The 56452-nt window shown below is 64.3% G+C and carries 57 protein-coding genes and 1 pseudogene (1 of these 58 cut by a window edge); 32 read left to right on the forward strand and 26 right to left on the reverse strand.

From position 1 onward, the window contains the following. Window positions 1-203 precede the first annotated feature (203 nt). A complete protein-coding gene (locus QZY44_RS31475) occupies window positions 204-1697 on the reverse strand; it encodes an ISNCY family transposase (protein WP_295456920.1) in 1494 nt (497 codons plus the stop codon). A 497-nt stretch (window positions 1698-2194) separates the two neighbouring features. On the opposite strand from QZY44_RS31475, the gene QZY44_RS31480 reads away from it, so the two are divergent. The 5 genes and pseudogenes from QZY44_RS31480 to QZY44_RS31500 all read left to right on the forward strand — a co-directional run bounded on the left by QZY44_RS31480 (window position 2195) and on the right by QZY44_RS31500 (window position 8243). After that, window positions 2195-3322, forward strand: coding sequence for an ABC transporter permease (locus QZY44_RS31480; RefSeq protein WP_295456922.1), 1128 nt, complete (start codon window positions 2195-2197; stop codon window positions 3320-3322). A 3-nt stretch (window positions 3323-3325) separates the two neighbouring features. Further along, window positions 3326-4435, forward strand: a pseudogene (locus QZY44_RS31485) (ABC transporter permease). Window positions 4436-4620: 185 nt separating this feature from the next. Further along, on the forward strand, window positions 4621-6042 hold the full coding sequence (gene gltX / locus QZY44_RS31490) for a glutamate--tRNA ligase (RefSeq protein WP_295456923.1): 1422 nt from the start codon (window positions 4621-4623) through the stop codon (window positions 6040-6042). Between the two features lie 75 nt (window positions 6043-6117). Next, window positions 6118-7602, forward strand: a complete 1485-nt coding sequence (locus QZY44_RS31495; protein ID WP_295456925.1) for a hypothetical protein — start codon at window positions 6118-6120, stop codon at window positions 7600-7602. 29 nt (window positions 7603-7631) lie between these two features. After that, entirely contained in the window at window positions 7632-8243 is a 612-nt protein-coding gene (locus QZY44_RS31500) for a hypothetical protein (RefSeq protein ID WP_295456926.1), read from the forward strand. Window positions 8244-8256: 13 nt separating this feature from the next. Here the strand turns inward: QZY44_RS31500 and QZY44_RS31505 are convergent, their stop codons facing one another. Beyond that, window positions 8257-11478, reverse strand: a complete 3222-nt coding sequence (locus QZY44_RS31505; protein WP_295456928.1) for a response regulator — start codon at window positions 11476-11478, stop codon at window positions 8257-8259. Window positions 11479-11778: 300 nt separating this feature from the next. On the opposite strand from QZY44_RS31505, the gene malZ reads away from it, so the two are divergent. Further along, window positions 11779-13662 (forward strand): maltodextrin glucosidase, encoded by a 1884-nt coding sequence (malZ, locus tag QZY44_RS31510; protein WP_295456930.1) that lies wholly within the window; start codon window positions 11779-11781, stop codon window positions 13660-13662. Window positions 13663-13881: 219 nt separating this feature from the next. On the opposite strand, the gene QZY44_RS31515 is transcribed toward malZ, so the two are convergent. Both QZY44_RS31515 and QZY44_RS31520 read right to left on the reverse strand, forming a co-directional pair. Then, window positions 13882-14463, reverse strand: a complete 582-nt coding sequence (locus QZY44_RS31515; protein WP_295456931.1) for a Fe-Mn family superoxide dismutase — start codon at window positions 14461-14463, stop codon at window positions 13882-13884. 210 nt (window positions 14464-14673) lie between these two features. After that, a complete protein-coding gene (locus tag QZY44_RS31520; protein WP_295456933.1) occupies window positions 14674-15621 on the reverse strand; it encodes an HD domain-containing phosphohydrolase in 948 nt (315 codons plus the stop codon). Between the two features lie 279 nt (window positions 15622-15900). On the opposite strand from QZY44_RS31520, the gene QZY44_RS31525 reads away from it, so the two are divergent. The 8 genes from QZY44_RS31525 (at window position 15901) to QZY44_RS31560 (ending at window position 22169) form a co-directional block, all read left to right on the forward strand. Beyond that, a complete protein-coding gene (locus tag QZY44_RS31525) occupies window positions 15901-17691 on the forward strand; it encodes an N-acetylglutaminylglutamine amidotransferase (protein ID WP_295456934.1) in 1791 nt (596 codons plus the stop codon). Window positions 17692-17791: 100 nt separating this feature from the next. Then, on the forward strand, window positions 17792-18016 hold the full coding sequence (locus tag QZY44_RS31530; protein WP_295456935.1) for an addiction module protein: 225 nt from the start codon (window positions 17792-17794) through the stop codon (window positions 18014-18016). Continuing rightward, window positions 18006-18305, forward strand: a complete 300-nt coding sequence (locus tag QZY44_RS31535) for a type II toxin-antitoxin system RelE/ParE family toxin (RefSeq protein ID WP_295456937.1) — start codon at window positions 18006-18008, stop codon at window positions 18303-18305. Before QZY44_RS31530 ends, QZY44_RS31535 begins: the two co-directional genes overlap by 11 nt. Before the next feature lie 1167 nt (window positions 18306-19472). Further along, window positions 19473-19904 carry a helix-turn-helix transcriptional regulator gene (locus QZY44_RS31540; protein ID WP_295456940.1) on the forward strand — a complete coding sequence of 144 codons (432 nt, stop codon included), beginning with the start codon at window positions 19473-19475 and terminating at the stop codon, window positions 19902-19904. Between the two features lie 13 nt (window positions 19905-19917). After that, a complete protein-coding gene (locus QZY44_RS31545; RefSeq protein WP_295456942.1) occupies window positions 19918-20184 on the forward strand; it encodes a DUF4258 domain-containing protein in 267 nt (88 codons plus the stop codon). Window positions 20185-20189: 5 nt separating this feature from the next. Beyond that, on the forward strand, window positions 20190-20459 hold the full coding sequence (locus QZY44_RS31550) for a DUF2283 domain-containing protein (protein WP_295456946.1): 270 nt from the start codon (window positions 20190-20192) through the stop codon (window positions 20457-20459). Between the two features lie 67 nt (window positions 20460-20526). Further along, window positions 20527-21588: a methyltransferase domain-containing protein gene (locus QZY44_RS31555; RefSeq protein ID WP_295456947.1), complete on the forward strand. Its 1062-nt coding sequence runs from the start codon at window positions 20527-20529 to the stop codon at window positions 21586-21588. Then, the gene (locus QZY44_RS31560) at window positions 21585-22169 is read left to right on the forward strand and encodes a hypothetical protein (RefSeq protein ID WP_295456948.1); all 585 of its coding nucleotides are present in this window, start codon (window positions 21585-21587) and stop codon (window positions 22167-22169) included. Before QZY44_RS31555 ends, QZY44_RS31560 begins: the two co-directional genes overlap by 4 nt. A gap of 189 nt (window positions 22170-22358) precedes the next feature. Here the strand turns inward: QZY44_RS31560 and QZY44_RS31565 are convergent, their stop codons facing one another. The 8 genes from QZY44_RS31565 to QZY44_RS31595 form a co-directional block, all read right to left on the reverse strand. Next, window positions 22359-22889 (reverse strand): DUF2796 domain-containing protein, encoded by a 531-nt coding sequence (locus QZY44_RS31565; protein WP_295456950.1) that lies wholly within the window; start codon window positions 22887-22889, stop codon window positions 22359-22361. Between the two features lie 48 nt (window positions 22890-22937). Then, window positions 22938-23477 (reverse strand): protein disulfide oxidoreductase, encoded by a 540-nt coding sequence (locus QZY44_RS31570; RefSeq protein WP_295456952.1) that lies wholly within the window; start codon window positions 23475-23477, stop codon window positions 22938-22940. Next, a complete protein-coding gene (locus QZY44_RS31575; RefSeq protein ID WP_295456954.1) occupies window positions 23474-23902 on the reverse strand; it encodes a hypothetical protein in 429 nt (142 codons plus the stop codon). Before QZY44_RS31575 ends, QZY44_RS31570 begins: the two co-directional genes overlap by 4 nt. Continuing rightward, a complete protein-coding gene (locus tag QZY44_RS31580; RefSeq protein ID WP_295456956.1) occupies window positions 23899-25317 on the reverse strand; it encodes a PhoH family protein in 1419 nt (472 codons plus the stop codon). Before QZY44_RS31580 ends, QZY44_RS31575 begins: the two co-directional genes overlap by 4 nt. Window positions 25318-25367: 50 nt before the next feature. Continuing rightward, a complete protein-coding gene (locus tag QZY44_RS36045; RefSeq protein ID WP_365305691.1) occupies window positions 25368-25769 on the reverse strand; it encodes an SH3 domain-containing protein in 402 nt (133 codons plus the stop codon). Window positions 25770-25861: 92 nt separating this feature from the next. Beyond that, entirely contained in the window at window positions 25862-26326 is a 465-nt protein-coding gene (locus QZY44_RS31585) for a peroxiredoxin (protein WP_295456958.1), read from the reverse strand. 167 nt (window positions 26327-26493) lie between these two features. After that, complete coding sequence (locus QZY44_RS31590) at window positions 26494-27033, reverse strand: glycine cleavage system protein R (protein ID WP_295456960.1); 540 nt, start codon at window positions 27031-27033, stop codon at window positions 26494-26496. A 91-nt stretch (window positions 27034-27124) separates the two neighbouring features. Then, window positions 27125-27385 (reverse strand): hypothetical protein, encoded by a 261-nt coding sequence (locus tag QZY44_RS31595; RefSeq protein ID WP_295456962.1) that lies wholly within the window; start codon window positions 27383-27385, stop codon window positions 27125-27127. Between the two features lie 193 nt (window positions 27386-27578). On the opposite strand from QZY44_RS31595, the gene QZY44_RS31600 reads away from it, so the two are divergent. Further along, window positions 27579-27845, forward strand: a complete 267-nt coding sequence (locus QZY44_RS31600; protein WP_295456964.1) for a ribbon-helix-helix protein, CopG family — start codon at window positions 27579-27581, stop codon at window positions 27843-27845. Then, window positions 27842-28111 (forward strand): type II toxin-antitoxin system RelE/ParE family toxin, encoded by a 270-nt coding sequence (locus tag QZY44_RS31605; RefSeq protein WP_295456967.1) that lies wholly within the window; start codon window positions 27842-27844, stop codon window positions 28109-28111. The genes QZY44_RS31600 and QZY44_RS31605 overlap by 4 nt, the downstream gene beginning before the upstream one ends. A gap of 294 nt (window positions 28112-28405) precedes the next feature. Here the strand turns inward: QZY44_RS31605 and QZY44_RS31610 are convergent, their stop codons facing one another. Together QZY44_RS31610 and QZY44_RS31615 are read right to left on the reverse strand one after the other, a co-directional pair. Continuing rightward, window positions 28406-28570, reverse strand: a complete 165-nt coding sequence (locus QZY44_RS31610) for a hypothetical protein (protein WP_295456969.1) — start codon at window positions 28568-28570, stop codon at window positions 28406-28408. Next, the gene (locus tag QZY44_RS31615; protein ID WP_295456971.1) at window positions 28534-28749 is read right to left on the reverse strand and encodes a hypothetical protein; all 216 of its coding nucleotides are present in this window, start codon (window positions 28747-28749) and stop codon (window positions 28534-28536) included. Before QZY44_RS31615 ends, QZY44_RS31610 begins: the two co-directional genes overlap by 37 nt. 270 nt (window positions 28750-29019) lie before the next feature. Between QZY44_RS31615 and recJ the strand changes: the two genes are divergently transcribed. The 4 genes from recJ to hcp all read left to right on the forward strand — a co-directional run bounded on the left by recJ (window position 29020) and on the right by hcp (window position 33509). Further along, the gene (gene recJ / locus QZY44_RS31620; protein WP_295456973.1) at window positions 29020-30738 is read left to right on the forward strand and encodes a single-stranded-DNA-specific exonuclease RecJ; all 1719 of its coding nucleotides are present in this window, start codon (window positions 29020-29022) and stop codon (window positions 30736-30738) included. Window positions 30739-30803: 65 nt separating this feature from the next. Further along, entirely contained in the window at window positions 30804-31397 is a 594-nt protein-coding gene (gene yjgA / locus QZY44_RS31625; RefSeq protein ID WP_295456976.1) for a ribosome biogenesis factor YjgA, read from the forward strand. A 48-nt stretch (window positions 31398-31445) separates the two neighbouring features. Then, on the forward strand, window positions 31446-32015 hold the full coding sequence (locus QZY44_RS31630) for a hypothetical protein (RefSeq protein WP_295456978.1): 570 nt from the start codon (window positions 31446-31448) through the stop codon (window positions 32013-32015). Between the two features lie 201 nt (window positions 32016-32216). Further along, the gene (gene hcp, locus QZY44_RS31635) at window positions 32217-33509 is read left to right on the forward strand and encodes a hydroxylamine reductase (protein WP_295456980.1); all 1293 of its coding nucleotides are present in this window, start codon (window positions 32217-32219) and stop codon (window positions 33507-33509) included. Between the two features lie 645 nt (window positions 33510-34154). On the opposite strand, the gene QZY44_RS31640 is transcribed toward hcp, so the two are convergent. Further along, entirely contained in the window at window positions 34155-34280 is a 126-nt protein-coding gene (locus tag QZY44_RS31640) for an addiction module toxin, HicA family (protein ID WP_295456982.1), read from the reverse strand. 1128 nt (window positions 34281-35408) lie between these two features. Then, entirely contained in the window at window positions 35409-35648 is a 240-nt protein-coding gene (locus QZY44_RS31645) for a hypothetical protein (RefSeq protein WP_295456984.1), read from the reverse strand. A 575-nt stretch (window positions 35649-36223) separates the two neighbouring features. On the opposite strand from QZY44_RS31645, the gene QZY44_RS31650 reads away from it, so the two are divergent. Together QZY44_RS31650 and QZY44_RS31655 are read left to right on the forward strand one after the other, a co-directional pair. Then, window positions 36224-36505, forward strand: coding sequence for a helix-turn-helix transcriptional regulator (locus QZY44_RS31650; RefSeq protein WP_295456986.1), 282 nt, complete (start codon window positions 36224-36226; stop codon window positions 36503-36505). Then, a complete protein-coding gene (locus tag QZY44_RS31655) occupies window positions 36486-37052 on the forward strand; it encodes a hypothetical protein (RefSeq protein ID WP_295456987.1) in 567 nt (188 codons plus the stop codon). Before QZY44_RS31650 ends, QZY44_RS31655 begins: the two co-directional genes overlap by 20 nt. On the opposite strand, the gene QZY44_RS31660 is transcribed toward QZY44_RS31655, so the two are convergent. The 4 genes from QZY44_RS31660 to QZY44_RS31675 form a co-directional block, all read right to left on the reverse strand. Then, window positions 37003-38019, reverse strand: coding sequence for a site-specific DNA-methyltransferase (locus QZY44_RS31660; protein ID WP_365305697.1), 1017 nt, complete (start codon window positions 38017-38019; stop codon window positions 37003-37005). The genes QZY44_RS31655 and QZY44_RS31660 overlap by 50 nt on opposite strands. Before the next feature lie 240 nt (window positions 38020-38259). Continuing rightward, window positions 38260-39627, reverse strand: a complete 1368-nt coding sequence (locus QZY44_RS31665; protein WP_295456990.1) for a DegQ family serine endoprotease — start codon at window positions 39625-39627, stop codon at window positions 38260-38262. Window positions 39628-39821: 194 nt separating this feature from the next. Further along, the gene (locus QZY44_RS31670; RefSeq protein WP_295456991.1) at window positions 39822-40253 is read right to left on the reverse strand and encodes a DUF29 family protein; all 432 of its coding nucleotides are present in this window, start codon (window positions 40251-40253) and stop codon (window positions 39822-39824) included. Between the two features lie 293 nt (window positions 40254-40546). Beyond that, window positions 40547-41020, reverse strand: a complete 474-nt coding sequence (locus QZY44_RS31675; protein ID WP_295456993.1) for an Hsp20 family protein — start codon at window positions 41018-41020, stop codon at window positions 40547-40549. Window positions 41021-41287: 267 nt separating this feature from the next. Between QZY44_RS31675 and QZY44_RS31680 the strand changes: the two genes are divergently transcribed. The 5 genes from QZY44_RS31680 to QZY44_RS31700 all read left to right on the forward strand — a co-directional run bounded on the left by QZY44_RS31680 (window position 41288) and on the right by QZY44_RS31700 (window position 46550). Then, window positions 41288-43114 carry an NAD(P)H-dependent oxidoreductase subunit E gene (locus QZY44_RS31680; RefSeq protein WP_295456995.1) on the forward strand — a complete coding sequence of 609 codons (1827 nt, stop codon included), beginning with the start codon at window positions 41288-41290 and terminating at the stop codon, window positions 43112-43114. Further along, a complete protein-coding gene (locus QZY44_RS31685; RefSeq protein WP_295456996.1) occupies window positions 43111-43830 on the forward strand; it encodes a 2Fe-2S iron-sulfur cluster-binding protein in 720 nt (239 codons plus the stop codon). The genes QZY44_RS31680 and QZY44_RS31685 overlap by 4 nt, the downstream gene beginning before the upstream one ends. A gap of 1 nt (window position 43831) precedes the next feature. Beyond that, on the forward strand, window positions 43832-44371 hold the full coding sequence (locus tag QZY44_RS31690) for an NADP oxidoreductase (RefSeq protein WP_295456998.1): 540 nt from the start codon (window positions 43832-43834) through the stop codon (window positions 44369-44371). A gap of 15 nt (window positions 44372-44386) precedes the next feature. Continuing rightward, window positions 44387-45892, forward strand: coding sequence for a Ni/Fe hydrogenase subunit alpha (locus QZY44_RS31695; RefSeq protein ID WP_295457000.1), 1506 nt, complete (start codon window positions 44387-44389; stop codon window positions 45890-45892). 175 nt (window positions 45893-46067) lie between these two features. Further along, on the forward strand, window positions 46068-46550 hold the full coding sequence (locus QZY44_RS31700; protein WP_295457002.1) for a hydrogenase maturation protease: 483 nt from the start codon (window positions 46068-46070) through the stop codon (window positions 46548-46550). 44 nt (window positions 46551-46594) lie between these two features. Here the strand turns inward: QZY44_RS31700 and QZY44_RS31705 are convergent, their stop codons facing one another. Further along, complete coding sequence (locus tag QZY44_RS31705; protein WP_295457005.1) at window positions 46595-46858, reverse strand: hypothetical protein; 264 nt, start codon at window positions 46856-46858, stop codon at window positions 46595-46597. A gap of 362 nt (window positions 46859-47220) precedes the next feature. On the opposite strand from QZY44_RS31705, the gene QZY44_RS31710 reads away from it, so the two are divergent. After that, the gene (locus QZY44_RS31710) at window positions 47221-48042 is read left to right on the forward strand and encodes a hypothetical protein (protein WP_295457007.1); all 822 of its coding nucleotides are present in this window, start codon (window positions 47221-47223) and stop codon (window positions 48040-48042) included. Window positions 48043-48062: 20 nt separating this feature from the next. Then, window positions 48063-48905 carry a hypothetical protein gene (locus QZY44_RS31715; RefSeq protein WP_295457009.1) on the forward strand — a complete coding sequence of 281 codons (843 nt, stop codon included), beginning with the start codon at window positions 48063-48065 and terminating at the stop codon, window positions 48903-48905. Between the two features lie 307 nt (window positions 48906-49212). On the opposite strand, the gene QZY44_RS31720 is transcribed toward QZY44_RS31715, so the two are convergent. The 5 genes from QZY44_RS31720 to QZY44_RS31740 all read right to left on the reverse strand — a co-directional run bounded on the left by QZY44_RS31720 (window position 49213) and on the right by QZY44_RS31740 (window position 54786). After that, window positions 49213-49995, reverse strand: a complete 783-nt coding sequence (locus QZY44_RS31720; protein WP_295457011.1) for a retron system putative HNH endonuclease — start codon at window positions 49993-49995, stop codon at window positions 49213-49215. Continuing rightward, window positions 49992-51296 carry an AAA family ATPase gene (locus tag QZY44_RS31725; protein WP_295457013.1) on the reverse strand — a complete coding sequence of 435 codons (1305 nt, stop codon included), beginning with the start codon at window positions 51294-51296 and terminating at the stop codon, window positions 49992-49994. The genes QZY44_RS31720 and QZY44_RS31725 overlap by 4 nt, the downstream gene beginning before the upstream one ends. Window positions 51297-51382: 86 nt before the next feature. Further along, window positions 51383-52243: a hypothetical protein gene (locus tag QZY44_RS31730; protein ID WP_295457015.1), complete on the reverse strand. Its 861-nt coding sequence runs from the start codon at window positions 52241-52243 to the stop codon at window positions 51383-51385. A 66-nt stretch (window positions 52244-52309) separates the two neighbouring features. Next, the gene (hisF, locus tag QZY44_RS31735; RefSeq protein WP_295457017.1) at window positions 52310-53911 is read right to left on the reverse strand and encodes an imidazole glycerol phosphate synthase subunit HisF; all 1602 of its coding nucleotides are present in this window, start codon (window positions 53909-53911) and stop codon (window positions 52310-52312) included. 545 nt (window positions 53912-54456) lie between these two features. Continuing rightward, window positions 54457-54786, reverse strand: a complete 330-nt coding sequence (locus tag QZY44_RS31740; RefSeq protein ID WP_295457018.1) for a hypothetical protein — start codon at window positions 54784-54786, stop codon at window positions 54457-54459. 355 nt (window positions 54787-55141) lie between these two features. Between QZY44_RS31740 and QZY44_RS31745 the strand changes: the two genes are divergently transcribed. The 3 genes from QZY44_RS31745 to QZY44_RS31755 form a co-directional block, all read left to right on the forward strand. Next, window positions 55142-55501, forward strand: coding sequence for an Hpt domain-containing protein (locus tag QZY44_RS31745; RefSeq protein WP_295457020.1), 360 nt, complete (start codon window positions 55142-55144; stop codon window positions 55499-55501). A gap of 1 nt (window position 55502) precedes the next feature. After that, window positions 55503-56138, forward strand: a complete 636-nt coding sequence (locus QZY44_RS31750) for a CoA pyrophosphatase (RefSeq protein WP_295457022.1) — start codon at window positions 55503-55505, stop codon at window positions 56136-56138. 81 nt (window positions 56139-56219) lie between these two features. Then, on the forward strand, window positions 56220-56452 hold the 5' portion of the coding sequence (locus tag QZY44_RS31755; RefSeq protein WP_295457024.1) for an ATPase. 85 nt of this gene lie beyond the right edge of the window; the window shows 233 of its 318 coding nt (coding positions 1-233); it begins with the start codon at window positions 56220-56222; the stop codon falls past the right edge of the window.

Raw genomic sequence — 56452 nt, forward strand, 5'->3', positions numbered from 1 at the left:
AATTAGTGCCTGACAGGAAACTCGCATTTTCCAGCACCGTCTATTCGTGACGGCCGGGAAATCCTTGGTCGAGCCGTCCCGGACGACGCGCGTATCTGCAATTAATACCAAACGCGTCTGCCAAGTGAGAGCGACTCGTATTACCGGTGAATTCCGGGCACACCCATCCCATAGGCTGCATTCCGAATGCCCGGCAGCGGTGCTTAAGCGGCGCGACGATAAGGACCGCGCTGTCGCTCCCGCGCCTCTGCGTCTTGCTGGCGCAGCAGCGCTCCGACCCGCTGTATATTGCGTGCCACCACCGCCAGCGCGACATAGCGCTTGAAGGCGTCGAGACCATGATCCAGACAGCGATCGAGGCCATGCACTTCCAAGGCATTGATGGCAGATTCCACCGCGGAGTGTTGATGACGTAGGTGGATAAACTCGGGGTCATGCTCACGTTCGGCTTGGACCAGAGAGAGTTTGCCTTTTTTCGGCATCACCACCTGCGGGATTATCGCCGCCAGCGCCGTTTGATTGTTCGGGCTATGGAAGCCCTTGTCAAAGCTGGCGCTGGCGATGCGCGGAAAACGCGCGCGGGTCTCGGTCAGCAGCGGGACCGCCACCTGGTCGTCAGTGGTCTTCTGCATCACCTGATGATGGAGGATAAAGCGGTATTGATCTTCCACCACGACCACGCGTAGCCCCAATTCGACCGGCACGCCAGCCTTGCCTTTGCTGATCCACTCGGTGTGGGGCTCAAACAGCGAAAAGACTTTTTCATCATGCGGGATGATCTGCCCCAGCAAGACCCGGCGACGGATCTGGTCGATCTGGCGCTCGGCGTGGCTGATATAAAGTTCCACGGGTGCGAGTAAGGCCGCCGGTACCTGGCCGACCTGCAACATCCAGAGGGTCTCCCTGACCCGGGCCAGCAAGACCTCAGCGGCTACCAGGTAGTCACGGTGCGCTTGGCGCACCGCCTCCTGCTTCGCCGCCCGTTTCTCCGGGTCCTTGGCGGTGGAGTGCTTCAAGCGCTGTACCTGCCGAAACAGTTTCTTGAACTGACGCAGTTGATAGGCGCTCTGACGCCACTCAGTCACGCCCATGTCGGCACACAGCCCAGCGATGATTTCAATCACTTTGCGCATCGCATCCCACAACAGATTGATGTCCGTCGGATAATGCACATCGGTTTTGACCACGAACGAATCAGCGCGGACCGCCAGTCCGGCGTCGGGACTTTTTTTTACCAAGGCATGCCCGGCGGCGACCACGACCTGATTGATGCGATCCAAGAGTTCCGGCGTGAACAGGCGCAGGTTGTCTTTGAGCGTTTGCAGCTGATAGCGGTCGCGCTCATCCTCCGCCCAGCCAGCATGCCCGAGCATCTGGCGCAGGGTCTTATGCTCATTGGCCAGCTCCTGTACCCGGTCATAATCGATGTTCAGCGCCAGGCGCAGCGTACCCAGCACCAACATCGCCCACTGGTCCATTCCCGGGCGCCCCGTGTGCGCATCCGCCTTGCCATGGACCCCGTCGGGTATGACGTCCGCCAGAATCGCGAACACTTGCTCCCGAATTTCGGTGGTGACGTAAATGTACTGCAAGCCACGCAACAGCGGTGGGATGTCATCGCGGGACTTCGGGTTAAACTGGATGGCGGCAATGTCCTGTTCACCGAGCTTCAATTGGGGGGCGATGATTTGGCGCATGGACTATTCGAATGGCGAAGTTTATGATGACTCATTGAAATGGACGGCTTGGCGCATTCACGAAATTGCGACCGTACCCCACCGGACCCAGAAAATCCATCGGTTACCGCTTGGTATCATGCCCCATCGATCGGAGGTGGCGCCAAACTTAAACCATGGGGCCAGATTATAACAGATTGAGCAAGAAAGGGGTTTGCGGTTTCTGGCCAGGCACTAATTAGGTAAATGCGGTTGGGATGTGCGGCGGCGCTGTGGGACGGCTGATGCCGGACTACACCTAAATCACTGTGATCGATCCCGCGCCGGAACCACAACAACGGGAGTTGTAGTAGTGCAGTACCCGCGTGATGATGGTGCTACCGCCCAGGCCGTTCTTATTGGCAATAATGGATTCGCCGCGATCTGCGTTTTGGGCTAGGGTCACATTGCCCCGGGCTTGGGCAAAGATTCCCCGGCCACTGGGTAGCGCTCGCACCTGTCGGCATAGAAATACCACGATGAAGACCGGACCTGCCAATCGCCGCCTGCTAAGCCTTCTGCGCAAGGAGTCGCTGCAGATCCTGCGCGACCCATCGAGTATCGCCATCGCCTTCGTCCTGCCAGCGGTGCTGCTGCTCCTGTTCGGCTACGGGGTGTCGCTGGATTCGCGGGAGGTCCCTGTCGGTCTGGTCATCGAGCGGCCGGGGGCCGAGACGGCCTCCTTTCTGGGCGCCTTCCGGCACTCGGTCTATTTCGCCCCCTGCGTCTATGCCACCCGGCAGGCGGGGCGCGACGCCCTGCGCACCCGCACCGTCAACGGCCTGGTGGTGTTGTCCGCCGACTTTGCCCAGCGGCTAAAGGGGGATGGCAGTGCTCCGATCCAGATCATCTTCAACGGCGTGGACGCCAACTCGGCGCGTCTGCTGGAAGGCTATGTCCAAGGGGCCTGGAGCAACTGGTTGCAGCAGCAAGACGCGGCGCAGGGCCGCCCGCCCGTCATCCCGGTCGCGGCCGAGCCCCGGGTCTGGTTCAACCCGGAGCTTGAGAGTCGAAACTATCTGGTGCCGGGGCTGCTGGTGGTCAACATGACCCTGGTCGGGGCGCTGCTGACGGCCCTGGTCTTTGCCCGTGAGTGGGAGCGCGGGACCCTGGAGGCGCTGATGGTGACCCCGGTGACGATCCGCGAGATACTGATCGGCAAGGTGTTGCCCTATTTCGTGTTGGGCATGGGGGGGATGGTGCTGTCGGTGCTGATGGCGGTGTTCCAGTTCGGGGTGCCCCTGCGCGGTTCAGTCTGGGTCTTGGCCGTCTGTTCGACCCTCTTTCTGCTCACCGCCCTGGGCATGGGCCTCTTGATCTCCATCGTCACCAAGAACCAGTTCGTGGCCGGCATGGTCGCCATCCTCGCCACCTTTCTGCCGGCCTTTCTATTGTCCGGTTTCCTGTTCGATCTCGGCAGCATGCCGGGGGTGATCCGCTTCATCACCCATGCGGTAGCCGTCCGCTATTTCGTTGCCATCGTCCAGACCCTGTTCCTGGCGGGCGATGTCTGGGCGGTCATCCTGCCCAATGCCGCGGCCCTGGCCCTGATGGCGGTCTTTTTCCTGGGTCTGAGTCGGCGCCTGCTCAGTAAGCGCTTGGAGTGAGCCATGTTTGATCACATCCTGGCTTTGACGATCAAGGAGTTCCTGGCGCTGTTCAAGGATAAGCGCAGCCGCCTGGTGGTGATCATCCCGCCGCTTATCCAATTGCTGGTCTTTGGCTATGCGGCCTCATTCGATCTCAATGCCGTGCCCTATGCCGTCTATGACCGGGACCATGGCTATGCCGCGCGGGACCTGCTGGCGCGCTTCGCGGGCTCACCCACCTTTGAGCTGGCCGGGTACTTGGGCCATGAGGGTGAGATCGCCGGGCTCATCGACGCGCGTGCGGTCATGCTGGTGGTGCAGATCGGTCGACGCTTTACCGCCGAGCTTGCTGCCGGGCGGACGGCCGCGGTGCAGGTGCTGATCGACGGGCGCAATTCCAATAGTGCCCAGGTGGCGCTCAATGACGTGAATCAGGTCATCAACCAGTTCAATCAGGACTGGAGCGCCGCCCACGGATTGGCCGGGCCGTCGACGAGCCTGGTCGCTCGCGCCTGATACAACCCGAATCTGGAGAGTCGCTGGTTCTTCGTCACCGGGTTGGTGGGTATCCTGATCCTGGTGGTGACCATGATGGTGACAGCGCTGTCGGTCGCCCGGGAGCGTGAGCAGGGTACCCTCGACCAACTCCTGGTGACGCCCTTGCGGCCCTTCGAGATCCTGATCGGCAAGGCGATGCCGGGGCTCGTGATCGGGCTCTTCGAGGCGTCCATGGTGGTGGTGCTTGCCGTGTTCTGATTCGGCGTGCCGTTCAAGAGCGAGCTCTGGGTGCTCTATCTTGGGATCGGGCTCTTCGTGTTGGCCGCGGTGGGGGTGGGGCTTATGATCTCCTCGCTGGCGCTCACCCTGCAGCAGGCACTGCTCGGGGCCTTCCTGTTCATGGTGCCGGCGGTGCTCTTGTCCGGGTTTGCCACCCCTATCGTTAACATGACTCCGGCGGTTCAGGCCCTGACCCACCTGGACCCGCTGCGCTACTACCTGTTGATCCTGCGCGGGGTCTTCTTGGAGGGCGCGGGCTTGCACCTGCTGCGTGGTGAGATGTGGCCGCTGGCCCTGATCGCGGTTGCCACCCTGGCGGCGGCGGGGTTGTTGTTTCGGCATCGGATGGGGTAGTCGCGGATGCTGTGCGGTGTCGCGAAGTCGTACCGGCTGAAAGGTTGCCATTCCTGGCCTGGGTTCCGGCGTCCCGGCCGGAATGACGACGTTTGGCCGCGGGTGTGGTGCACCGCACCCTGCCGACCCTGGCCAGTCTGTTAGAATCCCGCCCCTGTCCCACGCCTCAGGAAGCCCGCGCGATCATGACCGTCCGTACCCGTTTCGCCCCGTCCCCCACCGGTTATCTGCACGTCGGTGGCGCCCGCACCGCGCTCTTCTCCTATCTGCATGCCCGCAAGCATGGGGGGCGGTTCGTGTTGCGCATCGAGGACACCGACCTGGAGCGCTCCAGCGCCGAGTCTGTGAACGCCATCCTGGAGGGCATGACCTGGCTGGGGCTCGACTACGACGAGGGTCCCTTCTACCAAACCGAGCGCTTCGACCGGTACAACGCGGTGATCCTGGAGCTGCTGTCCCGAGGGCTCGCCTACCGGTGCGACTGCCCCAAGGAGCGTCTGGACGCGTTGCGCGAGGAGCAGATGGCGCAGAAGCAGAAGCCCCGGTATGACGGGCATTGCCGGGAGCGCGCAATCGATCCGGAGTGCCCCCATGTGATCCGCTTTCGCAACCCGCTCTCGGGTGAGGTGGTCGTGGACGACCTGATCCGCGGCCGGGTGGTGTTCAGCAACACCGAGCTCGATGATTTGATTATCCGCCGCACTGACGGCTCGCCCACCTACAACCTGGCGGTGGTGGTGGACGACGCCGACATGGGCATCACCCACGTCATTCGCGGCGACGACCACATCAACAACACCCCGCGTCAGATCAACATTCTGCGCGCACTGGGGGTCGAGCCGCCCCAGTATGCCCATGTCCCCATGATCCTAGGCGACGACGGGGCGCGGCTGTCCAAGCGCCACGGGGCGGTGAGCGTGATCTCCTACCGGGATGCCGGCTATCTGCCGGAGGCCCTGCTCAACTATCTGGTGCGTCTGGGCTGGTCACATGGCGATCAGGAGGTCTTCAGCCTGGACGAGATGATTGCACTGTTTGAGATCACCAACGTCAACAAGGCCGCCTCCAGCTTCAACACGGAGAAGCTCGATTGGCTGAATCAGGAGTACCTGAAGTCCGCCGACCCGGTGCGGGTCGCCAACCTGCTGCGGACCCACTTGGGCGCGTTGGGCATCGACCCCACCGAAGGACCCGACCCGGAACTGGTCGTTCAGGCTCAGGCTGCGCGCGCCAAGACCCTGGTGGAATTGGCGCAGATCAGTGCCTTCTGCTATCAGGACTTTGCCGACTACGAGCCGGACGCGGCCAAGAAGCACCTGCGCCCGGTCGCCCGCGAGGCCCTGGCCCGGTTGCGCGCCGCCTTCGATATGATGGCCACCGAGGACTGGAACCCCGAGCAGCTGCACCGGGCGGTGGAGCGGGTGGCGGAGGAACTGGAGGAGAAGCTCGGGAAGGTCGCCCAGCCCCTGCGCGTGGCGATCGTCGGGCGTGCCGCCTCCCCGGGTATCGATGTCACCCTGCAACTGGTCGGCAAGGAGGCGACGCTGCGGCGTCTCGATCGCGCGCTCGCCTTCATCGCCGACCGCCAGGCGCAGGGCGGAGCCTGACCGCAGCGTCGGGCTCTCCCCGGGCCAAGGTCCGGGCAATCCGTTATCATGTGCGGCTGCCGACCACTTGGGACCATGATGACCCTGAACCCGCCCCGTGAACGATGCGATCAGTCTGCCGACGGACCGGCGCGGGGCCGCCCGGGGCGCGGCGTCTGGATCGTCCGGATCGTCCTGGTAGGCCTGTGCGCCCTATCGCTGCTCGGCGCCTGCGCCGTGCCGCGGCCCGCGGGCGACCGGGCTGAGCCCGCGGCGGCCCCCACGGCGACCAGGAACACGGCGGCGGCCAAGCCCCGGCCCCCGGACCTGACGGTCCCGCCCGCGGCCCAATGGGGCGCCACTGGTCAGGTCCAGCGGCCGAGTCGCTCGGCCGCTGAGCCGGCCCCGGCCGGGCCCCAAGGCCCCGCGTTCACGCCCTTCAGTCAGAACCTGCCGGACCTGCGGCGCGAGGTCGCCTTGATCTGCGGCTCGGTCCGGGGCAGTAAGAAAAAGGACGCGCTGGCGCCCCTGGTGACGGATCTCTATCGTTCCGGCGTCGCCCCGGCCTTGGCCATCGAGGCGCTGATCCAGGGCGATTGCGGTTCACTGGGCGCGCTGGTGACTGAACTGGTGGCCCAGGGCGGCAATGAGGCGGTGACCCCGGTGGTGAATCGCGCCCAGTCCCTGAGCGGCCCGCGCTTCAGCGCCACCATCCGTGCCGCCGCCGCCGCCGGCCTCGCCGCGGCGATCCCGCCAGCTCCGCCACCGGTCTATGGGATGGCCTATTTCCCCTCGGGCGCGGCAGAGTTCGGGGTCGCGACCGCTGCCACCCCGAAGACCCTCTATAGCAATGCCACGCCCGGTTACGGGATCTACACCTTCGTCCTGCTCGGGGGGGGATTTAATCCCGCCAAGGAGGCCGATCGCGCCCGTTACGCGGAACTCCTGCGGGTGATCGAGACCTATGTCCTGGCGGGCGAGAAGGGTGCCCGCACCCCCCGTGTGGAGGTCCACACCTTCCTGATCGCCACCCATCCCGAGCCTCCCAGTGCACCAGACCCGTCCGCGGCGATGCGCAGCGACCTGACTGCGTATCTGAAGCGACACGATCAGTCGGCCCTGGCCGAGCGTCTGAAGACACTCCCCGGGCCCTTTCTGATCTCCAGCCTGGAGCCGCGCCTGCTGCCCGGTAGCGCGGCCGCTCCACGGCTGCTGATCGACCTGTCAGGTATCGGTCCCGGTTATCTCTATGCCGTGGTCGATGCCTATGACCGGCCCATCCCGCCGGAGCAGCAGGGTCGCCCGGAGGGCCTCAGTGCCATCCGCGACCGCCTGCTTGGGCTTTTCAGCCGCCAAGTCCCGCCGGCAGACCTCAGTGCGGCGCTCACCGATGCCTGGGTCTTCCTGCTCGGCGGTCCGCCGCCAGTCGCCGCGGCGCCCCTGGTCACGACGGGAGCGCACACGGCCGAGCCGGGGGCACCGGCGGCCGAACCGGGAGCGCCAGCGTCCAACCCAGCGGCGCCAGCGTCCGCGGACCCGGCCGCGTCCACGGCCCCCGGTTCTATTCCACCCGTCCGCTAACGCGGTCCCAAGAAGGCAGTGCGCCACTCATGAACCTCACCAGTCTCTCCACCCTGCTCCGTTACCTGCTCGGCATCTTCCTGCTCCAGGGGGTGACCGGTCTGCTGGTCTATGTCGCGCTGCGCACCGACTGGCAGACCACCTGGCCGCTCTATCTCATCCTCGGTGTGGCCGTGGGTGCCATGGCCGCCCTGTGGTTCAGCACCATCGCCGGGGCCGGCCGGCACCACGTCGTGGCCCGTGCGGCCGAGCGCTTTTCCAAGGAGCGCGAGCAGCTGCGCGTCAAGGCCGAGCAGCAACGGATCAAGGAGGTCCGCAACAGCGCCAAGGCGGCGCGTGGTCTGGGGGCGGGCATGAGCCTGAAATCCGCGGTGGTGGTCGGCGGTGCCGTGAGCCTGGGGCTGACGATGATGCTCACCCAGTTCATCACCCTGGGGCTGCTCACCGTCGCCTCCGCCGGGGGGGCGGCCCTGGGTTACGCGGTGCGGGTCCGTCAGGAAAAGATCATCGCCAACCGGCAACTGGCCGCGGATGAGCGCTCGATGCGGATCATCGAGGCCCCGGAGGCGCTACCGGCCATCACCAACCGCAAGCGCAGGACGCGCGCCCGCGCTGATGCCGAGGGCGATTTGACTGGTTGATTTGCGGTCGCCTTCATTTCACCCGCGGCAGCCAGCGATCGAAGGCCGTGCTCAGGTCTTGCTGTTTGAACGGCTTGGAGATGTAGTCGTCCATGCCGGCGGCGAGACAGTGCTCGCGGTCTTTCTCCATGGCGTTGGCGGTGAGTGCGACGATGGTGGGGCGGTGCGTCCCGTCCAGGGCGCGGATGCGCTGCGTGGCGGCGAACCCATCGAGGATTGGCATCTGGCAGTCCATCAGGATCAGGTCATAGTCGGTGGCGCGGCAGCAGGCCACGGCCTCCTCGCCATTCTCCGCGGTGTCGGCCTCGATCCCGAGCTTGCGCACCATACTCAACGCGACCTTGCGGTTGATGGCGTTGTCCTCGGCGAGCAGGACGCGCCCGCGGTAGCGGCCCGGTGCCGCCGCTTGGCGGGGGGGCGTGACGACCTCGGGTCCGGGAGGCGTCGGTTGGGGCCGCGCCGGCAGGGCCTCCCGCGACGGGGTCAAGACCCGCGACAGGCACTGGCGCAGGGTCTCGATCAGCACCGGTTTGACCAGGTAGGCGGCGAACCCGACCTGGCGGAAGCGCTCGGTGTCCCCGCGCTGTCCGGACGAAGTCAGCAGCACTAAGGGCAGTCGCGCGAAGTCCGGGTCGGCGAGGATCTGGCGGGCGAGTTGTTCCCCGTCCAGGTCGGGCATCTGGTGATCGAACACGGCGAGTTTGACGGAGTCGCCGGCCGCTGCGGCGGCCCGCAGTGCGTCGTGGGCCAGGCGCGGATCGCCCACCACCTGGGTACGCATCCCGAAGCTGCGCAGCTGCTCCTGATAGACCCGTTGATTGACTGAATTGTCCTCGACGATGAGTGCCAGGACGCCCGTCAGGTCTCCCGCCGGCGGCGCGGCCGCGGGGGCCGCTGCGACCGGCAGGGGCAGGGTGAGCCAGAAGCTGGAGCCCTCGCCAGGGACGCTGCTGACCCCGATCTCTCCGCCCATCAGTTCGACCAACTGGCGGCTGATAGCGAGCCCAAGGCCAGTACCGCCGAAGCGGCGGGTGGTGGAGGGGTCGGCTTGGACGAAGGACTCGAACAGGCGCGCCTGGACCTCGGGGGCGATCCCGATCCCGGTGTCCTCCACGCGCAGGTGGATGCGGGCGATGCCGGCGGCCTCGGAGAGCCGGCGCACGCTGACCAGGACGTGCCCCCGGGCGGTAAACTTGACTGCATTTCCAGCAAGGTTTAACAGGATCTGGCGGATGCGTCCGGCATCGCCGATCACATAGCGGGGGCAGTCCGGCCGGTAGTCCAGGATCAGTTCCAGGCCCTTCTCCTGCGTCCGGCTGGCGAGCAGTTGGGCGACGTCATGGGTGGCGCGGCCCAGATCGAAGGGCAGGGGCTCCAACTCCAGGCGTCCGGCCTCGATCTTGGAGAAATCCAGGATGTCGTTGATGATGGTCAGCAGGGCCTGGCCGGACTTGCAGATGGTTTCCACATACTCCCGCTGCTCCTCCCCCAGCGGCATGTCGGCCAGCAGTTCGGCCATGCCGAGCACACCGTTCATGGGGGTGCGGATCTCGTGGCTCATGCTGGCCAGGAATTCGCTCTTGGCGCGCGAGGCGGCCTCGGCCGCGTCGCGGGCGACGCGCAGTTGCTCCGCGGCCTGGCGGCGGGCCAGCCCGACGCTGAGCACGTCCGCCACCCGCCCCAGAAACGTCACTTCACGCTCTAAGCGCGGGTGGCCTGGGGACAGGTAGAGGGCCAGCACGCCGAGCACCCGCTCGCCCTGCACCAGCGGCACGTTGTAGTGTCCATGATCACGCACGTCGGACAGGCAGTGGGTCTGGTTGGGGCTGACGCCATCGCTGTGGATTGCCTCCCGGGTGGCCGCGGCCCGGCCGCACAGACAGGTGCCAAAGGGGATGTCAGCGCAGGCGGCGATTCGCTCCGCGCTCAGATTGCTGGTGACGGCGAGCCGCAGCCGGGGTGGGGCCTGGGTGTCATCGGCCAGCAGGATGCCGCCGCGCGGCTGCAGCCGCAGCCAGGGTACCGCCGCGAGCAGGGCGGCCAGGCTGGCCTCGAGGAAGGGCTGCGTGGCGGACTCCTCCAGGGCCAGGTGCAGCAGGCTGCCCAGGGCCTGCTCCTCGGCCACGGCGTGTTCGCGATGGGCGGACTCCACGGCCAGGCGGCGCTCCTGGGCGAGCAGGTGCTCCTGGTCGGCGCTTTGGTGCGCGATGGTGGTGCGCAGTTCGCTATAGAGTCCGCCCAGGGTGTCCTGGATGCGCCCCAGATAGAACCAGAAAAACCCGAACAGCAGGGCCGCCAGTCCCAGGGTCAGGATGCCCAGCGCGGTGATGGCGGCCGTGGCCTGTGCGTGCTCCAGGGTGACGTCCGCGACCACCAAGGTCAGCCCGACCGGTCGGCCGGCGGCATCGCGCAGCGCCGCCGATTGGACGGCCAGTTGCCGCCCCGCCAGGCTCAGGTTGCGGGGGCCGGCGGTGGCGGCGACGGCTGCATAGGCAGTGGTCAGGGTAGCCCGGTCCTGGGTGTCGCCGGCCAACACCATCCCGGGGAGCAGGTCCCAGTCCCCGCGATCACCCGCGGTCTGGCGCCCAGCCTCCCAACGCGCGCGGTCCAAGACGCCCTTGTCGATGAGCATAAACAGTTCGACCCCCAGGACGCTCTTGATCCGGGGGGCCAGGTGGTCGATCTCTTCCCCCAATTCCAGATAGCCGACGCGTGTGCCGTCGATCACCCAGGGGGCCACCACGCGCAGGGTCAGGGTCCCATAGGGCCCGAGTTCGACCCCCTGGGTCACGGTCCCTGTGTCCGTGGCCTGCCGCAGGGTGATGCGCTCGACCCGGTCGCCGTAGCGCGCTGGGTGATGGACGCGCAGCCAGGTGACGCCCGCCGCGTCATGGACATAGAAATGGGTGATACGGTGCTCGGCCTGCAGGTCGGCAAAGATGGGGGAGGCGCAGTCGAGCACGCGCTCCCGGTCGCGTGCGAGGTACGCTTGGCCCAGGCAGGGGGCCGGTGCGAGGGTGCGCAGCAGGCCCTTCAACAGCGCGGCATCCTGCTCCAGGGTCGACTGGAGCAGGGCGGCGACCTGGCGGCCGGTCTCCCGTGTCTGGCGCTGCAGGTCCGCTTGTGTGTGGTGGTAAAAGCCCAGCACGACGGCGAGTAGGAAGAGCCCCAAGGCCAGTGCGATCGGCCAGAGGATGCGGGTGCGGATGCGCTGTACGTGGTCCGGGGGGATCATGAATGGCGATGGCTCGCGTGGTGGCGCCCCCGGGTGCGAGGGTCGGGGTTGGTCACGGCCGGTGGCTTGACTTAAGAGCCCGCCACGGTCACTGCTACCCGTGCGGCGATTCTACCAGCGGACGGGGGTCGCAGTGGGTTTACCTGAATGGACGCAGCGCATGCGCCGATCAATCGCCCAGATCCCGGCTGGATTTGCTCGCGAATGCTGGTAACTTAGGCACTGCCCACCGGCCTAACACTGATCGACACTACGGATCGATTCCACTGATCACCAGGGACTCACCCAGGGGAACCCGACATGACTGAACCCGCTATGATCCATCATCAGGTCTCGCCCTTCCTGGAGTGGTGCGACGGGCGCTGTCTGATCCAGTTGTGGTTGGCGGCCGTCGACCCGGTTCCAACCGGGGTGTTTCTGCGGCTGGAGCCGGACAATGAGGAGCGTCTGGTGCCGATGCAGTTGATTGCGCAGCGCGGGCGCTTCCAGGTCTATCAAGCGGACCTGATCCCCGACCCGGCTGACCCTTTGACGGTCTACGCGTTCAAGCTGCTCTGGGCGGACCGGCAACGCTGGCTGGATGCGGCGGGTGCAAGCCCTCGCATGCCGCTGCAAGAGCGGTTCTTTCGCGTCAACACGGAGAATAAGCCGCCCGACTGGGTGCCGGACCAGGTCTTCTACCAGATATTCCCGGAGCGCTTTCGCAACGGCGACCCCGGGCTCAGTCCCCGCACCGGCGCCTATGCCATCCGTGCCGAGAGCCCGATTCGGGCCAAGGAGTGGGGCGAGCCGATCGACCCGGAGCGACCGGACAGCGAGTTCTATGGGGGCGACCTGATCGGTGTGCGCGAGTCGCTCGACTATCTCGATGACCTGGGTGTCACCGCGATTTCTCTCAACCCGATCTTCACCTCGCCGAGTGTCCACAAGTACGACATTGAGGATTTTGAGCACGTTGACCCCTACCTGGGCGGCAACCATGCCCTGGCGGACTTGCGCGTGGCCGCCACCGGGCGGGGCATGCGTCTGGTGCTGGATGCGGTCTTCAACCATACCTCCGACACCCATCCCTGGTTCAACCGCTGGGGCACCCACGCCGCGGCCGGGGCCTATCAGGGCGTGGCCGCGCCGTCGCGCGGCGCCTACACCTTCCAAGACTCCGCGGACCCCGAGAGCTACCACTGTTGGCAGGGTGCCAAGTCCCTCCCGGTGCTGGACTTCGGCGATAGCGGCGTGCGCGAGTATTTTCTTGACGGCCAGGACTCCATCGTTCGCCGCTGGCTGCGCCCGCCCTACTCAATTGACGGCTGGCGGATCGACGTGGCCCACATGCTGGGGGAGGGCGGCGGTGCCCGCCACAATGCCCGGGTGCTGCGTGCCTTGCGCCGTGCCGCCCGCGAGGAGAGTCCGCGCGCCTACATCCTGGGCGAGCACTTCGCCGAGGCGACCCGCTGGCTCCAGGGTGACCAGGAGGACGGGGCCATGAATTACTATGGCTTTGCGCAGCCGGTACGCGCCTTCCTGGCCGCGCAGGACGTCAATTATCACCCCATTGCCCTGGACGCCGCCGAACTTGAGGCGTGGCTCACCGACGCCCGCTCCCGCATTCCCTATGCCAACCAGCTCTGTCAACTGAACCTGCTGGGTTCCCACGACACCGCCCGCTTTCTCACCCTGGTGGGCGAGGACCCCTTCCTGATGCGCCTGGCGTTCCTGTGGCTGTTCGTCTACCCCGGGGTGCCCTGCATCTATTACGGCGACGAGATCGGCATGGCCGGCCGTGACAACCCCTATAACCGTGCTTGCTTCGACTGGGATGAGGACCACTGGGACCAGTCGTTGCGCGCCTGGGTCCAGACCCTGGCCCACCTGCGCCGGGAGTCGCGGGCACTGCGCCGCGGTGCCTATCAGGGCCTGCTCGCCGTCGGCGACCTGTTTGGCTTCGCCCGCTGCCTGGGGGATGAGGTGGTCATCCTGATCATCAACCGCGGCAACGTGCCGCAGGCCGGGGTTCGCGTCCCGCTCGGCCGACTGCCCGGCCGCGCGATGAATTTGGGCGTGCTCCTGGGCGAGTGCCCTTGGGGTCTGGGCGGCGACATCCTGACGGTGGACTTGGGGCCTAAGGAGGGGCTGCTGCTGCGGGGGGAGTTGGGTGATACCGCGCCGTGGGTGCGTGAGCCTTAACCCGGCCTCGACTATTCGCCTCGGGATTTTGCCACTTTAGGGGGGCAGTTCCCGGTGCGCGGCTTCGAGAAAGTACGCGGTGACGTGCCCCCACTCGGACATATGCCGTGGAGCGCGTTCCCTGCGCGCTGTTCCACGGTCAAGCCCCGGCCTGCGGTTCGCTGCGTGGGCGCAACCGCGGGTCGAGGCTTGCGCCCAACTATCCTGTCTTACGGAGACTCAATCCGCGAAGTTGGCTGCAACGAAGGTCCAGTTGATCTTGTCCCAGATAGTTTCCAGGTACTTAGGCCGGGCGTTGCGGTAGTCGATGTAGTAGGCGTGCTCCCACACGTCCACGGTCAGCAGGGCTTTCTTGCCTGAGGTGCTGGGAGTACCGGCGTTGGCGGTGTTGAAAATCTCGAGCGAGCCGTCGGCGTTCTTCGTGAGCCAGGTCCAGCCAGAGCCGAAGTTGGTCACGGCGGACTGGGTGAAGGCCTTCTTGAAGTCATCGAATGAGCCGAACTTGGCGTTGATGGCATCCGCCAGCGCTCCGGTGGGTGCGCCGCCGCCGGTGGGGCTCAGGCAGTTCCAGTAGAAGCTGTGGTTCCACACCTGGGCGGCGTTGTTGAACACCCCGCCGCTGGACTTGAGGATGATCTCCTCCAGCGACAGGTGCTCGAACTCGGTTCCCGGGATCAGGTTGTTGAGGTTGGTGACATAGGTTTGGTGGTGCTTGCCGTAGTGATACTCAATGGTCTCCTCCGAGATCACGGGCGCGAGTGCGTCCTTTGCGTAGGGCAGGGTGGGCAGTTGGTGGGCCATGGTTGGGGTTCTCCGGAGGTTGAGGTGGCTGAGATGGGTGCGGGGCGAGGGTCGGGCTCGTTGCCCCACGGTTCTGCTGCGGGCGGCCACGGGGGCTGCCAAGGCGTGTCCGCGACTTAGGGTCGGCGGCGGGCCTTTACAACGGTGGCCGCGTCCGTCGGAGCATTTGTCTGCCGCGCGGCCTAAAATGGCCTGTCCCGCTCGCCTCCTTCAGTTCGCTACATGCACGGAGAACAGGATATCCAGGAGGGCTTGGATAACGTCGGGATCGAACTGGGTGCCCGCGTGTCGGATTAACTCCGCCCGGATGAACTCAAGCGGCTGGGCGTGCCGGTAAGGCCGGTTCGAGGCCATCGCATGATAGGTGTCGGCGACCTGGATGATGCGGGCCTCCAGCGCGATGGCCGTTCCCGAGACACCATCGGGATAGCCGCGGCCGTCGAAGCGCTCATGGTGCTGCCGGATCCCCGGCAGTATGTCAATGAGAAATTCGAGTGGCGAGAGGATGCTGGCGCCATCCGCCGGATGTTTGCGGATCAGGGCGAACTCCGCTTCGGTGAGTGGCGCCGGTTTGCGTAGCACCGCGTCCGGGACGCCGATCTTACCGATATCATGGAGTCGGCCGGCGATGCGTACCCGCTCCGCGGCCGCCTGATCCAGCCCCAGTGCCAGGGCGATGCGTTCGGCGACCTTGGATACGGCCAACGAATGGCTGCCCGTGTATGGGTCCTTCTTGTCGACCGCCTCGGCCAGTGACGTCACTGTATCCAGGTTGAGCTTTTTCAGGTAAGTGGCATCCAGATCCGTCCCCATCTCGAAGCGGAACACGGTGCCGCCGAACATGATCAGGTCGCCGTGGGCCAGACGCTCGTTCTCGATGCGGTGGCCGTTAAGGTAAGTGCCGTTCCTGCTGCCCAAGTCCTGCACATAGTAGCGATTGTGTAAGGCCAGCACTTTGGCGTGCCGACGCGAGGCCCTGCGATCGGCAATGAAATAATCGGCCGTTTCCTCGCGCCCGACGACGCACTGGGGGGCATCCAGGGCGAAGGGCTTCGCGCTCCCCGTCTGGGGAATCAGGCAGGCCTGCCGCTTTGGCTCGGGTGGGCTGTCGCTCTGCGAAATGTCCAGCGAAAAGAACTCGGTCTCTGGGAGTTGCACGGCCTTCCTCGGCGTTGACCTGTGAGATTGGTGGGGGTCACATAGCGCAGTCCGGCGAGTTTCGCAGAAATCATAGCGACCTCAAAACCCTCGTCGTCGGGGTTTTTCATGAGTCGCCGTCGGCGATCGGCAATGGCCTATCCGATCCGTTTGGTTTGGGGCGGGCGCGCAACCAGCGCGTTCCGCGGTGGACCCCGATCCCCCATTTGCGCTAATTTGCTTAAGAGTACACTCGCCGCCTGACGGGCGAGACCGTCTCGGTCTTGGGAGCAGCCTTTTATGTGCGGTATCTGTGGTGAACTGCGTCTCGACGGCGCCTCGGCGGACCTGACAGCGATCCGCTCCATGATGGCGGCGCTCACGCGCCGCGGACCGGACCATGGCGGGAGTTACAGCGACGGCGCCCTGGGGTTCGGCCACCGGCGCCTCGCCATCATCGATCTGTCGGTGCGCTCCAATCAGCCCATGGTGGACGCGGAACTGGGGCTCGCACTGGTCTTCAACGGGACTATCTATAACTATCGTGCCTTGCGCCTGGAACTGGAGGCCAAGGGCTACCGCTTCTTCTCCGACGGCGACACCGAGGTCATCCTCAAGGCCTGGCATGCCTGGGGCACGCGCTGCCCGGAGCGGCTGCGGGGTATGTTCGCCTTCGCGCTCTGGGACGCCAACCAACGGGTGCTGTTCCTGGCCCGTGATCGCTTTGGCATCAAGCCCCTGTACTGGTCCCGGCAGGCCGACGGTTTTCGCTTCGCCTCCACCACCCAGGCGCTGTTGGCGGCGGGCGGCGTGGACACCGCCATCGACCCGGTGGCGTTGCATCACCTCTTCACCCTGCACGCCGTGGTGCCGGCGCCGCGCACCATCCTGGCGGGGGTCCGCAAGCTCCCGCCCGCCCACTGGCTGCGGATCGACGCGGACGGCGGCCAGGTCGAGCAGGCCTATTGGCAGCTGGACGCCACCCGTCCGGACGTGCCCCGCAGCGAGGGCGACTGGCTCGCCGCCATCCATGAGCGGCTGCGCCAGGCGGTGCAGCAGCATGGCGAGGTGGCGGACGTGCCGGTGGGGGTGCTGCTCTCGGGCGGGCTGGACTCCAGCCTGCTGGTGGCACTGCTGGCGGAATCGGGGGTCAAGGACCTGCGGACCTTCTCGGTGGGCTTCGAGGACACCCCGGAGGAGGCCGGCAGCGAGTTTGAATATTCGGACCAGGTGGTGGCCCGCTATGGCACCCGTCACCGCAAGTTCCAGGTCCCCAACTCACAGGTCCTGCAACGCCTGCCGGAGGCGATTGACGCCATGACCGAGCCGATGTTCGGCCAGGACGCGGTGGCCTTTTACTTGTTGGCAGAACAGGTCTCACGCGAGATCAAGGTGGTCCAGTCCGGTCAGGGGGCGGATGAGGTCTTCGGCGGCTATTTCTGGTACCCGCGCATCCAGGCCGAGCCGACCGGCTCGCGGCTGGAGCGCCTGGCCAAGCATTATTTTGACCGCGACCACGCGGAATATCTGCGGATGATCGGGCCTGACTTCGCCGGGCCGGACCATACCTCAGCGCTGCTGGCGGGGCTGCTGGAGGCGCCGGGGGCGGATGAACTGATGGACGCCATTCTGCGGCTGGATGTCACCACCCTGATCGTCGACGACCCGGTGAAGCGGGTGGACAACATGACTATGGCCTGGGGCCTGGAGGCGCGGGTGCCCTTCCTGGACCACGAACTGGTGGAACTTGCCGCGCGCTGCCCGCCGGAGCTCAAGCTGCGCGAGGGCGGCAAGTATCCCTTGAAGACCATGGCGCGCGGCCTGTTGCCGGACGCGGTGATCGACCGGCCCAAGGGCTATTTCCCCATGCCGGCCCTCAAATATGTGCGCGGCGCCTTTCTGGACCTGATGCGCGACACCTTGACCTCCCGCGCCAGTCGCGACCGCGGGCTCTATCGGCAGGACTATCTGGACATGCTCCTGGCCGCCCCAGATATGCACCATACCCGCATCCAGGGCAACAAGCTCTGGCACCTGGCCCTGCTTGAGCTCTGGTTGCAGCGCAATGTGGATGGTGCCCGGACCGGCTGAAGCCTTGGGCTGCGTTTGCTGCCGCGCCCCAACCGGAGGCCGACGCTTCAGCGGGAGGGGCTTGAAGATCAATCTTTAGTTTAACCAGTGACCGGTTGCGATGAACCAAGACACTCTTTCGATTTTCGACCTGAGTCCGTCCGAGAAGCTCCAATTAGTGGAAGACCTCTGGGACGATCTTGCGGCCAACCCTGCCGATGTTCCCATCGCTGACTGGCAAGTAGAGGAATTGGATCGCCGCAAGGCGAATCTGATGAGCAATCCGGCCTCTGGGCTTTCCTGGGACGAGGTGAAGCGCAGGGTCCGCAGTCATCATGGCCAATGATAGCGTCATCGCGCCGGAAGCCGCGAAAGATATCGACGACGCCTACGGATGGTACGAGGGCCAACGGCCGGGGCTCGGTGAGGAATTTCTCGGTTGCGTCGATGCGGTTATTCAAGCGATTGGTCGCATGCCCGAACTTTATTCGAAGGTTCACAAGGAATACCGCCGCGCACTCGTGCGGCGGTTTCCCTATGCGATATTCTATGAACATATCGCCGAAACGGTTATGGTCTACTGTGTTTTCCACACCTCGCGGAATCCGCAGCGCTGGCGCCGACGTCTGCCGTAAGCCCGGTCAGGCGGGATCGGGATCAAGGAGGCGTTGAAATAGTTGGGGAACCGCGCCGCTGGATCGCATCTGTGGCAAGGGTAACATCTTCGTTCGCGTAACACCGCTTCGTGGTGTTACGCATGTCTCAGGCGCTTCGCGCCGCGACTGCCGTTGGCCGGAACTGCGATCACTTGCTACGGATGGTAGATTCGGGCGGAAGGCGCTAGGGCCAACAGATCGCGAGTTCCGAGAGTTGAGTCTGTCCACTGGTCCCGATTCGGCTATTTCTTGATCTCGGGTGCCGGTGAATACGAAACGCCATTTTTCTGGAGGCATTCTCGGTAGGCTACGTCGAAAACGCCACCTTCCGCTAGATTATTGTTCATAACAGGGTCCGTCGCTACTCCTCCGGCGATGGCTGCGCCCTGCACAGCGGTTGAGGCGAGGCTGCCAACAGGTAAGAAGAGACTCAAGAGACCCCCACCAACTGTTATCGCTGAACTAGTTCGACTATCGCGAGCATGTTTTTCCCCGGCCTTTTCTCCAGCTTGTTGTGCACATTTGGCTCTAGTGTATTGCTTCTGGCAGGATTCACGCAGAGCGCCTTTTTGACTTTGGCATTGCTCCCATGCCTGTTCATTGTTCATTTTTGTCAAAGCCGAGTAGTCGGGAACGCAGCTGCATAAGCTAGTCGTAACTAGTGGCAACAGCGCCAAGAGATAGGATATCGTGCGTCTCGGAGTCATTTTTGGTTTGCTCTGGTTTTTTTGCGGCTAGCTAGATTGATAAGAGAGAATCTCGCTTCACAATTAGCGCGTTATGCGGCAATCTTGCGGAAGATGCCGCTTGTGTCGAATCCCGTTGCCTTCGGGTAGCCTGACGCGACAAAGTTGAGGTTACGTTGACATGGCCTAAGGCTGATGCTCAGGGTCGCCGGCATGGCTCATGGCTGGTCCATGACCTGTGAATGCTCAGTAAGTCTCTGTCTCCATAAGCAATCTCTTGGCAGATCAGGGGCGTTTCGGCCGTTTCTTGCGCTTTTGCCGTTGTCCGCGCAAGCGCCGATCGCAGGATGGGCGCGTGGTTTTCCTTGCAATATCCGTTCGATTGTGGTCAGGTTACTGAAAACCTTGGCGAGATTACAGACCAAGAAATGGCGATCTCTGTAGCGTTTTGGGGGATTTCATGCAAATTCACGAAAAGTTGAAGACGATGCGGCTGTGCAAGAGTTGGACTCAGGAGGACCTGGCCGAGAGGCTTGGCTGGGCGGTCAATACCTATGCCAAGATCGAACGGGGCGAGTCGGATATCAAACTGGACAAGCTGAAGCAGATCGCGGATGCCATCGGGGTGGATGTCACTGAGTTGCTGAATACCAGCGAACGAACGGTGTTCAATTTTGCGGAGAATTGCACGCAGGGCAATCTAATGCAGCCCATCCTGTTGAGCGAATCTCAGTGCGCCCATGAACTCGACAAGGCGCGTTTGATGCTTGCGCAGAAAGACAAGGAGATCGCTTGGCTTAAGCAGGAGGGCGAGCGACTGAACGAGATTATCGCGCTGTTGAAGAGGGTGGGGGGCGGCGCGGCGGCGGACCCTGGGGAGCAGGCTGCCTAGCGAGGGTAGGTGCATGGTACGAACGCGCCCGTGGCCGGACTGGTGGGACTGGGAGATCGATCTCACGCCCCATTTCCTGAAGCGCATGGAAGACCGGGACTTTAGCGAACTCGATCTGCGGGGGATGCTGCAGCGGGCTAAGACGTACGGCAAAGACGTTGCAGAAGATCGATGGGTCATCGGCACCCGTCACAATCTGCAGCGATGGGAGGTGATTGTCGAGCCGGACGTGATCGAGCAACTGCTGATCATCATCACCGCATATCCAATATCAGGGTGAAAAGAATGAAATGGCCCTATCTTGAAGTGACCTTCCGGCACGGGCGTCCATTGGCGGCCTATTTGTATCTGTCACGTTCCCCCGGCGATCGGAGTCGCCGCACGTCAAGGGCCGGGGTTGGAATGCTCATCGATTACACGGAAGAGGGAAGGCCGATCGGTATCGAAATTACCGCGCCTGATAAAGTGACCGTCGCAGATATCAATGGAGTCCTGGCGGGCCTCAACGTGCCGACCTTGACGGCTGAGGATATCGCACCGCTGCGGGCCGCCTGATGCGTGAAAAGCTGATCATTGCGGTGGCTTGTCGCGGCCTGGGGGCCGCTCCTACGGGGTGATGCGCTTGGATCGAATCGACACCATTGATGCGGCCTCCTCGTCTTGGCCCAGCCAGGGTCTTGAGACCCTCGGGACCTGCCCGGTGTGTGGCCACGCTGGCCGGGAACCGCTGCTCACAGAGCTGCGTGATCTGGTCTTCGGGATCAGCCCCGGCACCTGGACGCTTTGGCGCTGCCCGGCGTGTGGGGCCGGTTATCTGGACCCGCGGCCGGATCGCGCGACCATCGGACTGGCCTACGCGGGCTATTACACCCAAGAGGCAGCACACAGCTCGGGCCCCGTCTCCGCCGCCCGCACGCGGCGGCTGGCGTGCCGCAATGCCTATGTGAATCAGCGCTGGGGATACTCGCTGGCGCCCGCGCTGACTGGGCCAGTGCGCCTGAGTGCAGCGCAGCAGCGGCGTGCGGACCGGGTGGTGCGTTCCCTGCCCGCGCCGAGTCCGGGCGAGCGGTTGCTCGACGTGGGTTGCGGCAACGGTGCCTGGCTGGACCTGATGCGCGCCGGGGGCTGGGCGGTCTGGGGCGTGGAGCCGGATGCGCAGTCCGCGGCGCGGGCGGCGGCGTTGGGGCTTTCGATCGTGCCGGACTTGCTGTCGGCGCCCTTTGCGGATCAATCCTTCGACGCGATCACCCTGAACCACGTCATCGAGCACCTGCATGACCCGTGCGCGACCCTGGCCCGCTGTCAGGCGCTCCTGAAACCCGGCGGACGCCTCTGGATCGCCACCCCCAATCTGGACGCCCTCGGGCGGGTGCGCTTCGGTCGCGCCTGGCGCGGCCTGGAAACGCCTCGCCATTTGGTGTTGTTCACCGCGGCCAGTCTGCGGGGGATCTTGGCCGCCGCCGGCTTTGAGTCGATTGAACTGCTGCCCCCGACCGATCCGGCCCGCGGCATGTTCCTGGAGAGCGCGCGGATTGCCCGCGGTCGGCGCCTGACTTGGCTCGCGCGTGCCCGGGTCAAGTGGCAGGCGTGGTGGGCGGACCGGCGGGTGAGTCGTGAGCCCGAGCGTGCGGAGGAGTTGGTGGTCGTTGCGGTGCGCCGGGCCCCGTATCGGGCGCCACCGTGATCGCGGCCTTGACGTTAATGCTGGTTTTGTCCCTGTCCGGGACCATGGCTTGGGCTGAAGAGGCGGTGATTGCTTCAGTGCCGGCAGGGGGCTGTCAGCTCATCGTTGAAGCAAACGAACAATGGCATACGTTGAGGTTGCGCGCGGTTCATCCGATCGGCGCGGGTTGTCAGATAGACCAAGACGCCATGGTGTCGGTTCTCAATGCGACATTCGCAAGGGATGCAGCGCCTAAGCCCGCCGGTATCTATTCATCGCTGTCTATCGGTCGGCTGATCGACTACCCGTGGCTATCGCACTATCTGGCCGTCACCGCCTACCGTGATCGCGCATGGGATACGAAGAGAGGGCGGCCGGTCGCCCTGGATATCAATCGCTATGTCGCCCATATCTTGTTTAGCAAGGACTTGTTGGCGCCGCTGGCGGCAGCGTTGGAGGCGGGCGGATACCGGGTGCTGGGTGTGAGCGTTGAAAAGGTGCTGGTGGGCGGGTTTCGCGAGGTCCCCTTTTATCAGGGGAAAATGGGGCCCGGACGGGTTCCCTATGATGCGCAGGTCTGGTTCAGACTCGAGCGCCATTGAAAGGCTGCTTGTGCGCAGAGCGCTTGACACAGGTGTGACACGTTGTAGGCTGGGTAGAGCGCAGCGAAACCCAGCAATTGACGCCTTACCGAGCCGCTGACGATGGGTTTCGCTGCGCTCAACCCATCCTACGGGCAGACTTTCACCGTCTCCGCAGCGGTGTCGCGAAGGTGGTATAGGATCAATGCCTCATTTCAATGGCACAAAGTTGACGACTGGATTCTCGCGAGTCAGGATCGCCGCGCCCTGGCCGTTGGCAGTGGTATAGCGGACATGGACCCGTTGTAGTGCGGTGAAGCCGGTGAAGATGCCTAGGGCGGCGGAGCTGAATGACTGAGGGAACTGGCAGGTGAAGCGGTAGCTGGCCCCCATGCCGGCCTCGCCCTTCTGCTCCCGCGGGTCGGCGTCGACCTTGGCGTCGTCCAGTATGCAGCTGGCCAGTGGATTGAAACGCACCAGGGCCTCGCCGTGCTTGAGGTTTTCCTCCGCGACCTTGAGGACCTCGCGGCTTGCCGCATCGGTTGGTGCGCCGCTGAATCCGACCAGAGTCTGGGCGGCGGCGGACAGCTCGACTTTGACGGTGCTGCCGTTGACATGGATGCTGAGATCCGCGGTGCCCAGGGGTGGGACGGCGGCGAGGGTCAGGGCGGGTATGGCGAGGCTCAGGGCGCCGGCGAGGCGGCTCACGTGTGGCAGGGGTGGGCGTTGCGTTGCATTCATGTGCGGACAGCGGCTCTTGTTTGGATGAAATCGGTGCCGACCGCGGCTTCAGTCGGGCTTGGTCTGATCGATGGTGCCCGCGGCCCACAGGCGGGCGCGCAGGCCGATCTCGGTGCTGGCGCCCATGGTGGCATAGGCAATCCGCCCCGCGGCATCGAGCACGAAGGTTGCCGGCACGCCGGCTACCCCCCAGCGGCGGGCCAGCGTCCCGTCCGGGTCCAGTAACACCGGAAAGCTGAGCCCGTGTTCCGCCATGAACCGGCGGACCTCGGCGGCGTCCCCGGACTGCATGGCGATGGCCAGTACCCGATGGTCGCGTGCGATGGCGTCGATGCCGCCGTTACCGAGCTTGCAGATCGGGCACCAGGTGGCCCAGAAGTGTACCAGGACCGGTTGGTCGCGCAGGTCTTTGATGTCTATCACCTGGCCGTTCAGCAGTTCGCCCGCCAGTGGCGGGGCCGCGCCGGTGGCAAGCGGGCGCGCCTGCCACCATTGGACGGCGAAGACGACCGCCAGGATCAGGCCCAGATTGACGGCCCAGTCGGTCAGGCGCTTGTAGCGCCGGGCTTGGGGCGCGGGGGTGGTCATAGGCCTATTGGGTGCATCGCCGCACTGGGGTGCGGCGCTCCCAGTGCGGCGGGCACGGTCGCCGCGGGGATCAGGTGCAGGTGCACGCGGTCATCCGGCATGGAGAGTCGGGCACAGGTGGCCTCAATGGCCTGGCCTTCGGCCGCCGCGAGTGCGTCGTGACTCAGGACCAAGCGGACCCGGTTCATGCCGCACCGGTCGCGCTCTGCCAGGCCGGCCGCCAGCCACTCGTCAAGGTGCGCGACGGCCATCGCCGCCTCGGTGATTGGGATCAGATAGATCAGCAGCCGCCCGCCGATCGCGATGCGCCGGACCGGCGCGCTCAGGCCGGATAGGGGGGCCAGGTCCTCCTCGATCCGCTGAAAGACCTCCGGTGCGCAGTGGCAGCCCAGGGCTTCCCGGGCGAAGCGTTCGATCGGGCTCACAGCTTCTCGGATGCAAAGTCCGCCAGCCGCGAGCGCTCACCGCGCATCAGGGTGATATGACCGCCGTGGGGCCAGCGCTTGAAGCGGTCGACCACATAGGTGAGGCCGGAGCTGGTTTCGGTGAGATAGGGGGTGTCGATCTGGCCGATGTTGCCCAGACAGACCATCTTGGTCCCCGGTCCGGCGCGTGTGATCAGCGTCTTCATCTGCTTGGCGGTGAGGTTCTGGGCCTCGTCCAGAATAATGTATTTGTTGAGGAAGGTCCGCCCGCGCATGAAGTTGAGCGACTGGATGCGGATGCGGCTCTTGAGCAGTTCATGGGTGGCGGCGCGTGCCCAGTCGCCGCCCTCGGGCCGCGCCAGCACCTCCAGGTTGTCCATCAGTGCGCCCATCCAGGGGGTCATCTTCTCCTCCTCGGTGCCGGGCAGGAAACCGATGTCCTCGCCTACCGGCACCGTGATCCGGGTCATGATGATCTCTTTGTACAGACTGCGGTCCAGCACCTGGGCCAGTCCTGCGGCCAGCGCCAGCAGGGTCTTGCCGGTGCCGGCGGTGCCGAGCAGGGTGACGAAGTCCAGATCCGGGTCCATGAGCATGTTCAGCGCGAAGTTTTGCTCCCGGTTACGGGCGTTGATTCCCCAGACATTGTGCCGCGGCGTGCGGTAGTCCGTGACTACCTCGATGACCGCCTCGTCCGTGCTGGGTTTCTCGCGAACGATGGCCTCGAAGCGGGTGCCATCATCGCTGTACAGGCACTCGCCGGGATACCAGTTGGCAATGTCTGGCCCGCCGATGCGGTAGCGGGTGCGGCCCTCCTCCTTCCAGGAGTCCATGGCCTTGCTGTGGTCTGACCAGAAGGCGTCCGGGAGTTGTTCCACCCCGGTGTAGAGGAGCGCGGCATCGTCCAGGACCTGGTCATTGGCATAGTCCTCGGCCGGGAGGCCGAGCACCGCGGCCTTGATCCGCAGGTTGATGTCCTTGGAGACGATGATGACCTGACGCTCGGGCCGCAGATCGTGCAGGGCGCGGGCGGTACCGAGGATGTTGTTGTCAGCCCCGCTGCCCGGCAGGGCCACTGGGAGCTTCAGATCCATCGGCTGGGTCTGGAAGAACAGTCGCCCGGCGGCGGGCGCGATGAGGCCACCACCACCGCTGGAGACCGGGCCCAGGGCCAGGCCCGCGTCGATCTCTTGCTTATCCGCGTTGCACAGGAGCTGGTCGAGGAAGCGGCTCACCTGGCGCACGTTGCGGGCCACCTCGGACATGCCCTTCTTGCCCTGATCCAACTCCTCCAGGACCACCATCGGCAGGAAGACGTCGTGTTCCTGGAACCGAAAGATGCAGGTGGGGTCGTGCATCAACACATTGGTGTCGAGCACGAAGAGGCAGGTCTTGTCGTGGTCGCGTTTGATCATGGCAGTGCCGGCAATTCTATCAGGCGGATCGGAACCGGGCGGTGGTCGGGTCACCCCGCAGTCACCTTAACCCAGCGAGCACTCACCCAGCCTGACTTGCAGGGTCCCCGGTATGGTTGAGGGTGAGCCAGGGGGCTGCCGACACCGCAATCCGCGTCATTTCTGCGCGAGTAAACAATGCCGTACCATTTGTCGCCCGCGGTGGTGTCACAAATGAAAACGGATTGCCCCTCGTATAGCTTCTCAAGCAATGGATAGTCCGAGCCGGGGCCGGACCGCACCGCCAGAAAGCCATCGCCGTTGGGATCAAGCCCAGTGACTTCCCCCATGCTGAGGCAGGCATCCAGGTCTGGCTCTGGACCGATAATGACCGGCCTGCCGTTACTGGCGGCGCCGCTGACCGTTGAGCCGCTCAAGAGTGCAAGGACCAATAATAAACGGCGCATGATCATGGCTCCCAATGTGCAGGTTGCGTTCAATGGTTATTGGTCGGGCAGCGCCGATCGCTCACACTCCAATACACCTTGGTGCTTCCCGACGCGCTTTAAAGGGCACGCGCCGCGGCGAGCACTTCTTCCACATGTCCCTTCACCTTGACGCCCCGCCACTCCTGGCGCAGTACGCCGGCGGCATCGATCAGGAAGGTACTGCGCTCCACGCCCAGGCTCTCCTTGCCATACATCTTCTTCAGCTTGATGACGGCGAAGGCCTGACACAGTGCCTCGTCGGTATCGGCGATCAGGTCGAAGGGGAAGCCCTGCTTGGCCTTGAAGTTTTCCTGCGCCTTGCGCCCATCCCGTGAGGCGCCGAGGATGACGGTGTCGGCGGCGGTGAAGGCGTCGGCCGCATCCCGGAAGTCCTGTCCTTCCTGGGTGCAGCCGGGGGTGCTGGCCTTGGGATAGAAATAGAGCACCAAGTGCTTGCCGCGATAATCGGAGAGCTTAATGGTCCGATCGCCGGTGGCCTTGAGTTCGAGGGCCGCAACGGCTTCGCCGAGCTGGGTGGGCATAGGTTTATCCTCTGGCTATCGCTTCAATCAACGTACTTTCTTTCCCGTAAAAGTCGCGCCGGGAGCCCGCTCCAAGTCCCCCTTTCCTATTGGGGGAGGGCGGGGTGGGGGAACGGCTAAGGCGCCCGCCACTTTCATCTTTCTGGGTGGTCCGGGCGCCATGGCCGTTAGCCCTTTAGTGGCTCCAGTACCGCGTCCAGGTTGAGCCCGTCGCAGTAGTCCATGAACTCCTCGCGCAGCCCGGCGATGTGCATGTCGGAGGGGATGCCGACGGTGATATGTACGGCGAACATGGGGGTGCCGGTATGGGCGGCGGCATAGGTGCTGGTCGCCATGTCTTCGATGTTGATCGCGCGGTCGGCGAAGAATCCCGCCAGGTTGTTGACAATGCCCGGGTGGTCCATAGAGACCACGTCCACCGCGTAGGGGAGCAGGTTGCGGCCGGTGGCACGCTCACCGGTGCGTTTGCTGATGATCGTCATGTTGAGCTGGCGCTGCAGCTCGGGGATGGCATTCTCGATCTTGGCCAGGGTGTTCCACTTGCCCTCGATCAAAAGCATGGCGGCGAACTCCCCGCCGAGCACGGTCATACGGCTGTCTTCGATGCTGCAGCCCTGCTCCAGGATGGCCTTGGAGAGTAGGTTGACGATGCCGGGGTGGTCCTCGCCCAGGGCGGAGATCACGAGGTAGGTCTTCTGAGTTGCCATGTCCTGTCGCGCTAAGGTTCGGGTTTAAGGATTGCGGGTGAGTGTAACATGGGGGTCGCGGCGCCCGCACAGCCGGCCCATCGTCTACACTTTAAGTGTCTGTCGCCCCGCGCAGTGGATACCAGTGGTCGTCGCGGGTGGCCGGCAACAGTTCGCGACGCAGCGTGCGCAGGGCCTCGTAGCCGCCCTGGCCGGCGGTCAGACCGGCGAGCGGGTCCTCCGCGGTCAGCGCGTCCCCCAGTTCCGCGTCGATCTCTTCGGGGTCTTCCCCGGCCTCCATGCGGCGGATCGCCTCCGCGTCGATGGGACGCGAGAAAAACTGAAGATGGTGTGGCAGTCGGGGCAGTAGCACTCGTAGACGGGCATCGGGGTGACTCCGGTTGCTGGATTGGCCGCCACTTCGGCGGAGATGGGGCGGCTGGCCCAATTTTCCACCAGATCAACCCCAAGGAACCGCCCGATCGTAACCGCGTCCCTTGGCACTGTGGCCCTCCGCGTGCTTAACTAATCCTTTACCGACAGGCGACAACACATGAGGTTCTGCGATGTCCACAGAGACCGTATCCGTGCGGCTGGAGCAGGCGACACTTGACCGACTGGGGGTGATCGCGCAGGCGACCGGGCGTCCGCGCGCCGTGCTGATGACCCAGGCAATCGAACAATACGCCGAGACTGAGGCTTGGCAGGTCGCCGCCATCCAGGGGGCCGCTGATGAAGTGGCGCGCGGTGATGCCGGACTCATGGACCACGCGCCGCTCGCTGCCTGGCTGAACAGTTGGGGCAGCTCGCAGGAGCTCGAGCCGCCGACATGAAGCTCCAGTGGCATCGTGAGGCCCGTGCAGACCTGCGGCAGATCCGCTCGTTCATCGCTGCCGATCACCCGGAGGCCGCCGCGCAAATGGCACAGTGCATTCTCCAGGCGACCGATAGGCTGGCGGCCGACCCCGAGGTTGGTCGTCCCGGCCGCGTCTCCGATACCCGCGAGCTGGTCATCATCGGCACGCCCTGTCTTGCCCCCTATACGATTGCCGGCAACCGGATCATCATCCTGCGTGTGCTGCACGCTGGCCTGCGCTAGCCGGCGGTGTGATCGCCGGCCTGTCATCGCCCCATTCCCGAATCCTGAGGCGGCCTATGTCACTACGCTGGCTAGCATCGACTGCACCCTGACCTTGGCGGAGGTTTACGACAAGCTGGAGCTGGAGCCCGACTGACGGCTGTCCAAGTGAGAGTAGCCGCGCCCCGGAAGATGCAAACTCCTGTGGGAGCGGCCTGTGGCCGCGATGCAGCGCCGAGGAAACCGGCTATGCCGCAGTAATTTGAGAGAGGTGTCGATGCCGTCCGGGTACAGGGCGTGCACTTGGCGGGTGTCTCACACCAGGCGCCCATGGTAGTCGCCGCCGCCGAGCTGGAGGAATGCGGTGTTGAGTCTCATGAGGCCGATGGATCGGCCGGCGCGCTTGATGGTCGCCGCGAAGTCGCCGGGCAGGGTGCCGGCCGTCAGCCCGTCCAGGATGTGCGGGGGGCAGGGTCCCACCACTCCTCGTAGGCCGCGAAGGCGTCTTTGATCACCCGGCGATAGGCGCCGGCCGGGTTGTCCCAGAACTTGGCCGTGATGTGCTGGAAACCGTCCGGTTCCAGCAGGGTGTCGATGGCGGCGTTGTCCTCGCGCGGATTCGGGCGGTAGAGGTCGTGATTGCCGGGGACCCCCAACAAAGACCGCGTCACCGGAGCCCAAATCGGCGAGCCGCTCCCACACTTGATTGCAGGGGCGGGGGGTCTTCGCGTCGCTGGCATTGCGGGAACGCACCTTGCAGACCGTTTCCTGGCTCGGATCCGGCCAGCCGGATTCCAGCCGGGCGGCGAATCCAGGTAGGATGTCGGCTATCGTGAAGCGCCGGGCGCCCCGTGCCCCGCCTTCGCGGCGCTGCTCAATGCCCGGCCGTGCCTCCCACTCGCCCCAGTTCCAGTATCCAGGCCCACCCAGTGACCCCAACCGAAATCCGCCGCACCCCCGCCGATCCGGCGCAGCCGCCGCCTGCCAACGCGGGGGAACTGCTGCGGCGGCTCTATGCCTGTCGCGGCCAGATGGAGTCTGAGTCCGACCTGGGATTGGCGGGCCTCGCCCCCTATCAGTCACTGGCCGGGCTGGACCAGGCGGTGGCCCTGCTCGCCGCGGCGGTGCGCGCCGGGGATGTGATCCTGGTGATCGGTGACTACGACGCGGACGGCGCCACCGGCAGCGCGCTGGCGGTGCTCGGGCTGCGCGCGCTGGGCGCCACCTCGGTCTCTTATCTGGTGCCGAGCCGCTTCGCCTTCGGCTACGGCCTGAGTCCGGCGGTGGTGGACGCGGCGGCGGCGCTCAAGCCCGGCTTGCTGATGACCGTGGACAACGGCATCGCCGGCATCGCCGGGGTGGAGCGCGCCAATGCGCTGGGCATCCCGGTGCTGATCACCGACCACCACCAGGCGGGAGACAGCCTCCCCGCGGCGGCGGCCATCGTCAATCCCAACCAGCCCGGCTGCGCCTTCCCGAGCAAGCACCTGGCGGGGGTCGGCGTGGTCTTCTATTGCCTGGTGGCACTGCGTGCTCAACTGCGTGCCGAGGGTTGGTTCAGCGCCGCGCGGCCCGAGCCCAACCTGGCGGAGTTCCTGGACCTGGTGGCCCTGGGTACGGTGGCGGACGTGGTGACGCTCGACCACAACAACCGTATCCTGGTGGAGCAGGGGCTGCGGCGCATCCGCGCCGGGCGCTGCCGACCGGGCATCCGTGCGCTGCTTCAGGTGGCGGGGCGCGACCCGACCCGGGTGACGGCCACCGATCTGGGGTTCCAGGTTGGGCCCCGGCTCAATGCCGCCGGGCGGCTCACCGAGATGACGTTGGGGGTCGAGTGCCTGCTGTGCGATGAGCCGGCCACGGCACTGGATCTCGCGAGCCAGCTCGATGGGCTCAACCGCGAGCGCCGCGAGATCGAGGTGACCATGCGCGAGCAGGCCGAGACCCTGGTGGAGCGGATCACCTCACGTGGCGACGACCTCCCGCCGGGGCTCTGTCTCTACGGCAAGGGCTGGCACCAGGGGGTGTCTGGGATTGTCGCCGCGCGCATCCGCGAGCGTTATCATCGGCCGGTCATCGCCTTTGCGGATGCCGACGATGGGTTCCTGCGCGGCTCGGCCCGCTCGGTGGACGGCTTCAACATCCGTGATGCCATCGACCTGGTGGACCGGCGGCGGCCCGGGCTCATCGAGCGCTTCGGCGGTCACGCCATGGCGGCGGGGCTGACGCTGCGGCCCGAGTCCCTGGTCGATTTCCGGCTGGCCTTCCGCGAGGCGGTGCGTGAACAGCTGGGCGATGCCCCCGCGGTGCGCGAGCTGCGCTCCGACGGTGAGTTGCCCGCGCGGCTGCTGAACCTGGAGACCGCCGAGGTCCTGCGCCTGGGCGGTCCCTGGGGTAAGGGCTTCCCGGAGCCGCTGTTCGACGGCGAGTTCGAGGTCATCCAGGCGCGGGTGTTGAAGGAGCGGCACCTGAAGCTACGGCTCAAACCCGAGCGTGGCCCCATGCTGGATGCCATCGGTTTTGGCTTGGGCGAGCGCCTGGCGCTTGCGAGCGGCTGCGTGCGGCTCGCCTACCGGCTGGATGTCAATGAATACCGGGGTGAACGCACCCCGCAACTGATCTTGGAGCACCTGCAATCGACCACCTAGACGACGACCTGGAGCAGCCGACCCCCTGGGACGAGGACGACTCCGACGATTTCGACCCGTACGCCGTGGAGGACTACGGCGACTATCCGGACGCAGACGACGAGGTGGACGCGGAGCCGGAGCCGCCGCTTGGCCCGAGCAAGAGCCAGTTCAAGCGCGAGCACCTCGCGCTCCAGGCCCTGGCCGAGCGCCTGACTGCGATGCCTCGCGTGCAGCTGGAGCGCTTGCGCTTAAGTGACGTGACCTGGGCGGCGATCGAGGAGACTACCCGGATCAAGGATATCCGCGCCCGCGGCCGGCACTACAAGCGCATCGCCAACTTGCTGGAGCGCGAGGACATGCACGCCGTCCACGCACTCATGGACCAGGCCGCCGAACGCGAGCGGGCGGACGCCGCCCATCACCATGGGCTGGAGCGCTGGCGCGAACGCCTGATCGGCGAGGGTAACGAGGCACTGAGCGAGTTCCTGGATGAGTATCCGCAGACCGACCGCCAGCAACTGCGGACCCTGATCCGCGCCGCCAAGCGCGACACCGAGCGCGGTCGGCCGGAGGCGCCGCGCAAGCTCTTCCGGTTCCTGCGCACCGCGGTGGAGGCGCACGGGGAGGCGGATGAAGGAGATCAGTCCGCGGATGAACACGAATGGGTGAACCCGTAGGGTCCGCTGCGCGGACCTGCGACCGATGAGTTGATTGAGGATGCCAAGATGCACGTTGCGATGATGAGCCCACGACTGTTCGCGCTCGGCCTGGGCGCCTTGGCGGCGACCCTTGGTCTGCCTCTGGCGGCGGGGGAGGGCGAGGTGCAGGTCTACGAGTGCCACCAGGGCGGGAAGGTGATTTTCTCCGGCACGCCCTGTACCGACCCCGGCGGCGACCCGGTGCTCGAACCCGGTTCGGCGCGGCAGCGGACGCTGGAACTGGACTATTCCAGGCCCAGCGCGGGCCAGGTCCAACAGGCGGAGAAGTCGGCCGCCGCCTTGGAACGTCAGACCGGGGTGGTGGCCGAGGCCGCACTGCTCGACACCGAGATCCTGAGCCTGGAGACCCGCATCGCCAATCTGCAGACCGAGCGGGACGTGCGGGTCTCGGCGCTGAATGCTCAGCTTGCCCAGGGCGCCACACCGAACGATACGCCGGCGTCCTGGGCGGCGGGTCTGAACCAGCAGATCATCGCCGTCACCAATAACTTCAATGACACCATCCTGGCCGAGCGGGCGCGTCTTGGCGAACTTCAGGCCAGGCGGGCTGCCCTTGGGCCTGCGCCATCCCCGTAGGAGCGGCCCCCCGGCCGCGACGGGTTGCCGCAAGGGCCGGTGGCCTCAATATGATCAATTTCACCCCTACCAGACGGCGCCCCCAGCCGGCTTGATCTGAGTCAAGGCCCCCCGGCCTGCCCCCCGCGATACTGTCCGCCTTCCCCACTGAGTCCCGGCGCCCATTGTCGGCGCCACTGCGAGCCAAGAAAAGAGCCTCCTATGCACTGCAACCAATGCGAACAGACCTTTCGGCAGATCGCCTGCGTCAACTCACCCGGCACCTGCGGGAAGGACGAGGACGTCCAGTCGCTACAGGAGACCCTCCTCTATGGGCTCAAGGGCATGGCGGCCTATGCCAATCACGCACGCCGCCTGGGCAAGCACGATGAGGCGGTCTCCGCCTTCATCGAGGAGGCCCTGTTCGCGACCATGACCAATGTGAACTTCGATCTCGCCACCATGCTGGAGCTGTGCCTGAAGTGCGGCGAGATGAATCTGCGCGTCATGGAACTGCTTGACGAGGGTCATATTGAGGCCTTCGGTAAGCCCGCCCCGATCAAGGTGAAGGAGGGCACCCAGGCTGGCCCCGGCATCCTGGTCACCGGCCATGACCTGTTGGACCTCTGGGACCTGCTGAAACAGGTGGAAGGGACCGCGGTCAAGGTCTACACCCATGGCGAGATGCTCCCCGGCCATATGTATCCCAAGCTCGGCGGGCACCCCAACCTGGCGGGTCATTACGGCGGCGCCTGGCAGGACCAGAAGCGCGAGTTCGCGGCCTTCCCCGGGCCGGTGCTCGCCACCACCAACTGTGTGCTGATCCCGCCGCAGAGCTATAGCGGCCGGCTCTTCACCACCCGCGTCACCGCGGTACCGGGCGGCCAGCGCCTGGTAGACGGGGATTTCTCCGTGGTCATCGCCGCCGCCCTGGCCGGCCCGCCCTGCGAGGAACACATCAGCGGCGAGTCGACCATCGGCTTCCACCGCACCGTGCTGCTGGATGCGGCGGCGACGATCGTCGATGCCGTCAAGGCCGGCAAGATCAGCCGCTTCTTCGTCATTGGCGGCTGCGACGGGGCCGAGAAGGGACGCAACTATTTCACCGACTATGCCCAGGCGACCCCGCCGGATTCATTTATCCTGACCTTGGGCTGCGGCAAGTTCCGCATCCGCGACCACGACTATGGCGAGCACTTGGGGCTGCCGCGGCTCATGGACATGGGGCAGTGCAACGATGCCTATGGAGCGATTGCGGTGGCCTCGGCGCTGGCCAAGGCCTTCAATTGCGGCGTTAACGACCTGCCGCTGACGCTCGTCATCAGTTGGTTCGAACAGAAGGCGGTGGCGGTGTTCCTGACCCTGCTGCATTTAGGGATCAGAGGCATTACCCTGGGTCCCAACCCGCCGGCCTTTATCACGCCGAATGTCTTTAAGGTCCTGCAGGAGCGCTATGACCTGCGTCTGACCGGCGACGATGCCAAGGCCGATCTACAACGGGCCATGGCGGGCTGAGGGTGTCTCGATCGCTCATCTCGTAACACTGCCGCGGGGTGTTAAGCCGGTCTGGGGCGCTCGTGCGCCACGGATGGCCGCGATCATCGTTACGGCCACTGATCCATGCGGCGAAAGGCGCCGCGACTCTGGGGGCGCCGCACCCCAGTGCGGCCCGGCCTCGCAGTAAACCGCAACGCTGCGATGACTCGCGAGGTTTCTCCGCACTGGGGTGCGGCGCCCCCGGAAGCACAAGGGGCCAAGATCGAATACACTTCGGGGCGGCAAGGCTGGAATTACCCCGGGCCTGGAGCCTTAACCAGAAATTAACTCGAGCCGGGTCCCTTTACCATAAGCTCGTAAAGTCACCCCACCGTAACATCATCGTTGGAAAAATCTCCCAGGTCTTGCCTTTCGAGGCAGCCAACGAATGTCATAGCCACTTCTTCAGCGAAGAGGGCAAAGTGAAGGGCCGCGGAAGTGGCCTTGGTCGTCGTTCCGGCCACGGGCAGGTGTAGGTCGCCCTTCAGGGCGCCCAGGCTTGCGCGAGGCTGAGCCGTCGCCCTGCTGGGCGCCCTACGGCGGCCGGAACGATGATCAAGGCCTTATCTAGGTTATCCGCTAGAGTAAGTGCCATTTGGAGTTGACCCCTGTTCCGGTTTTCTGTCAGCTCAATTTCTTAAGAATGTTCGTTGCCAGATGCTCGTTTATTTCGACATGCCGCGGTACGGGCTGAGATTCGCCGGTCTTCGGATTCTGATACCAATCGTGCCTGCCGCCGTGGCGTATCAAGACGCAGCCCAGTTATTGCAGCCTGGCGATGAGTTCGCGCCTTTTCATGCGACCTCGAGCTCTCCGACACGGCGGACAGACGGAATGGCGCCGCTAGTCATATCCTCGAAAATATCTCTCAGGTTTTCCTGGAGATCCTCTAGCGTTTCGCCCTGTGTCATGTAATCCGGGTATTCTTCTAGATACCCAAGCCACATGCTTTCATCTTGCCAATATCGATACTTGAGAATTGTCATCGAATGCCTTTACTGGTTAGTACCTGTTATCCAGAAAAGGGCTATGATCCGAATGGCACTGACTTAAGCTGTGGCCTTTATATATCATGGGCTTACAGCCACGTCAGCAGGCAGTCACTTGAGTGCAAGCGGCATTTTCAGCGGTGTTTCCTGTCTCCTGCCCGGTCCGCAATGATTCTTCGCTCGCTTCGCCGCATCGCAACCGCTTGTTTCTTCGATGTTTGCGGCTTAAGTCAGTGCCATTCGGCTATGATCCCTTTTCTCGATGCCGATGTTGCCTCTGCCGGGGGCTGGATCGCGGTGTTGACCCCTACCAGTCCGCCGCGCATGCTGACCAGAGAATATCGTTGTCTGTCCCCGGTTTCGCGTCCCCGGTTTCGCCCCGACGCCGTTGGCCGGAGTGACGATCAAAGCGCACGCAACCCTGGTCCGGCTAAAGCCTCGACCTCCAGTGCGGAAGGCTTCGGCAGCGGCTGGAACGATGATCAAGACCGCAAACGGCAAACCGGCTCTTTTCATTCCCGCTCATATTTATGGTCACGCTAATCGAGCAGGAGGGAGCCTTAAGTTGAGCTTGGCCGCTGTTCTTTCCCGGCCTCCTTATTTGCGAGTTCCAGCAGTAACCGCAATGCTCTGTTTACCGACGCGGAATCGCGAAGCACGGAAGCGATGTCAGAGTGCAGCAGAATGACGTTCGTGCCTTCACTATACGCTTGATAGTGTTTGCCGCGGACGCCCCCCGAAAAATCATATTCGGGTCTCAGTTCCGAAGATTCAGTATCTTGGCTCATATTGCATTTTCTCGGCTTGCGAAGCGAGTCTCGCGCTAATGATCCGAATCTTGTTTGGCTTCCTCTCTCTGCAGGAGACATTGAGCGTGTTTTCGTGAGCCTCAAGCAGCAACTCTTGTGAGCGCATCATGAAGGCGAAGGGCGATCGAGTCTCGTAAGGCGATCGGCTCGAACCAAGATGATGGATAAAGATAATCTTCGCCTGACTCATCAATAAGCCGGACCATGCCGTTGCCGGCATCTTCGTCTATAAGCTCGTAAAGTCGCCCCACCGTCACATCATCGTTGGAGAAATCTCCCAGGTCTTGCTTTTCGAGGCAAACGACAAATTTCATAGCCATCTTTTCACCTTGAGTTTGACCTTGCCTATGCCGTGCGCCTCGTACCAGTGGACCTCGGCTTTGACAAAATGCCCGGGATCAATTTCAACCATCGCTATGCCTTTCCTTTTTCTTCCAGTTGCCATCGCCGTAATCTTGCCTCAAGAGACTAAGCTCCCGAATGCCGTGGCCCTCGGCGATGACTTGAATGTCAGCTATGGCTCCGGCTATTTTCATTGAGCGGGGCTCTGCATTTGACTGCCCTGAGGTTTGCTTAAGGGCTGCGGTTACTTCCTCACCCCAACTTACGGACCGCTGCGCAGGCAAACAGGTTCAACTGCCAGTCTGGGCGAAAAGGGCTCGAATGCAGTACAAGATGGCTAGGCTGAGATTAACTCCAGCGTGGCCGCTTTACCGGAGCGAATATCGTTGTCTGTCTCCGGTTTCCCCACTCAAATTCTGTCATGTCTTGATGGTCTTTTTCGTCAATTCAATTGAGCCTGGCCCCTTTAGCTCCCCTTTAGCTCCTTTAGCTAGAAAAGGGTGCTGACGCCTTTTCTGCTGTCGCCTCCCGGCTGAGCGAAAAGTTAGGCATCATGCTACTTATAGTAGGTCGACTTATAGTCGTCACATCGGTAAAGTTTATCGCTGTGAACATTACCGAAACATTTGCTCGCCATATTCGGGAGTTGCGTGCTCAGCTCGGCTACTCGCAGGAGGAGCTTGCGTACCGCTCAGGTCTCCACCGAACCTATATAGGCGCTGTTGAACGCGGCGAACGAAACATCACGCTCCTTAATGCGCAGCGTATTGCTGATGCTCTTGGAGTCCCTTTGTCAGATTGTGTCAGTATCCACGATGTCAGCCGATCTCAATAAACTAAACTGGGCACTTGATACGATTCTCCAAAGCTATAGGGGCGCCTTTTCTGAGAAGGTCTACAGCGATGAGAATGACGAACACGACGTTTTGATGGATGTGTTTGGGATTACTCCCCTGCTGAAACGCGAGAATCGGCAGTATTGGGGACGTGAGCTTGGCATGTGCTGGCAACGGCTCGTGGTAGATGTCTGTAGGCACGCTCGGAATGATTTTGGACATGCTCTCCGAATCGGGGCTGATGAACCTTGTGACCTGACGGTTGGTGGCTTGGCTATTGATACCAAATACCGGATAGGTTCTGGTGATTCGGGAACATTGAAGAAATTCAAGGCGTACGGGCCGCTGCTTCGATCAAAGGGGTATGAACCAGTGCTCCTGATTGTTCGTGAGGACAATTTGAATGCCGCAATAACTGCCTGTAGCGCAGGTGGTTGGACTGTGACAACTGGCCAGTACACGTTTGATTACCTCCGGGAGTTGACCGGGGTTGACGTCAATGAATTGCTCCGGCGGCGTGCAGGAGCGTTTCCTGTCGTCCGGTAGTGCCCATCTGCTCGAGCCCGAGGCGTTGTCTGGCAATTGCGGCGTATTCGCAATTGATTTCTATTCCGAGGTAAGCAAGACCTAGCTGTTTAGCGGCAACAAGCGTTGTGCCGGAACCCGCGAATGGATCAAGGACCACGTTGCCTGGTGACCGGGGCACCATCATCTCTACGAGCTTGATCATCAGAGTGAGTGGCTTCACGGTACAGTGAATGTTGTAATTTTCTGCCGTTTCCCGGGGTAAACCTTCCAGAATGTTACTTTGGAAGCTGCCGTCTTCGTTTGCTGCGTGGAATAAGCCAACGTCGTATTTCTGTAGAGTTTCGATATAGTTATTCTCAAGGGGCTTCTGCACAACAACGATCGCTTCCCATTCGCTTCTTAGGCAGCTATGCCATCCTTCCCATATCTCTGCATTAGGGTCGCCGAGCTTCTCTAATTTGGCGGCGACATTTAGTCCTTTTGGAATACCGCTTGATCGACGATATACGATGCAGTCTCGGGCATAGAAGCCAGCTCTTTCAAGGGCAACTTGAACATGAGCCATCGTTCGGCTACTGTTAAAGACGGCCACAATGGCGCCAGGCTTGCAGACGCGAAAAACCTCTGCACCCCAGCTATAGCACCACTCTTGGTAGTCGAGAATGTTCTTACGGTTTTTCGCGTACCAACGGGCGTTGCGGACTCCTCCTGCGAGGCCGCTCCCGTAGGGGATATTCTTCACAAGCGTATTGGACGATCTGATCCGGTCCAACCTGCGTTGGATCTCAGCATGGTCCCACTTGTGACCAATGAACTCATAGTTGTAGGGTGGATCGGTAATACAGGCAGCGATTGAAGACTCAGGCAGAGTCTTTAGCAGTTCTCGGCAGTCACCTACCAAGAGACTGTCTCGCGCACGGAAGTCGCTAGCGTTCGATAGTTGCATGCTACTAATAGTATGCGAATCGCCTGGGCTGGTCAACATTCGCGGTAAAATTCTTCGTTTGAACAGGTTCGCGCCGCGACAACCTGTGCCAAACGCGTATTTTGCACACAGTCAACGGCTAAGTGTTTGCCATGAAGTCGCTGTAACAATCTGTCAGTAAAGAAGTTTCCGTCAAAGTTGCAGTTGGTGCGTGGGTGGCAGGTCTGCCGCCTTCTATGGGCGGCGATGGTGTGTCTTCTTTCTTGGCGTCTTCGTGTCTTGGCGTGAGAACCGTCCTCTTCACTGCCGCGCCAGCAATATCAACCGATCCCCCCGCTGTATCTGAAGGCTCAAGAGCCCCCGCGACCGGCGCAGGAGCTGCGTGAGATCCCGCACCCCGCCGATCCGCACCCCATTCACCTCAAGGATCAGGTCGCCCTCGCGCAGCCCTGATTGCCAGGCCGGGCTGTCCTGGGTGACCGGTCCCACCGCGACCGCACCGGCACGTCCCTGCTGGTCGCCGAGGAGGGCGCCGGCCAAGTTGGGGGAGAACTTGTCGCCGCGCACGAAGTCCCGGTAGGGGTCGCCGATCTCGCCCGTCAGGGTCATCGGCTTGCTGTCGCGCAGGATGGCGAGTTCCACCCGGGCGCCGACCCGCAGCAGCCCGAAGCGGTTGCGCACGTCCGCACTATTGGCTATCGGGCGGCCGTCCAGGCGCAGGATCACGTCGCCCTCGCGCAACCCGGCCGCCGCCGCCGGGGACTGTGGGTCCACCGCGGAGACCAGGGCGCCCTGTCGGGTGTCGATCTTCAGGGCCGCGACCAGGTTGGGCGTCAGGTCCTGCAGCTCCACCCCGAACTCACCGCGCCGCACTGCGCCGTGATCCATGATCTGATCCATGATTGCCCGCGCCATATTGACCGGGATGGCGAAGCCGATGCCGATGTTGCCGCCGCCGGGGGCCAGGATGGCGGTGTTGATGCCGACCAGTTCACCGCGCAGGTTCACCAGTGGCCCGCCCGAGTTGCCCGGGTTGATGGAGGCATCGGTCTGGATGAAGTTCTCGTATCCCTCGATCCCCAGGCCGGTGCGGCCGAGCCCGCTGACGATGCCGGAGGTGACGGTCCGGCTGAGTCCGAAGGGGTTGCCGATCGCGACCACGAAGTCCCCCACCTTGAGCCGGTCGGAGTCCGCGAAGGTGAGGGCGCTGAGCCCCTCGGCTGGTATGCGCAACACCGCCACGTCGGTTGCCTGGTCGGCACCCACCAAGTCGGCCTTCAGGGTCCGGCCGTCGCCCAGGGTCACCCGGATCGCGTCCGCCTTGGCGATCACATGGTGGTTGGTGAGGACCAGCCCGCGCCGCGCGTCCACGAGCACACCCGAGCCCAGGCTGTTGCTTTCCCGCTCCTGGCGCTCCGGGATGTTGAAGAAGTGGCGAAAGAAGGGGTCGCGCAGCAGCGGGTTATCGGCCGCGTCGATATGGGTGACGGTGGAGACGTTGACCACCGCGGGCATCACCTGCTCCAGCATGGGTGCCAGGCTCGGCAGAGGCTGACCGTCCGCCGTGGCGGGGAGGCTGGCGGCCCGGATGGGCAGGGTCGTTACCGCCAGGGCCGTCGCCAGGATCGCGGCCAGGTAGCGGGGGGCGTAGTGGGTTGGGCGCTTCATTGGCTAGAGACTCCGCAATCATCAAGGGCGCAATCTGGTGTCTCAGCCCGTTTAAGGCAATGCTGCCTTGCTCGTCGTTCCGGCCACCGGCGCTCCCGGCGCAGAGCGCCTGGCACAGGCGTAACACCGCGAAGCGGTGTTACGAGAGCGGAGAGTCTAGCCTGGCCGGAAGCGTGATCGCGGCCCCGTTCCGGCTACTGGCGATCCAGCGCATAGACGGTCTCGAACACATCCTGCCAGGTGAGGCCCTCGACGGACGACCGCTTGCCTATTTCCGCTTCGGCATTGCGCTTGGCGATCACGAACGCCTTGGTCCAGAGGTCGTCGATCACCTGTGCATTCAGGCTCGGGGTCTCTTCGCGGATATCGCCGATCTCGTCCCGGGCATCTTCGATGCTGGCGACCCAGCTGAGTGATCGGCGCTCCGGTTGGCTGTGCCACCTAATGATGTGCAGCATCAGACGGACCAGCTGGCTCTTCAGTGCGCGTTTCTCCGACTTGGACAAGGCGTCGATCAACTCCTCAAGGCCGCTGCCAGCCTCGGCGATGCGGCCTTGCTGCAATGCCTCTTGGATGGCGACGGCCGTCTTGTAGGGTGAGTTGGTGGAGAGGGTCTGCCAGTTCATGGTCGGGGGAAGCTCGCGGTCTGTGCAATCAACAAGGTACCGGTGGAACAACGCCGGTGCGCCCGCAATCATCGCGTTCCGGCCACTGGCCCTCCCGGCGCGGAGCGCCTGACACATGCGTGACACCGCCGCAGCGGTGTCACGAGCAGCCCTGCGGCGGGGTGGCTCGGCCTGATGCTTGATCATAACCAGAAACGGCGTCGGCCCCAACCGCCGGCATCCGGCAGACGCAAAAAGGCCGGGCGGGTGCCCGGCCTCTGTTCTACCCGTCCTTAGGTCCGATCAGCCTGCGATCAGGCCGCCGCCTTGACCTCGGTGGGCTCAACCAGCCGCCCCTGGGTCTGGCCGCCGCGGATCTCGATCTTGCGGGGCTTCATGGCCTCGGGGATCTCGCGCCGCAGTTGCACATGCAGCAGGCCGTTTTCCAGATGGGCCTCCACCACCCGCACATAGTCCGCGAGCTGGAACTTGCGTTCGAAGCTGCGGTTGGCGATGCCCCGATAGAGGAAGCGCGTGTCCTGCTGCTCCTCGTCGTCGCTACGGTTGCCCGAGACGGTCAGGATGTTCTCCTTGGCCTCAATGGACAGGTCCTTCTCCGCAAAGCCCGCAACCGCCATGGTGATGCGGTAGTCATTCTCACCGCTCACCTCCACGTTGTAGGGCGGGTAGCCACCGGGCTCGGTGCGGTAGGCCGTCTCCAAGGCATTGGAGAGCCGATCAAACCCGATCATGGACCGGAGCAAGGGGGAAAAGTCGATGGTCGTCATGGTCATATCCTCAGTTGAGCAATATGGATTGGCGCGTTCTTACGAACCGCTGACCCCGCAGGCCTCGGTTGAGCACCTGCGTTATGTAAAGTAGATCACCAGAGACCGACTGTCAAGGGTCGTTGAGAAAAAAGATTATGTGAAGCCGGGCGTCGCTCTTCCCGCCCCTTTGAATTGATGCGTTTGTCACCCGGGGCAGGGCCTGGACCGGCTGGCGAAGCCTATAATCTGGGGTCACGACCGTGTTCTCAACCGTTGGAGGCAACGATGGGTGGACCTTCCGTCCCAGAGATCCAGGGCTTTGTGACCGAGTCCCTGGGGCGGCGCGGCCGGGCACCGGAGCACCTGCTTCAGCACCTGATCGGGGTCCAGCACCGTTTCGGGTGGGTGCCGCCCGCCGCCGTCGAGTCGCTGGCCGCGCAGTTGGACGTGACCCGCACCCAGGTGCGGGCGGCCATCGCCTTCTACGCCTTTCTGCACGATCGCCCCCGCGGCGACTTCGACATCCTCTTCAGTGACAACATCACCGACCGGATGCTCGGCAACCAGCGCCTGCTGGCCCTGCTTGCGGAGCAGCTGGGGATGGGGCCTGACGAGACCCGGGCCGACGGACGTGTGACCCTGGGGCTGACCTCCTGTACCGGCATGTGCGATCAGGGGCCGGCGCTCCTGATCAACGGCCGCGCGGTGACCGCGCTCACCCCCCAGCGGGTGGACCGCATCGCCGACCTGGTGGGGCAGGGCGTCGCACTGGACCACTGGCCGGGCGAGTATTTTCGGGTGGAGGACAATCTGCGCCGCCGCGGGTTGCTGCTGAGTAATCCGGTCACCGACGGGGCCGGTCTGCGCAAGCTGGTTGACCTCGGTGTCGAGCCGGCGCTCGCCGATCTGGATCGTTCGGGGCTGCGCGGGCGCGGGGGCGCCGGTTTCACCACGGCGCTAAAGTGGAAATTCTGCCGGGAGGCCCCGGAGGGTGATCGCTATGTCGTGTGCAACGCGGACGAAGGCGAGCCCGGGACCTTCAAGGACCGTGTCCTGCTGACCAGCTATGCGGATTTGGTGCTGGAGGGCATGACCATCTGCGCCGCGGTGGTCGGTGCGCGGCGTGGCTTCATCTATCTGCGCGGTGAGTATGCCTATCTGCTGCCGCACCTGGAGTCGGTGCTGGCGCGGCGCCGCGCCGAGGGGCTCCTGGGCGAGTCCATCCTGGGCAAGGCCGGCTTCGACTTTGAGGTCGCCGTCCACCTGGGGGCCGGGGCCTATATCTGCGGGGAGGAGACGGCGCTGATCGAGTCGCTGGAGGGGCGGCGCGGCGTCACCCGCAAGCGCGCGCCTTACCCGGTGATTGCCGGCTACAAGGATCGCCCCACCGTGGTCAACAACGTCGAGACCTTCCTCGCCGCCGCCCGTATCGTGCAGTGGGGCGGTTACTGGTTCCGGGGTGAGGGGACCGACCAATCCGCCGGGAGCAAGATCCTCTCGGTGAGCGGCGACTGTGCCCGCCCCGGGATCTACGAGTACCCCTTCGGCACCCCGGTGCATCGGGTGCTGACCGACTGCGGTGCCGAGCGTACCCAGGCGTTGCAGATCTCCGGCGCCTCCGGGACCACCCTGACCCCGGCGGACTTCGACCGCATCATCGCCTTCGAGGACCTGTCCACCGCCGGCTCCTTCATGATCTTTGATCAGAGTCGGGATATGTTCGACATGGTGCAGAACTTCGCCGCCTTCTTTGCCCACGAGTCGTGCGGCTTCTGCACCCCCTGCCGGGTGGGCGGCTCACTGTTGCACAACCTGGTGGAGAAGGTCGCCGCTGGCCAGGCGTCCGAACATGACCTGGGAGAGCTGCGCCAGATCGGCGCCGTGATGCGCCGGGCGACCTATTGCGGTCTGGGCAGCTCCGCGCCCAACCATATCCTGAACACCCTGGACAAGTTCCCGGACATCTACCGACGGCGTCTGCGCAGCGCCGAGTACACCCCATCCTTCGACCTGGATGGGGCGCTCGCGCAGGCGCGGGCCATCGCCGGGCGTGACGATGCCCGTGCCCATATCCCCGACACCCCGCCCCAGCCACCGGAGGCCGCGGTATGAGTCACAGCTTCACACTCGACGGCCGCGAGCTTCCCTTTGTCCCCGGTCAGACGATCATGGCCGCGGCCCAGGCCGCCGGGGTCTATATTCCGCACCTGTGCCACAACCCGGACTATGCACCCCACGGCAGTTGCCGGGTCTGCCTGGTCGGGGTGGGACGCCGCCAAGTCTCGGCCTGCACTACGCCGGTGACCGAGGGCATGGAGGTGGACAACAACTCCGAGGCCGTCCAGGACAACCGCCGCGCCGTGCTGCAGATGCTGTTTGCGGAGGGCAACCACATCTGTCCGGTCTGCGAGCGCAGCGGTAACTGCCAACTCCAGGCGGTCGCCTATTACACCGGGATGCTCGCGCCACACTATCCGCCCTTCTTTCCGCGCCGTCCGGTGGATGCCTCGCACCCGGACTTCATCATCGACTTCGGCCGCTGCATCCTGTGCGAGCTGTGCGTGCGCGCCAGCCGCGACCATGACGGCAAGCGTGTGTTCGCCATCAGCGGGCGGGGGCTCGCGAGTCATCTGGTGATCGACTCAGAGAGCGGGCTGTTGGGCGACTCCTGCTTCGCCGTCACCGATCGCGCCGCCCATGTCTGCCCGACCGGTGCCATCCTGCCCAAGCACAAGGGCTTCGAGCGCCCCATCGGCGAGCGCCTGTATGACCGGGAGCCCATCAGCACGGTCGGTGACCTGCGCGCGCACGAAGACGAGGTGGATTGAGATGCCAGAGAAAGTCCGCGTTGCCACCGCTTCACTCTGCGGCTGTTTCGGCTGCCATATGTCTTTGCTCGACATCGACGAGCGAATCCTGCAACTGGTGGAGCTGGTGAGCTTCGACCGCACCCCGCTGACCGACATCAAGACCATCGGGGAGTGCGACTTGGGGCTGATCGAGGGCGGGGTCGCCAATGCCGAGAACGTGGAGGTCCTGCGTGAGTTCCGCCACCACTGCAAGCTGCTGGTGGCGGTTGGCGCCTGTGCGGTCAATGGCGGTGTCCCCACCATGCGCAATCAGTTCAGCCTCAAGGCGTGCCTCGACGAGTCCTATGTGAGTGGGGTCGGTATTCATAATCCCGGCATCCCCAAAGACCCGGAGATCCCGCTCCTGCTCAATCGCGTCCACCCCATCCATGAGGTCGTCAAGGTCGATTATTTCATCCCCGGCTGTCCGCCCTCAGCGGACACCCTCTGGACCTTCCTGACCGAGCTGCTCGCGGGTCAGCCGATCGCGTTCCCATATACGCAGATTCACTATGACTAGCCGGGGGAGTCCGCCATGATCACGTCACTCGAAACCGCCCGTCACCCGGAAACCCTCAAGCGCGTCTGTATCGAGCCGCTGACCCGCGTGGAAGGGCACGGCAAGGTCACGCTGCTCCTGGATGAAGACAACCATATCCGGCAGGCGCGGCTGCACGTCGTCGAGTTCCGGGGCTTCGAGAAGTTCATCCAGGGCCGACCCTATTGGGAGCTGCCGGTGCTGGTGCAGCGCCTGTGCGGCATCTGCCCCGTGAGCCATCACTTGGCGGCGGCCAAGGCGTGCGATCAGCTCATCGGCGTGGACCAACTCACCCCGACCGCGGAGAAGGTCCGACGCCTGATGCACCTGGGCCAGACCCTGCAATCCCATGCCTTGCACTTTTTTCATCTGGCCTCCCCGGACCTGCTGTTCGGCTTCGACGATCCCGTCGCCCACCGCAACATCGTCGGGGTGATCCAGGACCATCCGCAGATCGCCACGCAAGGCGTGCTGCTGCGCAAGTTCGGCCAGGAGGTGATCCGCATCACGGCCGGTAAGCGGGTCCACGGCACCGGGGCACTGCCGGGCGGGGTCAATAAGCATGTGAGCCTGGCCGAGCGCGATGAGCTCCAGAAAGACATCGACCAGGTCGTCGACTGGGCGGAAGGGGCGGTTCAGCTGATCAAGCGGATCTTTCTCGCCAACTCGGACTTCCATTACCGCTTCGGCGCGGTGGACGCCAATACCCTGGGTCTGATCGCCCCCGACGGGTCACACGAACTCTATCATGGCGGCCTGCGCGTCCGCGGCCCGGACGGCAAGACCCTGCTGGATCACCAGGACTACCAGGACTATGAACGGGTGATCCACGAGGAGATCAAGGACTGGAGCTATATGAAGTTCCCCTTTCTCACCCAACTGGGGCCGGAGCTCGGCTGGTATCGGGTGGGGCCGCTGGCACGCGTCAACAATTGCGACAGCTTCCACACCCCGCTCGCCGAGCAGGAGCGCCAGGACTTCGCCGCCGCCGGCGAGGGTCGGCCGCTGCAGGCGGCCCTGGCCACCCACTGGGCGCGTCTCATCGAGCTGCTGCATTGTGCGGAGGCCATCCGCGAGCTGCTGCTGGACTCTGACCTGCAGGGTACGGAACTGCGCCTGAAGGGTGAGATGCGGGAAAAGGGCATCGGCGTGATCGAGGCCCCTCGCGGCACCCTGTTCCACCACTACGAGATCAATGGCGACGGTCTGGTGACACGCGCCAACCTCATCGTCTCCACCACCAACAACAACCAGGCCATGAATACAGCCATCCGCCAGGTGGCCGGCGAGTTCCTGGATGGACGGGAACTCACTGAACCGCTCCTGAACCAGATCGAGGTGGCGATCCGCGCCTATGACCCCTGCCTTTCTTGCGCCACCCATGCCATGGGGCGCATGCCGCTGGACCTTGAACTCTGCGATGCCGAAGGCAAGCGCATCGACCGCCTATGTCGCCATCCGGATGGAACGGTAGAGCGGCCGTCCGCGACGACCGCTGACTGATGATTCAGCGGTTGGGTTTAGCCCCAGCGCTCGTTCTCGTGACACCTCGCTCTCGTGACACCGCTCCAGCGGTGTCACGCATGTGTCAGGCGCTCTGCGCCGCGAGGGCTGCGTTTTTTCTCGGCTATTGGGGTGAGCAAATGGGAAAACCAGGATGACCCAAGTGTCCGGCTCTGTGTCTCGGACACTCATCCTCGCCTGCGGTAACGCCTCCCGCGGAGATGACGCACTCGGTCCAACGCTCATCGAACGCCTGTCCGCGCTGCCCATTCCCATGCCTGGACTTTGCCAGGCGTTCGATGCATTCGATGACTTCCAACTCCAGATCGAGCACTGCCTGGACCTTCAGGGACGGGAATCGGTGGTGTTTGTGGACGCCGCCCTCAGCGGTCCTGAACCCTTCTCCTTCGGCCCCGTGATCCCGGAGCCCGCGCTCAGCATCACCACCCACGCATTGAGCCCCGGCGGCCTGTTGCGGGTCTACCAGGAGGCGATCGGCGGCCCACTGCCGGACTGCCGACTGCTCGCCATCCGTGGCTATGTCTTCGAATTGGGCGCGAGTTTATCGCCGCAGGCCGCGGCCAACCTGGGCGCAGCACTTGAGTTCCTGATCAAGTGGCTACGCCGGGGACCGGACGAGCCCCGCAATCCCGGATGACCTCGCGACGGGCGCCGTTCAAGGCGATCTTCATCGGCTGCCGATCAAGCATAGGCGCGTGCTGCCCGGGGGATCAGACCCCGATCCCGGAGCCGGTAGCCGACCGCACTGGACTGCGCGAGCTGATAGAGCGTCAAGGGTGCTTGAGCTGACCCCCGCACCGTGCATTGATGGTTCGCCTCGCTGCGCAGAATGCGTCCGTCCTGAAGCACCACCAGACCAACACCCTCCAAGTCGAAGTGCCCGGTGACGACGCTGCTCGCCAGCGTCTGCGCCACGGCCTGCTTGCTCAGTTGCTCGATGATCATCGTGTCTTCCCCCTCGTCTTATTGTTGATTGTCTTACCGGGATGTCCGCCGCCCGCCTCGCCTGCGATCGGGCCGCGGCCGATCCTGTCGATGCCGGCCAGCACCACAGAGAGTAAGGGCAGGCACAAGCATTGAGAAAGAAGATACTCTGCATTGCGGAAACGCGCAAGTGCGGCGTGCGGGATTTCGACCGGGCAGGGGGCGTCCCGATGTCCGTCAGTCCATCGCAAGGCGGCAGCGATTCGCTTAAGATCATGCCCACGGGATGCGGCATGTTCCCCTTGGAACTGCTCGTCTCGCGGCGAACATCTCAGTCGGTACACACACCTGGTCCGATAGGGCCGGGATCGGGGGTCTCTGCAATGTCTGCGGTCTTGCGCTCCACGAGGGACGAATCGCCACGCGCCGTCTTCGATCAACTGAAGGCGCGCCTGGATGACGCGACCGTTGCGCCCGTCTTCGAGGCCATCCGCGGCGCCGCGCCTGCGGACCCCGCCATTCCCGCGGTGATCATCGAGAACCGCCGCGCGCGGGCGCGGGACCGGCTCGCGACCGCCCTGGCCACCCGGGGTTCGGCTGAGGTCCCCGCGGCGGTTGCCGCCGACCTGGAGCGGCTCACGCGGGACTGGGCGCAGACCGGATACGATGATGGCTTCGAGCCCGTGCTGCGTTTTGAGATTCGCTGTGCCCAAGAGCGCGACTTGGTGGTTGCCCGGGAGTCCGGTGATCCGGCCGCCATCCTCGCGGCGCTGGAAACGGACTATCGGCGCCAGTTGGGGGAGCGCTATGGCCGCATCGAACTGCGGGGAGTCCAGACCTCCCATCGCGTTACCCAGGAACTGCAAGCCGTCTTCGTCCCGCTGCACGTCGCCGATCCCATCCTGGAAACGGGCAAGGACGGCGAGATTCGGCTCAGTCCGAGTCTCGGGCAGCGCCGGCCCATTGCCAAGGTGCTTGCCGCGTCCGAGCGCTTGTTGCTGCTCGGCGGTCCGGGCAGCGGCAAGAGCACCCTGATTGCCTGGCTGGCTGCTCAACCGGCAGGTGTCGGGTCGAACTCCGAAACTGGCCTGCCCTCGGACCTGCTGCCGCTGGTCCTGGCGGCTCGGAGTCTGGCTGACGGCATCCTGTCGCGGGACATGATCGCCCGACCGGCTGCGATCCCGCCTTGCTGGATCAGGCCCTAGACGCCGAGCGCGCCCTCCTGATGATCGACGGATTAGACGAGGCACCGGAGGCCCTGCGTCGCGAATTGACCGCCTCCGTCTCCGCATTCATCGCCCGCGAGGGCGTAGTGCGCACCCTGATCACCAGTCGCCCCGTCGGTCGCAAGGATAATCTCGCGGGTCAGCTCGACGGGTTCGCTGTGCATGAACTGGCCGATCTCACCCAGTCCGAGGTCGGGGTCTATATCGACCGCTGGTGTCTGGCGGCCGAGCTGTCACTGGGCAAGGAGCGCGCCCTGGCGGAGCGCGAGGCGGCTACCGCCGCCGATGACCTCAAAGCCCGCATCGCCCGCAGCCGCCCTATCCAGCGGATCGCCGTCAACCCACTGCTCGCCACCATCCTGTGCGTGGTCCACCGATTTCTGGGCCACAGCATCCCCGAGCATCGGGCGACCCTCTACGACAAGTGCACGGATGCACTGCTCTACGAATGGGACCGGGCCAAGTTCGCGGGCGACACTGCCATCGGCACCCTGGATGCGGTCGCCAAGCGGCGGCTGCTGATGGGCGTGGCGCGGCGCCTGCACGACGCGCACGCGGCGGAGCTAGCGGAGTCGGAGGTTGCGGAGGAGTTTGCGCGGGTCCTGCCGGACCTCGGCCGGTCGCCCGGCAAGCCGGATGCTCGACGAGATCCGGGATCGGACCGGCATGTTGGTGGAGCGTCGCCCGGGGTATTACGCATTTGCCCACCTGACCTTTCAGGAGTACCTGACTGCCCTGGATTATGTGCGTCGTCGGCAGTTCGACGCCTTGACTGGCAAGTATGCGGACGACTGGTGGCACGAGGTTATAGTCCTGGCGGCTGGGGTGCCGGGGACGGATAGCGGGAGGGTCGTCAAACGGCTGTTGAAGGTCAATAAGCCGACAACTGTTTTGTTGGCTGCGCAGTGCCTGGAGACTGAGGTCGATATGCCGCTGGCGTATCGGAAGAAGGTCGAGACGGCACTGGCGAAATTAATGAATAATTCAACTTTGGATCGTTGGCAGGAGCTTCAAAAGGTTCCCAATCTGGCCGCCCCGGCGCTTCTTATTCACTGTCAACGGAGAGGCCGATACGACAATCAAGACAGTCGGGGCAAGCCGGGTAGGGTCCGCTATGCGGATCGACGACCTCGTAGCCTGACTTGTTTCTCACTCTTTCGGGACAGCAGACCGCTCGGCACGCGTCTGCTTCAATGCGTGCTGTACACACTGAAGCAAGGCGGTCGAATAAGCCAGTTCCGGCTTTCCCGCGATCCTTGCGACTTGCTTATCAATCAGTCGCATGATCGCTTCCTCCAGTTCGGGGCTCTCGGCCAATAAGCCGAAAGTATCCTCGATATCTTCCAAGACCGATCCCAGCGCCAAGCGTCTGCATCGGCACAGCCAGGCGCGATCGAGCCCCAGGTCCCTGATGGTGTTCTCGGCCTCTGCATCCCCCGGCACAGCCTCAACCCCGCCGTCCCGCGAAAACAGAAATCGCGACGCCGGCTCGCCTTCATCCGGCCTGACATAGTCCCCCTGCGCCGGCCACTTATCCGACTTCTGCCCATTGCATCCGTTACACGACAGGAAATAATTCTCCCAGTCGTAACAGAGTGATGGGAACAGTGACTTGGGCCTGAAATGTTCCACATGAGCCGAGCGCTCGGCATTGATCGGTGACTCGCAATAGGCGCACTTGTGGTGACTCATCGCGGCCAGAGTCTTCTTGGCCGCACCCCACAGGACCGGGAAGCCGTGGCCCTTGATGGTCTGTTTCAGCACCTCGGGCGCGAAGGCCGAAAACCCCTTGCGCCTCACCGGATCATTGAGATCAAGGGCTTCAAGCGCCGCCTCCTTGGCGAAAAAGGCGTCCCGGTCCGGCAGATTGCGCTTTAGTCGCTTGTCCCAGTCGGCCGAAGGCACAATGCCGGTCCGATCCAATCGCCTCATGCGCCTTTCTCCTGCTCCCATTTCAATTCAACCAGGTCCTGGAGAAAGGCGCGCCGCAGGTCCGCCATCTGTGCCATCAGACCGCCCTCTGCGCGCCGGCCCTCGTCCTTGGCCATGAGTCCCTGCATCGTCTCCAAGTCTTTGAATAACTGCTTCTCGTCGGCCTCGGTCGCAGTGCCGGACTCGATTCGGCTCTCCAGGTCATCAATGCGATCCTCAATGGCTGAATACTCCGACGAATAACGCGAGCCGACGCTGAACAGGCGCCGATCCAGCAGCAGTGCGCCGATCTCCGCCCCCTTCAGATCGCGCAACGTGTTGCGGCCGAGGGGTTTCACCTTGGAAACACCTCCGGATTCGGTCAGGCTGATAATGCTGTGTCCGACGTCCACCGCAGCTTGAACCACGGCCGGCGAATGGGTGGTGACGATAAATTGGGTATTGGGGAAGAGTGCCGTCAATTGTGCCAGAACGGTGCGCTGCCAGCGCGGGTTCAGGTGCAGATCGATCTCGTCGATGACGATCGTGGCCGCGGCCAACAGCGGGTCTGGTAAGGTGATGAAGCGGAAGGCGTAGCGCAGCACCAGGTCGAACAGCATGGCCAACACCGACTGGTAGCCGTCGGACAGCTCATTGGGTGCCAAGCGGACCTTCTTACGCAGCAGCCGCGGGCAGTATTCGTACTCGCCCTCCTCAATTTCGATGCGCTCGAATCCGCAGTCCAGGGTCTTGAGCGATGCGTTCAGGCGCTTCCACACGGCACCCAGTCGCGGATCGGCGAGCGTGTCTGCCCCATAATGCAGCGCAACCAGTGCGCGCGACAGTTCTTGAAGCAGTTGTTCGTCCGGTCGAAACAGGGTGATGATCGAGTTCCGCCGGGACCAATGGGCGAGGTCGCCTAGGTCTTCCGCCGGGTTATTGATGCGCCGGCGCTCGCCTTGATCGGTGGTGAAGAACTGGCGGAATCGCCCATAGGCGAAGACTGGACGGCCCGGGTTTGGTCGCCGCTCGGCTCCGGTGTCGTTCCCCGACTCCCAGACCGCGGCGGGGTGGTCGTCTGCGTCAAAGAAGACCTCTGCCCGGCCCTGTGCGGTGCCCCGTCGGAGCGGGAAGCTGACCTGCGGGCGCTCCGCAGCGGGTACGAGCAGGAGTGCAAGCATCTCGGCGATCGTGGTCTTGCCCGCGCCGTTTTCGCCGAGGAGGACCGTCACCCTGGGCGAAAAGTCGACTTCGGCCGTGTCGAAGCTCCGGACCTTATCGAGTCGAAGGCGCCGGACAACGCCGGGATGCGTGTTTTCCATCTGGTCACCTGATTCCGGACTGCGGGTCGCTTCCGGTTTGCATTTGTCTGTGGGCACTTGCCCTCCCCAAGCAGCCAGTCTCCCGGCTAGAGTCGCTCGACCACGCCCGTCAGCAGGTGGGTGGTGAGTGCATCGCGTAGCGGGATCAGGAGGATCTGGTCATTGGGAATGGAGGCGGCGGCGATGGCCACGTCCGGGTCGATGCCCATCTCGCGCAGGTAGCGAAAGGATTCGGCCACATAGAGTTGGCCGCCCTCATGGCTGCTGTAGCGGCCCGGGACGTGGCTCTGGTGGATACCGAGTCGGGCGTTGCGCGTGGCATAGCGTTCGCTCCCGCCGGCCAGCGTGTCGATACAGGCCGAGACGCAGATCTGATCGACGGCCGAGCTCAGACCATTGGTCCGCAGATAGCGCCCGAGTTTACGTGCCTCGAAGACCGAGCCGCCGGGGCTGTTGATGATGAGCCCGACCGCCCGTCTGGCCCGCAGTTCGCGGATGACCCGGTCGGCGAACCCGGTCGTGATTTCCGCATTGACCCGCAGCCAGACGCCACGCGACTGGCCGCTCTCCTCGAAACGCACCAAGCGTGGTGCGACCTGGGTCAGCGTCGCCAGGCGGTTGCAGGCCTGCACGGCGCGTCGGCCCAAGGCGGCGCCGTTTGACTGATAGTGCTGGACCAATTGGTTGGCACGCGCCACCACCGCCTCTAGGGCGACATCGAAACGTCGTGCGGCGGTCAGCACCGTGGCGTCGGTGACTGCCTTTTCTGAGGTCTGGGCGACGCGCAACAGGTGACAGGCAGCCATCTCAGAAAGCAGTTGGTCCCGGTCCAGTGCCGCCAGCGGCGTCCCAACGTTGGAACCGGCGCCGCCGCCCGCGGCGCAGCCGGCGAGGACCAGGCACATCGCCAGCAAGGTCAATAGGATTCGGACGCCCGGGTACCGCAACCTTCCGCTCTCCACGCCGACGTGTTGAACCAGGACCCGAGGTCCCCCGCTGCCGGGGAGTGGGCACTAGGCCCGGGTCTCGATCCCCTGAGCCCGTAGATGGGTCTTGACCCCCTCGATTGGTACCTCGTGCCGATGGAAGATCCCCGCCGCCAGCGCCGCCTCCACGCCAGTGGCGGCAAAGACCTCCGAGAAGTGCTCCACCCGTCCCGCCCCGCTGGAGGCGATCACCGGGATCGTCACCGCGCTGCGCACCGCCTGGATCAGTTCCAAGTCGAAGCCCGCCCCGGACCCGTCCCGGTCGATGCTGTTGACCAGGATCTCCCCGGCGCCCAGGTCTTCACAGACCCGCGCCAGTTCGACCACGTCCAGATCGCGCCCCTCGCGTCCACCCTTGACCGTACATTGGAACCAGCAGAAGCGCTCGCCGTGCGGGCCGGGCGTGGTCGTTGCCACGGTGAAATGCCGGGTCGCCGCCGGGGAATCGACATAGACCCGGCGGGGATCGATGGAAATCACCACCGCCTGGTTGCCATAGACCCGGGCGATCTGTTCGATTGAACTGGTGCCGTCCTTGCCGCCCCGCGCCAGGACCTCAATCACCGTCTCCACCGCGTCCGAGCCGATGGAAACCTTGTCCGCGCCGGAGCGAAAATAGGCGTGCGCCACGTCGAGCGCGCAGTGGTGGTGGCCATGGGCGTCGGTGAAGGCGCGGATGCCGCCGCCGATCGTGAGCGGCACGAACACCCGCTCGGAGGTGCGGCGCAGCACCTCCATCATCGGCTGGTCGTCCAGTGGGAAGTCCCGGAAGGCGGTGATGTTGAGGAAGGTGACCTCATCGGCCCCCTCCGCATAATAGCGTGCGGCCAGTTCCACCGGCTTGCCGAGGTTGCGCACCTCGCCACCCTCGCCCTTGTCGCGGACGTCGTACTGGTCGCCCTTGGTCACCACCAGGTCGCCCTGGTCGTTGGCGCGCACGTCCAGACACGCAATGATGCGCTTGGCGAGGCGGGTCGGTTCCGCGGTGCTCGCCCTGGCAGCCTGGGACAGCGCGTCCTGCTCCTCACCGGCCAGGAAGTGCTTGAGCAGCTTGAGTCCTGCCGCCCCGCTCTTCTCCGGGTGGAACTGGACGGCTGTCACCCGCCCGCGGCTCACCGCACTCAGAAAGGGCCGGCCGTAGTCCGTGGTCGCGAGTCGCCAGGGCGCGTTCTGGGCGTCTGGCTCGGCGCGGTAGGAGTGGACGAAATAGAACTTTTCCCCTTGATAGTCGGTGAACAGAGGGGAGGGGCGCTCGACCCGCACCCCGTTCCAGCCCATATGAGGGACCGAAAGCGTCGGATCGTCGAAGCGACGGATCAGCCCCGGGATCAGCCCGAGTCCGGCCACGCCCGGGGATTCCTCGCTCCCCTCAAACAGGGTCTGGAGTCCGATACAGATCCCCAGGAAGGGCCGTCCGGCGGCCAGATACTCCTTGAGCGGCTCCACGTAACCCAGTCGGTGCAGGCGCTCCATGGCCGCCCCGAAGGCACCGACGCCGGGGAAGATCAGGCGCTGCGCTTTGAGGATATCCTCGGGTCGTTCGATTTCCGTGAGTTCGAATCCAAGGGAGTGGATGGCGTTGCGCAGGCTGCGGACATTGCCGGCGCCATAGTCCAGAAGCGAGATCATGCGAAGGTTCCGGGCAGTGATGGGGTGCCGAGGCCGCTCGTGCGGGGCCCGGCCGTTGGGGGCCTAGTGTACCCGTTCGGCGCGCCATCGGGCCTGGGGGTCCGCGCCACGGCCGGCACTTGCGGCTTCCGCCGGTGCGATTTAAGCGATCGCTGGTGGCCAGGCCTTGGAGCATTTGGTTGCCATAGATGTACGCCGCAGCGCTCCCTCTGGGTGGCGGTAGCCGATGCCGGGGGAGGGAGCACAACGCCCGATCCGCGGGTCCAGGCGTTTGAGGACGCGCTGAAAAAAGCCCGAATGACGGAGGTTTGGGCCGGGTTTGCGAGAAAGTCCCGGTCCTAGCCGCCCGGTCTCACCGTTTGATGGTCTATGGCGGACACGTGGAATGGCAGGCGAGCTGTCGGGTGTTGCGCGCCGAACGGCGGTCGCTCGAGCCCCGCCGCGTCGACTCTCGGGTCGCAGCCCAGTTGCGCCCGTCAGGAATTCTCTGTCCCTAACGGTTGAGCGCTGGCGTTGTGGCCTGAACCGGATTAGTCCCCAGACGACTAGGACGAGTCCTTCTTGTTGTCCTTTCTGCCAACGCAGTAAAACCCACCGCGCGGGATTTTTCCGCCATAGTAGTTACGGGCATCTGGGTGGTAGCCGGTGGCGTGGTCGAAGTCGGCCTTTTGGCAGGTGTCTCTGCCTTCTTCCTCGCGTCCGGGCGGGACTTTTCCGAAGGCAGATGGATTATCCCAGGTGCGACCGTCCTTCCCCGAAACGATGCGCGGTGGGACCGGGCCGGGGTTTTCGCCGGGTTGGCCGACGGCGGCGCACCCGGCCAGTAGTGCGGCGACACAGCCAAAAACGGGTAACGTGTTTCTTGATTTGATCACGGCGTTGACTCCTCAAAGTCTAAGCGACTCCTTGAATCGGGCAAGTCAAGGAGTCAAGCACGAGCTGTGCCATATAAGGAATGGCAGCCCCACCCTGCCCCCAAGTAATCGCAACAATGTGTCTGAAGGTTACTATTGCGGGGTGCAGCGCACCAAGTCGAGTCGGATATCGTTAATCGGCAGCAGTCATCCACAGTAGCCGATCCAAGCCTATTGTAACCATGGTGTGCGGTCACAGCAACTGCGACCGGTACGCGCGCCCGGGTTGTGCGACCGCGACCTGCGCGCGCATCTGGACTGTCCCCGTGGTCTGCCCTTAGAGTGTTGGCCGACTCACACCGCCAGGAGCCTGACCTTGGACCACCATCCCGTCATCGCCCATCTCTCCCCACTCCCCGCGCGGGACCCCGTGGCCGCCCTGGCCGTCGCCGGGGGCGACGCGGACCTCGCCGCAGAACTCTTCGCCGCCCTGCTGGTGGGGCTGCCGGATGAGCTCGCGGCGTTGCGCGCGGCGATGACCGCAGCCGACTGGGATGGGCTCGCCGAACACGCCCACCAGGTCCGCGGGGCGACGCGCTATTGCGGCGTCCCGGCGCTGGACGAGGCCACCGAGTCGCTGGAGCGCGCGGCCCGCAGCGGCGACCCGCAACGGATCGCGTTGAGCTTCATCAGCCTGGAGGAGGAGGCCGAACGGGTGCGGCGGTTGGGGGGCTAAATTGCACGGACACTTAACTCCCGCGCGGCTGACCTGTGAGCTGATCCGCGAACGGCTGAGGCCGCACATCTGCCACGCCCGCCCGCGGGCAGAACTCCCGGGGAGTGCAGCGGCTACCGCCTCGGTCCAGCACGCCGCCGTGCTGTTGCCGCTGTATTGCCAAGACGGCGCCTGGCACCTGGTCTTCATCCGCCGTGCCGAGCACGCCCACGACCGGCACAGCGGCGAGGTTGGGTTTCCGGGTGGCCGCCGGGAGGACTGGGACCCGGACTGCACCGCGACCGCACTGCGTGAGGCGCAGGAGGAGATCGGTCTGGCGCCGGACCAGGTGCGGGTGCTGGGACGGCTTCGGCCCTTATACACCGCCAGCCAGTTTCTGATCACCCCGGTGGTGGGCGAGATCCCTTGGCCCCAAGCCCTGACGCCTGAGCCCCGCGAGGTTTCCCGTATCTTCAGCATCCCGCTCATCTGGCTCGCCGTCCCGGACCACCATCGGCTGCGCCCCTACCCGGCTCCGGGGCATCCCCAGGCGCGTGAGGTGGCCTTTTTCGACGAGTACGACGGTGAGCTCTTGTGGGGTGTCACCGCACACATCACGCTGGATTTTCTGGGGTGCTTGACGCGACCCGGACCCTGATTCAAGCGCATTGCCCGCGCAATCTTCCGGTCGTTGCCGTAAGGTATGCACGGTCTAAGCTAACCGGTCGAGGTATCCGCGATGGAAGACACCCTGCAACGTCTGTTGGCCGCCGAACTGCGGGCGGAACAGATCGCGAGTCAGGCGGAGCAAGCGCAGGAGCGCCTCATCCAGACGGCGCTGGCGGACGCCAAGGCGGAGAACGAGCGTTTCAGCGCCCGGCTGCCCGAACTGCACCGCGCCTTCATCGCCAGGGCCGAGGAGCGCGCGGAACAGACCATCGCCGAGTTGCGCCGCCGCTACGATGAACGCCA

The organism is uncultured Thiodictyon sp. (assembly GCA_903837595.1).
Classification (GTDB): Bacteria; Pseudomonadota; Gammaproteobacteria; order Chromatiales; family Chromatiaceae; genus Thiodictyon.

Coding starts and splice junctions, on each gene's coding strand:
- QZY44_RS31475 (WP_295456920.1), bottom strand. CDS start 1,697: ATGCGCCAAATCATCGCCCCCCAATTGAAGCTCGGTGAACAGGACATT.
- QZY44_RS31480 (WP_295456922.1), top strand. CDS start 2,195: ATGAAGACCGGACCTGCCAATCGCCGCCTGCTAAGCCTTCTGCGCAAG.
- gltX (WP_295456923.1), top strand. CDS start 4,621: ATGACCGTCCGTACCCGTTTCGCCCCGTCCCCCACCGGTTATCTGCAC.
- QZY44_RS31495 (WP_295456925.1), top strand. CDS start 6,118: ATGATGACCCTGAACCCGCCCCGTGAACGATGCGATCAGTCTGCCGAC.
- QZY44_RS31500 (WP_295456926.1), top strand. CDS start 7,632: ATGAACCTCACCAGTCTCTCCACCCTGCTCCGTTACCTGCTCGGCATC.
- QZY44_RS31505 (WP_295456928.1), bottom strand. CDS start 11,478: ATGATCCCCCCGGACCACGTACAGCGCATCCGCACCCGCATCCTCTGG.
- malZ (WP_295456930.1), top strand. CDS start 11,779: ATGACTGAACCCGCTATGATCCATCATCAGGTCTCGCCCTTCCTGGAG.
- QZY44_RS31515 (WP_295456931.1), bottom strand. CDS start 14,463: ATGGCCCACCAACTGCCCACCCTGCCCTACGCAAAGGACGCACTCGCG.
- QZY44_RS31525 (WP_295456934.1), top strand. CDS start 15,901: ATGTGCGGTATCTGTGGTGAACTGCGTCTCGACGGCGCCTCGGCGGAC.
- QZY44_RS31530 (WP_295456935.1), top strand. CDS start 17,792: ATGAACCAAGACACTCTTTCGATTTTCGACCTGAGTCCGTCCGAGAAG.
- QZY44_RS31535 (WP_295456937.1), top strand. CDS start 18,006: ATGGCCAATGATAGCGTCATCGCGCCGGAAGCCGCGAAAGATATCGAC.
- QZY44_RS31540 (WP_295456940.1), top strand. CDS start 19,473: ATGCAAATTCACGAAAAGTTGAAGACGATGCGGCTGTGCAAGAGTTGG.
- QZY44_RS31545 (WP_295456942.1), top strand. CDS start 19,918: ATGGTACGAACGCGCCCGTGGCCGGACTGGTGGGACTGGGAGATCGAT.
- QZY44_RS31550 (WP_295456946.1), top strand. CDS start 20,190: ATGAAATGGCCCTATCTTGAAGTGACCTTCCGGCACGGGCGTCCATTG.
- QZY44_RS31565 (WP_295456950.1), bottom strand. CDS start 22,889: ATGAATGCAACGCAACGCCCACCCCTGCCACACGTGAGCCGCCTCGCC.
- QZY44_RS31570 (WP_295456952.1), bottom strand. CDS start 23,477: ATGACCACCCCCGCGCCCCAAGCCCGGCGCTACAAGCGCCTGACCGAC.
- QZY44_RS31580 (WP_295456956.1), bottom strand. CDS start 25,317: ATGATCAAACGCGACCACGACAAGACCTGCCTCTTCGTGCTCGACACC.
- QZY44_RS36045 (WP_365305691.1), bottom strand. CDS start 25,769: ATGATCATGCGCCGTTTATTATTGGTCCTTGCACTCTTGAGCGGCTCA.
- QZY44_RS31585 (WP_295456958.1), bottom strand. CDS start 26,326: ATGCCCACCCAGCTCGGCGAAGCCGTTGCGGCCCTCGAACTCAAGGCC.
- QZY44_RS31590 (WP_295456960.1), bottom strand. CDS start 27,033: ATGGCAACTCAGAAGACCTACCTCGTGATCTCCGCCCTGGGCGAGGAC.
- QZY44_RS31600 (WP_295456964.1), top strand. CDS start 27,579: ATGTCCACAGAGACCGTATCCGTGCGGCTGGAGCAGGCGACACTTGAC.
- QZY44_RS31605 (WP_295456967.1), top strand. CDS start 27,842: ATGAAGCTCCAGTGGCATCGTGAGGCCCGTGCAGACCTGCGGCAGATC.
- QZY44_RS31630 (WP_295456978.1), top strand. CDS start 31,446: ATGCACGTTGCGATGATGAGCCCACGACTGTTCGCGCTCGGCCTGGGC.
- hcp (WP_295456980.1), top strand. CDS start 32,217: ATGCACTGCAACCAATGCGAACAGACCTTTCGGCAGATCGCCTGCGTC.
- QZY44_RS31645 (WP_295456984.1), bottom strand. CDS start 35,648: ATGGCTATGAAATTTGTCGTTTGCCTCGAAAAGCAAGACCTGGGAGAT.
- QZY44_RS31650 (WP_295456986.1), top strand. CDS start 36,224: ATGCTACTTATAGTAGGTCGACTTATAGTCGTCACATCGGTAAAGTTT.
- QZY44_RS31655 (WP_295456987.1), top strand. CDS start 36,486: ATGTCAGCCGATCTCAATAAACTAAACTGGGCACTTGATACGATTCTC.
- QZY44_RS31660 (WP_365305697.1), bottom strand. CDS start 38,019: ATGTTGACCAGCCCAGGCGATTCGCATACTATTAGTAGCATGCAACTA.
- QZY44_RS31665 (WP_295456990.1), bottom strand. CDS start 39,627: ATGAAGCGCCCAACCCACTACGCCCCCCGCTACCTGGCCGCGATCCTG.
- QZY44_RS31670 (WP_295456991.1), bottom strand. CDS start 40,253: ATGAACTGGCAGACCCTCTCCACCAACTCACCCTACAAGACGGCCGTC.
- QZY44_RS31675 (WP_295456993.1), bottom strand. CDS start 41,020: ATGACGACCATCGACTTTTCCCCCTTGCTCCGGTCCATGATCGGGTTT.
- QZY44_RS31680 (WP_295456995.1), top strand. CDS start 41,288: ATGGGTGGACCTTCCGTCCCAGAGATCCAGGGCTTTGTGACCGAGTCC.
- QZY44_RS31685 (WP_295456996.1), top strand. CDS start 43,111: ATGAGTCACAGCTTCACACTCGACGGCCGCGAGCTTCCCTTTGTCCCC.
- QZY44_RS31690 (WP_295456998.1), top strand. CDS start 43,832: ATGCCAGAGAAAGTCCGCGTTGCCACCGCTTCACTCTGCGGCTGTTTC.
- QZY44_RS31695 (WP_295457000.1), top strand. CDS start 44,387: ATGATCACGTCACTCGAAACCGCCCGTCACCCGGAAACCCTCAAGCGC.
- QZY44_RS31705 (WP_295457005.1), bottom strand. CDS start 46,858: ATGATCATCGAGCAACTGAGCAAGCAGGCCGTGGCGCAGACGCTGGCG.
- QZY44_RS31710 (WP_295457007.1), top strand. CDS start 47,221: ATGTCTGCGGTCTTGCGCTCCACGAGGGACGAATCGCCACGCGCCGTC.
- QZY44_RS31715 (WP_295457009.1), top strand. CDS start 48,063: ATGATCGACGGATTAGACGAGGCACCGGAGGCCCTGCGTCGCGAATTG.
- QZY44_RS31720 (WP_295457011.1), bottom strand. CDS start 49,995: ATGAGGCGATTGGATCGGACCGGCATTGTGCCTTCGGCCGACTGGGAC.
- QZY44_RS31725 (WP_295457013.1), bottom strand. CDS start 51,296: ATGGAAAACACGCATCCCGGCGTTGTCCGGCGCCTTCGACTCGATAAG.
- hisF (WP_295457017.1), bottom strand. CDS start 53,911: ATGATCTCGCTTCTGGACTATGGCGCCGGCAATGTCCGCAGCCTGCGC.